The 57,671-nt window shown below is 37.0% G+C and carries 50 protein-coding genes, 2 pseudogenes and 1 CRISPR repeat array (2 of these 53 running past the window's edge); of the genes and pseudogenes, 9 read left to right on the plus strand and 43 right to left on the minus strand.

The window, feature by feature from the left end; genetic code table 11:
• Both SCSC_RS06160 and lysS read left to right on the plus strand, forming a co-directional pair.
• A protein-coding gene (locus SCSC_RS06160) for a histidine phosphatase family protein (protein ID WP_006268068.1) crosses the window boundary here: on the plus strand, positions 1-118 show its end. It extends 524 nt beyond the left edge of the window; the window shows 118 of its 642 coding nt (coding positions 525-642); its start codon lies off the left edge, out of view; it ends in the stop codon at positions 116-118.
• A gap of 82 nt (positions 119-200) precedes the next feature.
• On the plus strand, positions 201-1,688 hold the full coding sequence (lysS, locus tag SCSC_RS06165; protein WP_006269638.1) for a lysine--tRNA ligase: 1,488 nt from the start codon (positions 201-203) through the stop codon (positions 1,686-1,688).
• Positions 1,689-1,914: 226 nt separating this feature from the next.
• On the opposite strand, the gene SCSC_RS06170 is transcribed toward lysS, so the two are convergent.
• Genes SCSC_RS06170 through SCSC_RS06180 form a run of 3 tightly spaced genes read right to left on the minus strand, consistent with a single transcriptional unit; the run spans position 1,915 to position 6,361 of the window.
• The gene (locus tag SCSC_RS06170) at positions 1,915-5,007 is read right to left on the minus strand and encodes a type I restriction endonuclease subunit R (protein WP_006269644.1); all 3,093 of its coding nucleotides are present in this window, start codon (positions 5,005-5,007) and stop codon (positions 1,915-1,917) included.
• Between the two features lie 26 nt (positions 5,008-5,033).
• Positions 5,034-5,534, minus strand: a complete 501-nt coding sequence (locus SCSC_RS06175; protein ID WP_006269604.1) for a TIR domain-containing protein — start codon at positions 5,532-5,534, stop codon at positions 5,034-5,036.
• Positions 5,534-6,361, minus strand: coding sequence for a macro domain-containing protein (locus SCSC_RS06180; protein ID WP_006269632.1), 828 nt, complete (start codon positions 6,359-6,361; stop codon positions 5,534-5,536). Before SCSC_RS06180 ends, SCSC_RS06175 begins: the two co-directional genes overlap by 1 nt.
• A gap of 57 nt (positions 6,362-6,418) precedes the next feature.
• Between SCSC_RS06180 and SCSC_RS06185 the strand changes: the two genes are divergently transcribed.
• Entirely contained in the window at positions 6,419-6,994 is a 576-nt protein-coding gene (locus tag SCSC_RS06185) for a restriction endonuclease subunit S (RefSeq protein ID WP_006269595.1), read from the plus strand.
• Here SCSC_RS06185 and SCSC_RS06190 read toward each other — a convergent pair.
• The 13 genes from SCSC_RS06190 to SCSC_RS06250 all read right to left on the minus strand — a co-directional run bounded on the left by SCSC_RS06190 (position 6,979) and on the right by SCSC_RS06250 (position 20,346).
• Positions 6,979-7,527: a restriction endonuclease subunit S gene (locus tag SCSC_RS06190; RefSeq protein WP_006269670.1), complete on the minus strand. Its 549-nt coding sequence runs from the start codon at positions 7,525-7,527 to the stop codon at positions 6,979-6,981. The two genes, SCSC_RS06185 and SCSC_RS06190, sit on opposite strands and share 16 nt — an antisense overlap.
• A gap of 12 nt (positions 7,528-7,539) precedes the next feature.
• Positions 7,540-8,526 (minus strand): site-specific tyrosine recombinase/integron integrase, encoded by a 987-nt coding sequence (gene xerA / locus SCSC_RS06195; RefSeq protein ID WP_006269664.1) that lies wholly within the window; start codon positions 8,524-8,526, stop codon positions 7,540-7,542.
• Positions 8,527-8,583: 57 nt separating this feature from the next.
• Entirely contained in the window at positions 8,584-9,693 is a 1,110-nt protein-coding gene (locus SCSC_RS06200; protein ID WP_006269681.1) for a restriction endonuclease subunit S, read from the minus strand.
• Positions 9,683-11,188, minus strand: a complete 1,506-nt coding sequence (locus SCSC_RS06205; protein WP_006269651.1) for a type I restriction-modification system subunit M — start codon at positions 11,186-11,188, stop codon at positions 9,683-9,685. Before SCSC_RS06205 ends, SCSC_RS06200 begins: the two co-directional genes overlap by 11 nt.
• A gap of 86 nt (positions 11,189-11,274) precedes the next feature.
• A complete protein-coding gene (locus tag SCSC_RS06210; RefSeq protein WP_006269696.1) occupies positions 11,275-11,841 on the minus strand; it encodes a GrpB family protein in 567 nt (188 codons plus the stop codon).
• A 155-nt stretch (positions 11,842-11,996) separates the two neighbouring features.
• Entirely contained in the window at positions 11,997-13,085 is a 1,089-nt protein-coding gene (locus SCSC_RS06215) for a glycerol dehydrogenase (protein WP_006269607.1), read from the minus strand.
• A 30-nt stretch (positions 13,086-13,115) separates the two neighbouring features.
• Positions 13,116-13,784 (minus strand): fructose-6-phosphate aldolase, encoded by a 669-nt coding sequence (locus SCSC_RS06220; protein ID WP_006269637.1) that lies wholly within the window; start codon positions 13,782-13,784, stop codon positions 13,116-13,118.
• A 14-nt stretch (positions 13,785-13,798) separates the two neighbouring features.
• Positions 13,799-16,240, minus strand: a complete 2,442-nt coding sequence (locus SCSC_RS06225) for a glycyl radical protein (RefSeq protein WP_006269684.1) — start codon at positions 16,238-16,240, stop codon at positions 13,799-13,801.
• Positions 16,241-16,407: 167 nt separating this feature from the next.
• Complete coding sequence (locus tag SCSC_RS06230) at positions 16,408-17,709, minus strand: PTS sugar transporter subunit IIC (protein ID WP_006269628.1); 1,302 nt, start codon at positions 17,707-17,709, stop codon at positions 16,408-16,410.
• 2 nt (positions 17,710-17,711) lie between these two features.
• Positions 17,712-18,032: a PTS sugar transporter subunit IIB gene (locus SCSC_RS06235; RefSeq protein WP_003023895.1), complete on the minus strand. Its 321-nt coding sequence runs from the start codon at positions 18,030-18,032 to the stop codon at positions 17,712-17,714.
• A 20-nt stretch (positions 18,033-18,052) separates the two neighbouring features.
• Positions 18,053-18,376: a PTS lactose/cellobiose transporter subunit IIA gene (locus tag SCSC_RS06240; protein WP_003023891.1), complete on the minus strand. Its 324-nt coding sequence runs from the start codon at positions 18,374-18,376 to the stop codon at positions 18,053-18,055.
• Positions 18,377-18,621: 245 nt separating this feature from the next.
• Entirely contained in the window at positions 18,622-19,584 is a 963-nt protein-coding gene (locus SCSC_RS06245; protein WP_006269695.1) for a sugar-binding transcriptional regulator, read from the minus strand.
• An 18-nt stretch (positions 19,585-19,602) separates the two neighbouring features.
• Complete coding sequence (locus SCSC_RS06250) at positions 19,603-20,346, minus strand: DeoR/GlpR family DNA-binding transcription regulator (RefSeq protein ID WP_006269656.1); 744 nt, start codon at positions 20,344-20,346, stop codon at positions 19,603-19,605.
• A gap of 132 nt (positions 20,347-20,478) precedes the next feature.
• Between SCSC_RS06250 and SCSC_RS06255 the strand changes: the two genes are divergently transcribed.
• Complete coding sequence (locus SCSC_RS06255; protein ID WP_003023885.1) at positions 20,479-21,255, plus strand: glycyl-radical enzyme activating protein; 777 nt, start codon at positions 20,479-20,481, stop codon at positions 21,253-21,255.
• A gap of 32 nt (positions 21,256-21,287) precedes the next feature.
• Here SCSC_RS06255 and SCSC_RS06260 read toward each other — a convergent pair whose 3' ends face one another.
• From SCSC_RS06260 to SCSC_RS06275, 4 genes are all read right to left on the minus strand, one after another.
• Positions 21,288-21,737, minus strand: coding sequence for an Rrf2 family transcriptional regulator (locus SCSC_RS06260; protein WP_006269678.1), 450 nt, complete (start codon positions 21,735-21,737; stop codon positions 21,288-21,290).
• A 58-nt stretch (positions 21,738-21,795) separates the two neighbouring features.
• Positions 21,796-22,638: a metallophosphoesterase family protein gene (locus tag SCSC_RS06265; protein WP_006269598.1), complete on the minus strand. Its 843-nt coding sequence runs from the start codon at positions 22,636-22,638 to the stop codon at positions 21,796-21,798.
• Between the two features lie 91 nt (positions 22,639-22,729).
• Entirely contained in the window at positions 22,730-26,095 is a 3,366-nt protein-coding gene (locus tag SCSC_RS06270) for an FtsX-like permease family protein (protein WP_006269694.1), read from the minus strand.
• Positions 26,096-26,109: 14 nt separating this feature from the next.
• Entirely contained in the window at positions 26,110-26,811 is a 702-nt protein-coding gene (locus tag SCSC_RS06275) for an ABC transporter ATP-binding protein (RefSeq protein WP_006269667.1), read from the minus strand.
• Positions 26,812-26,944: 133 nt separating this feature from the next.
• On the opposite strand from SCSC_RS06275, the gene SCSC_RS06280 reads away from it, so the two are divergent.
• Positions 26,945-27,499 carry a TetR/AcrR family transcriptional regulator gene (locus tag SCSC_RS06280; RefSeq protein ID WP_006269618.1) on the plus strand — a complete coding sequence of 185 codons (555 nt, stop codon included), beginning with the start codon at positions 26,945-26,947 and terminating at the stop codon, positions 27,497-27,499.
• 188 nt (positions 27,500-27,687) lie between these two features.
• On the opposite strand, the gene thrS is transcribed toward SCSC_RS06280, so the two are convergent.
• The 8 genes from thrS to SCSC_RS06320 all read right to left on the minus strand — a co-directional run bounded on the left by thrS (position 27,688) and on the right by SCSC_RS06320 (position 39,882).
• Entirely contained in the window at positions 27,688-29,640 is a 1,953-nt protein-coding gene (thrS, locus tag SCSC_RS06285) for a threonine--tRNA ligase (protein WP_006269602.1), read from the minus strand.
• Complete coding sequence (locus SCSC_RS06290) at positions 29,637-30,278, minus strand: adenylate kinase family protein (protein ID WP_006269613.1); 642 nt, start codon at positions 30,276-30,278, stop codon at positions 29,637-29,639. Before SCSC_RS06290 ends, thrS begins: the two co-directional genes overlap by 4 nt.
• Positions 30,279-30,612: 334 nt before the next feature.
• A CRISPR array of direct repeats spans positions 30,613-31,704; the repeat unit is 36 nt; unit sequence GTTTTGGAACCATTCGAAACAGCACAGCTCTAAAAC.
• A gap of 91 nt (positions 31,705-31,795) precedes the next feature.
• The gene (csn2, locus tag SCSC_RS06295; RefSeq protein ID WP_006269668.1) at positions 31,796-32,458 is read right to left on the minus strand and encodes a type II-A CRISPR-associated protein Csn2; all 663 of its coding nucleotides are present in this window, start codon (positions 32,456-32,458) and stop codon (positions 31,796-31,798) included.
• Positions 32,448-32,792 carry a CRISPR-associated endonuclease Cas2 gene (cas2, locus tag SCSC_RS06300; RefSeq protein ID WP_003030000.1) on the minus strand — a complete coding sequence of 115 codons (345 nt, stop codon included), beginning with the start codon at positions 32,790-32,792 and terminating at the stop codon, positions 32,448-32,450. The genes csn2 and cas2 overlap by 11 nt, the downstream gene beginning before the upstream one ends.
• The gene (gene cas1, locus SCSC_RS06305) at positions 32,789-33,658 is read right to left on the minus strand and encodes a type II CRISPR-associated endonuclease Cas1 (protein ID WP_172459562.1); all 870 of its coding nucleotides are present in this window, start codon (positions 33,656-33,658) and stop codon (positions 32,789-32,791) included. Before cas1 ends, cas2 begins: the two co-directional genes overlap by 4 nt.
• A complete protein-coding gene (gene cas9 / locus SCSC_RS06310) occupies positions 33,655-37,692 on the minus strand; it encodes a type II CRISPR RNA-guided endonuclease Cas9 (protein ID WP_006269658.1) in 4,038 nt (1,345 codons plus the stop codon). The genes cas1 and cas9 overlap by 4 nt, the downstream gene beginning before the upstream one ends.
• A gap of 227 nt (positions 37,693-37,919) precedes the next feature.
• Positions 37,920-39,305, minus strand: coding sequence for a Fe-S cluster assembly protein SufB (gene sufB / locus SCSC_RS06315; protein ID WP_003036119.1), 1,386 nt, complete (start codon positions 39,303-39,305; stop codon positions 37,920-37,922).
• A 133-nt stretch (positions 39,306-39,438) separates the two neighbouring features.
• Positions 39,439-39,882 carry a flavodoxin gene (locus tag SCSC_RS06320; protein ID WP_003023869.1) on the minus strand — a complete coding sequence of 148 codons (444 nt, stop codon included), beginning with the start codon at positions 39,880-39,882 and terminating at the stop codon, positions 39,439-39,441.
• Positions 39,883-40,034: 152 nt separating this feature from the next.
• Here SCSC_RS06320 and SCSC_RS06325 point away from each other — a divergent pair, with 152 nt between their 5' ends.
• Together SCSC_RS06325 and SCSC_RS06330 are read left to right on the plus strand one after the other, a co-directional pair.
• Positions 40,035-40,973, plus strand: coding sequence for a DHH family phosphoesterase (locus tag SCSC_RS06325; protein ID WP_006269691.1), 939 nt, complete (start codon positions 40,035-40,037; stop codon positions 40,971-40,973).
• Between the two features lie 103 nt (positions 40,974-41,076).
• Positions 41,077-41,322, plus strand: a complete 246-nt coding sequence (locus tag SCSC_RS06330; RefSeq protein WP_003023866.1) for a type B 50S ribosomal protein L31 — start codon at positions 41,077-41,079, stop codon at positions 41,320-41,322.
• 178 nt (positions 41,323-41,500) lie between these two features.
• On the opposite strand, the pseudogene SCSC_RS09530 reads toward SCSC_RS06330, so the two are convergent.
• From SCSC_RS09530 to SCSC_RS06405, 15 genes and pseudogenes are all read right to left on the minus strand, one after another.
• Positions 41,501-41,641 (minus strand): annotated as a pseudogene (locus SCSC_RS09530) (cupin domain-containing protein); the annotation flags it as partial.
• A gap of 57 nt (positions 41,642-41,698) precedes the next feature.
• Complete coding sequence (gene ldcB, locus SCSC_RS06340) at positions 41,699-42,397, minus strand: LD-carboxypeptidase LdcB/DacB (protein ID WP_006269697.1); 699 nt, start codon at positions 42,395-42,397, stop codon at positions 41,699-41,701.
• 106 nt (positions 42,398-42,503) lie between these two features.
• Positions 42,504-43,469, minus strand: a pseudogene (locus SCSC_RS06345) (zinc-binding dehydrogenase).
• A 38-nt stretch (positions 43,470-43,507) separates the two neighbouring features.
• Complete coding sequence (locus tag SCSC_RS06350) at positions 43,508-44,227, minus strand: ATP-binding cassette domain-containing protein (protein ID WP_006269603.1); 720 nt, start codon at positions 44,225-44,227, stop codon at positions 43,508-43,510.
• The gene (locus SCSC_RS06355; RefSeq protein ID WP_006269634.1) at positions 44,224-45,756 is read right to left on the minus strand and encodes an ABC transporter permease/substrate-binding protein; all 1,533 of its coding nucleotides are present in this window, start codon (positions 45,754-45,756) and stop codon (positions 44,224-44,226) included. The genes SCSC_RS06350 and SCSC_RS06355 overlap by 4 nt, the downstream gene beginning before the upstream one ends.
• Complete coding sequence (locus SCSC_RS06360; RefSeq protein WP_006268509.1) at positions 45,753-46,205, minus strand: MarR family transcriptional regulator; 453 nt, start codon at positions 46,203-46,205, stop codon at positions 45,753-45,755. Before SCSC_RS06360 ends, SCSC_RS06355 begins: the two co-directional genes overlap by 4 nt.
• Positions 46,206-46,307: 102 nt before the next feature.
• Positions 46,308-46,892, minus strand: a complete 585-nt coding sequence (locus SCSC_RS06365; protein WP_006269606.1) for a uracil-DNA glycosylase family protein — start codon at positions 46,890-46,892, stop codon at positions 46,308-46,310.
• 9 nt (positions 46,893-46,901) lie between these two features.
• A complete protein-coding gene (locus tag SCSC_RS06370) occupies positions 46,902-47,759 on the minus strand; it encodes an SDR family oxidoreductase (protein ID WP_006269653.1) in 858 nt (285 codons plus the stop codon).
• A 55-nt stretch (positions 47,760-47,814) separates the two neighbouring features.
• The gene (gene pepV, locus SCSC_RS06375; protein WP_006269631.1) at positions 47,815-49,215 is read right to left on the minus strand and encodes a dipeptidase PepV; all 1,401 of its coding nucleotides are present in this window, start codon (positions 49,213-49,215) and stop codon (positions 47,815-47,817) included.
• Positions 49,216-49,234: 19 nt separating this feature from the next.
• Positions 49,235-49,840, minus strand: coding sequence for a nitroreductase family protein (locus SCSC_RS06380; protein WP_006269692.1), 606 nt, complete (start codon positions 49,838-49,840; stop codon positions 49,235-49,237).
• A gap of 104 nt (positions 49,841-49,944) precedes the next feature.
• Positions 49,945-51,669 (minus strand): AAA family ATPase, encoded by a 1,725-nt coding sequence (locus tag SCSC_RS06385; protein ID WP_006269663.1) that lies wholly within the window; start codon positions 51,667-51,669, stop codon positions 49,945-49,947.
• On the minus strand, positions 51,666-52,643 hold the full coding sequence (locus tag SCSC_RS06390) for a hypothetical protein (RefSeq protein WP_006269615.1): 978 nt from the start codon (positions 52,641-52,643) through the stop codon (positions 51,666-51,668). Before SCSC_RS06390 ends, SCSC_RS06385 begins: the two co-directional genes overlap by 4 nt.
• Before the next feature lie 117 nt (positions 52,644-52,760).
• On the minus strand, positions 52,761-54,554 hold the full coding sequence (uvrC, locus tag SCSC_RS06395; protein WP_006269660.1) for an excinuclease ABC subunit UvrC: 1,794 nt from the start codon (positions 54,552-54,554) through the stop codon (positions 52,761-52,763).
• A gap of 379 nt (positions 54,555-54,933) precedes the next feature.
• Positions 54,934-56,667, minus strand: coding sequence for a phosphoenolpyruvate--protein phosphotransferase (gene ptsP, locus SCSC_RS06400; RefSeq protein ID WP_006269669.1), 1,734 nt, complete (start codon positions 56,665-56,667; stop codon positions 54,934-54,936).
• A 1-nt stretch (position 56,668) separates the two neighbouring features.
• Positions 56,669-56,932: a phosphocarrier protein HPr gene (locus SCSC_RS06405; RefSeq protein WP_003023815.1), complete on the minus strand. Its 264-nt coding sequence runs from the start codon at positions 56,930-56,932 to the stop codon at positions 56,669-56,671.
• A 397-nt stretch (positions 56,933-57,329) separates the two neighbouring features.
• On the opposite strand from SCSC_RS06405, the gene nrdH reads away from it, so the two are divergent.
• Both nrdH and nrdE read left to right on the plus strand, forming a co-directional pair.
• The gene (gene nrdH / locus SCSC_RS06410; protein ID WP_006269677.1) at positions 57,330-57,548 is read left to right on the plus strand and encodes a glutaredoxin-like protein NrdH; all 219 of its coding nucleotides are present in this window, start codon (positions 57,330-57,332) and stop codon (positions 57,546-57,548) included.
• A 95-nt stretch (positions 57,549-57,643) separates the two neighbouring features.
• On the plus strand, positions 57,644-57,671 hold the 5' portion of the coding sequence (nrdE, locus tag SCSC_RS06415; RefSeq protein ID WP_006269617.1) for a class 1b ribonucleoside-diphosphate reductase subunit alpha. Its footprint extends 2,132 nt past the window's final position; the window shows 28 of its 2,160 coding nt (coding positions 1-28); its start codon is at positions 57,644-57,646; its stop codon lies off the right edge, out of view.

Below are 57,671 nucleotides of genomic sequence, written 5' to 3' on the forward strand. Positions count from 1 at the left end.
GGGAGGCCTTGCCAATGGAAGTGTCACTGTTCTTGAAACACAAGATTTTGGACATTTTACACTTCTTGATTGGAACAATGTTGACCACTTAGAAACAATTGAAACTGTGAGCGTATAAAATCACGGTTTTTCTTTATTTATAGATGAATTTCTGCCTTATTTATGATAGAATGAGGAAGGTAAACTTTAGGAGGAAGAATATGACTACTGAACATATTGAAGAATTAAATGACCAGCAACTGATTCGTCGTGAAAAAATGACCGCTTTAGCAGAACAAGGTATTGACCCTTTTGGTAAACGTTTTGAACGTACTGCAGATTCTGCCCAATTAAAAGAAAAATATAGTGATAAAACAAAAGAAGAGCTACATGAATTAGCGGAAACTGCTACCATTGCGGGACGACTTATGACCAAGCGCGGGAAAGGCAAAGTCGGTTTTGCTCATATCCAAGACCGTGAAGGTCAAATCCAAATCTATGTCAGAAAAGATACTGTTGGTGAAGAGAATTATCAAATTTTCAAAAAAGCAGATATTGGGGACTTCCTTGGTATTGAAGGTGAGGTTATGCGCACAGATATGGGAGAGCTGTCAATCAAAGCAACTCACATCACACACCTCTCTAAAGCACTTCGTCCATTACCAGAAAAATTCCATGGACTAACAGACGTTGAAACGATTTATCGTAAGCGTTATTTGGATTTAATTTCCAATCGGGAAAGCTTTGAACGCTTCGTAACTCGCAGTCGTATCGTTTCAGAAATTCGCCGTTATCTTGATAACCAAGGCTTCCTTGAAGTTGAAACACCCGTTTTACATAATGAAGCTGGTGGTGCTGCTGCTCGTCCATTTATTACTCATCACAATGCACAAAATATTGATATGGTGCTTCGTATCGCAACTGAATTGCACTTAAAACGTCTGATTGTTGGTGGTATGGAACGTGTTTATGAAATGGGACGCATTTTCCGTAACGAAGGAATGGATGCCACTCACAATCCTGAATTCACTACGATTGAAGCTTATCAAGCTTATGCGGATTTTGAGGATATCATGGACTTGACAGAAGGGATTATCCAAAGTGCAGCTAAAGCTGTTACAGATGCCGAAAGCGTCCCTTATCAAGGTACTGAAATCTTTATCGGTCGCAAATTTGCACGCAAGCATATGCTAGAAGCCATTAAAGAGCAGACGGGTATTGATTTCTGGAAAGAAATGACTCTCGAAGAGGCCACTGCACTAGCTAAGGAACACCATGTAACGGTTGAAAAGCATTTTACAGTTGGTCATATTATCAATGCTTTCTTTGAAGACTTTGTAGAAGATACGTTGATTCAACCTACATTTATCTATGGGCATCCGGTTGAAGTCTCGCCTCTTGCTAGGAAAAATGCAGATGACCCACGCTTTACCGACCGCTTTGAACTCTTTATCGTTGGGCGCGAATTTGCCAATGCCTTTACCGAGTTGAACGATCCAATTGATCAATTATCTCGTTTTGAAGCACAGGCCCAAGCTAAGGAACTCGGAGATGATGAAGCGACTGGTATCGACTACGACTATGTAGAAGCTCTTGAATACGGTATGCCACCAACTGGCGGCCTCGGAATTGGAATTGACCGCTTAATTATGCTATTGACAGATGTCACTTCTATTCGTGACGTATTGCTTTTCCCTACGATGAAGTAAACCAACAAAAAGAGCAGCTGTCTTCAAGCTACTCGCTATCAATAATAAGGCTCTATAATTTCTATAGTGGGTAACTCCATTTGGATATTATAGAGCTTTCTTTTTATTTATATATAGATTTATAAACGCTACAGTATAAAAACTCAACTTAAAAGCACGATAAGGAGAGAATTAACTATTTTCTCTCCCAATGCTAAGATATTCTCATTCTACTACAATGATTCTTTTATTTTTCAGCAATCATCAATCCGTCTAGAAAAGAATAACTTTCATAGTTATTATCAGGATTATCCGTCCACATTTCACATTGCTTGATAACAGTCACAATAGCGTCTTCAACACCCTCTGGTGGATATTTGTATTTCCTAAGGAGCCTTTTAACAAGCATGCGCATACGAGCACGCGCAGAATGTTTTTTCTGCCAATCAATAGTTCTGCTTTTGCGCAATGTCTCCGTTAATTCATGAGTCATTGTAACAAGCTCATCATTTTCATAAAAGTCTTTGACTGCTTGTGGTTGCGTCAAAGCATCATAGAAAGCCAATTCTTCATCTGTCAGACCTAAAGAATCCCCCTCTTCGTGAGCCTTCGCCATTTCTTTGGCCATTTTCATTAATTCAGCAATAACTTCTTCATTCGAAAGCATGCCATTCAGATACGCTCTCATCGCTCGCGAAAGAATTTCAGAGAACTTTTCGGATTTGACTAAATTTGTTCTTTGATATAAGGTAATCTGCTCTTGTAATAATTTTTTTAAGAGTTCTACCGCTATGTTTTTTTCCTTCATTTTAGAGATTTCATCTAAAAATTTAGGATCAAATAACGAAAATCCTGTATCAATATCTGAGAATAAATTAATGACACCTTCACTCTTGATAGAAGCTTTTAGTAACTCATTGATACGATCATTAATATCTTTCAGAGAAAGCTTTTTACCCTCCCCAGTTATTCGTGTCAGCAATGTTCTGACTGCTTCAAAATAAGCTGCTTCAAAACGTTGCTCAGGAGTAAGCAAAGAACGACAAAGTGATAACGCTTGGCGTAAGAGTAACGATTCTTTTATGAAGAGCTCTTTCTTCTTCTCCTTGTCTACACTTGACAAGAAGTTTACCCCACCACTAATTGTTTTAGCTCTGATTAAATCACTTGATTTAGAGAGCATGAATTCTGAATAGTCAAACCCATAAAACAAATCACGACAGACCTCTAGTTTTTCGACAAACTTTGGTAAAGCTGTCTTAGCTATGTCAGTGTCCCCAAAGTTACCTTTGTCTCGATTTGTATAATCGTTCATGGCTTGCTTTAAAGCACTTGCAATACCGATATAATCAACTACAAGCCCACCCTCTTTATTTTTGTATACACGGTTAACACGAGCGATTGCCTGCATAAGATTATGACCTTGCATTGGCTTATATACATACATGGTTGCAAGGCTAGGGACATCAAATCCAGTCAGCCACATATCAACTACGATAGCAATCTTAAATGGGCTTTCATTGTCTTTAAACTTTTTAGCCATCTCTTCTTTATGGCGCTTATTCCCTACTATATCATGCCATTCTTCCGGATCATTATTACTAGAAGTCATGACAACTCCAATTTTTTCTGTCCAATTCGGACGCTTTTCAAGCAAGGTACGATAAATTTTCATCGCAATCGGCCGAGAATAAGCAACAATCATTGCTTTTCCAGTTAATTCCTGCGCACGATTTTCTTCATAATGAGTAATAATATCTTCACACAAGGCACTAATAGTTTGATCGGCCCCTAAAATACTATCAAGACGCCCCAATTCCTTCTTGCTTCTATCAATCGCATGTGATTCAGCGCTTTGTGCCATCAAGTCATACTCTGTGTCAATCAAACTCAAGATATTTTCATCTAGTTTTAAATGCATGACACGGCTTTCATAATAGACGGGCCGAGTGGCGCCATCTTCAACCGCCTGTGTCATATCGTAAACATCAATGTAATTACCAAAAACCTCTGTTGTAGACTTATCTTTAGTAGAAATAGGCGTTCCAGTAAATCCAATATAAGTCGCATTAGGCAAGCTATCTCTAATCAATCTGGCTGCTCCGACGACTAGTTTCGCTTCTCTTTCTCCATCTTTTCCTTTGGTCATTTTAATCTTTTCTTCAAGTCCATACTGACCACGATGAGCCTCATCAGCCATGACAACAATGTTTCTTCTATCAGAAAGCGCCTCTTCTGACTCTGAAAACTTCTGCATAGTTGTAAATATAATGCCATTGGCTTGGCGACCAGTCAATAGTTCTTTCAGATGCAAACGGCTCTCTGCCCGAATCGGTGTCTGTCTCAGAAAATCTTGGCATTTGGAAAACTGTCCATATAACTGTTCGTCCAAATCATTTCGATCAGTCAAAACGACAATAGTTGGCGAGTCTAAAACTTTCTGCAGCAGATGAGCATAGAAAACCATTGATAGCGATTTCCCGCTTCCCTGTGTATGCCAAAAAACACCACCGCGACCATCACTCTTGGTTGCATTCAAGGTCGAAATAGCAGCTTTATTAACCGCAAAATACTGGTGGTAAGCTGCCAAAATCTTAGCATCCTCAGAAAAGCAAATAAAATTCTTTAAAATATCCAAGAATCTCGTTTTATCAAATATGCCCTCAATAAAGGTTGTAAAATTAGCATATTGCGTATCTTCAAAACTACCATCAGTAGTCTTCCACTCCATAAAGCGGTCTTCACCAGCAGTAATTGTCCCCGCCTTTGAAGTGGCTAGATCCGTCATTACACAAAAAGCATTATAGTTGAATAACGTTGGAATTTCTTTCTGATATGTTTTAAGCTGACGGTAGGCATCAGAAGCATCTGTTTCTTGGCGAGAAGGACTTTTCAACTCAAAAACAACTACTGGCAAACCATTCAAAAACACTATAATATCAGGGCGCTTATTGCTTTTTTCCACGATAGCCCATTGATTGATAACTGTAAAGCTATTATTATGGACATTCTCAAAATCAGCCAAATAAACGAGGCTGGACCGTATTTTTCCTTGATAAAAATAGGAAACTTCAATACCATTTTGCAGATAATCTGTGAAAACCTTATTTTTTTGAAGCAAGGACCCTGTCTCAAAACGCTGCAGCTTTTCAATAGCAGCCTGAATCGCACCAGTCGGCAACTTAGCATTAATCCTCTCCAAAGCAGGACGAAGTTCCTCCATGTATAAAGGCAGTTTATAGTCACGCTCTACATCTGGACCATAAACATATGAATAGCCCAGACTATCACGAAAAAGTTCAATAACCGCATTTTCATAGTTGTCTTCAGTAAATCCCATAATGTAGCTCCTATATCACTTTTAACTTACAGGCCCAATCGTTTATATACCGCATCTTTATAACAGTAAGAACTTATTTCTCCATTTTTAAGGTATTGCTCATGCGATTTTGGCCAATTCTCAAGAGCATATTGCATCATTTTGCTTCCAAAAGGAATGAATATTGCCAACTGTCCATTCAAACTTGACGGACACAATTCATCTTTCCTTTTGTTTTTATTTAGATTAACACAGATAATTGGCAACCCTTTCTTAATAGCAAGTCCAATTTCCCATTTTACGAATTTTGTTAAGTATTTAGTATGTTCGCCAATTAATAAAACAAAGGCCTTACTGTTAGCCATTCTTTCACGAAGCTGTCTTTTAATTGACTCTTCCTGGCTTGTATCTCTAGCGCTGTTAATATCATGAGCATCATGAAAATTAAATAATGTGTTGTCATTTTGCTTCCATGCCTTCATTAACTGATAATAACGCATATCATTATCACCATCAAAAGCAACATAAGTTTTATTACGATAGGCCATTATTCATTCTCCCTTAATTCATATAAATTTACTTGGCTGAGTAAATCATTATGTATGATAATAGTTAATTTTGCAGGATATGCAAATTTAATTTTACTAATTTTAAAAGTCCAAATCATAATCCGTAACAATTCATTAATATCAATATCCTCAAAACCATTTTTAAACCTCGTTATTCCAGAACCAAATACTGGAACTATAACCGATCTTTGAGCATATAACCTATTAATTTCGTTCCAAAATGTTAAAAGAAAATTGACATATTCTTGAATAGTTAGTTCAGCTTGATTATTTTTATTAAATCGGCTAAAAGCAGTCAAAATATACTCATCGTCTATCAAAATTGAACTTCCAAGCCCATATTTTGTCGTTTTACCATGCTGCCGTCTTACTCCCTCTTCGACAATATTATTTTTTAAATCATCATCGTTTTTAATATCAGAGTTCAATTTCTCAACATCGTCAATATAGTTGATAATAAACTGGCCATTTAATGATTGTCTGGCAATTACTTTATCATCGACCATTGTATCAAAATATTCATTGAAAGCCACCGCTTTAAGTCCTTCTTCATCAAAAATATCACCAGACTTTACAAGAACCGTCGTGAGACCTATTTTAATAACTATTTGTTTCATTCTATTTGCTCTTATCCATATAAAAATATAAATAGCTAAAAGCAATGAAATATAAGCAACGCCTGCATAAAGTCGACAGTTATCAGGAATATCAAGAAAAATTAGTGCTCCTGACAATATTGCAGTAAGCGTAGCACATACTTTAGAAAATTGTTTTAAAATATCCCTATTAAATATATTTACTTTCAATTTCAATACTCCTAAAATATATTATTCATCTGACTACTAAATCATCATTTAGAGGAGATGGCAACTTCAATATTTGAAAATATGTTTCCTAATGTTTCTTCAGGAAAATCTACGATTGGTAACTATATTATTCCCAAACGTGGTAAAAATTTGCTATCAAAAGATGCGATAGTTGGAAAAGTTCCTGTTGTCGCTGGTGGACTACAACCTTCAACTTTTCATAATATTGCTAATACCAAATCACCAGTTCTTACAATTTCAGCATCTGGCCCTAATGCAGGGTATGTTAATTTATGGCATATACCAGTTTGGTCCTCCGACTCTTCATATATTGATACCAGTATAACTGATAATGTTTACTTTTGGTATGTTATGCTAAAAAAACGTCAGCAAGAGATATATGATTCTCAAACAGGATCGGCACAACCTCATATTTATCCGAAACATATTGAAATTATGCCAACTATTGATTTATCGGAAGATAAAGTAAGTCGTTTCACAAAACAAGTAACCCCCTTATTTGAAAGCATTGGAAATAATATAAAAGAAATCGGTGAACTTCAAACTCTTCGCGATACTTTACTTCCCAAACTCTTATCAGGCGAAATTCCCGTTAATCAAGCCACTAAATGATGATTTATCTTTCTATTGTTTTCTATTTTATCATCTAGTACACGTAAAACTGACACAATTTCTCTTTGTTCATTTAAAGAGGGAAGAAAAAGTTCTAAATTTTCTATATCAGTTGGTTTTATAGATGGATATGCTGAAGTACTTTGTTCTCCAATAGCCTGTAAATGTTCAATAACTTCTCTTTGCGTCAAACAATAGTATATAAAATCACTATCTGCAAGCTCTTGATTTACCGATATAACTGTAAATCCAGTTGAAACTAACATATTTGGTACTACTTCTTTTACAATACCGTAGTGTTCTTGATTGGGTCTTACAGTTGAATACAAAATATCATTGACTGATATTTTTCGCCTTGCTCGACTTGGTAATTTGTCATTCTGCAAATCAATCTCCTGATACTCACTTACAACATTTTTTGTTAAACTTCCTGTATCTAGATAATTTACAAAATCCCATTTTTCAGAAAGAGAATAAGTTTCTAAGTTAGTTTGACATATATCGCCAAGCTTTACCTTTTTCCATTCATCCAAATCATTTTCTCCTCAACCTATATATTTCCTATGCGAATTTTTGACATTCGCTTGGTTGACCATAGCATAGTGCATGGTTGTGTCTATTTTGACATGACCGAGCAAGTGCTGAACTTGTTCGATGGGCATGCCCTTATCTATGGCGCGTGTCGCCAATGTCCGTCTGAATTTATGCGGATGGACTTTATTTAAGTCCGCTTTTTCGCCAAGCTGTCTTAATCTTGTTTCTACCCCTCCGATTAATAATCTATCATGTGGAGATGACAAGGAAACGAACAAGGCTGGATTATCATCCTGACGACTGTCCAAGTAGTTTATCAAGTGAATCTTCGTTCTAGCATCGAAGTAGACGATTCGCTCACTGTTCCCTTTACCAAAGACCACACATTCTCTTTCATAAAAATTAATATCTTCTCTATTTAATCCTACTAATTCACCAACACGCATGCCTGTTGAAGCTAATAAATCAATCATAGCCAAATCACGGATTTCATCACAGGCATCTCTTAAAAGTTCAAGACCTTCATCAGAAAAAGTTTCTTTGATGGTCTTATCTGTCTTTATCTTATGAATCCGACGAACAGGACTTTTGAGGATATAATCCTCATCTTCCAACCAACTGAAAAAACTGCTAAAAATCCGACGCATGTTGTCAATCGTCACCTTACTAGAATTTCGCTCTTGCTGGTAACGCGCTAGATAAGTTCGTAAATCACTAGTAGTCAAATTTCTTATGGCTGTTTTAAGACTGGTAAACATATTCTCAATAACCATTTTGTAATATTTCAAAGATTTCTCACTACAACCTTCAATCCTCTTGGCTGATATAAATAGTTCAAGTAATTTACTGTTGCTCTCTTGCTCATTTACTGTTTTTATCTCTGCAATTTCTACATTGATAAAAGTCGCCATTAGTACCTTTTGCAGATTTTCTAACTGTTTAAGACTTAAATGCTTGGCCATATCTGTTGTAATTTGCGTGATTAATTTATCTTTCATAAGCTACCTACCTTTCGTTTTTATTATACTCCATGGGTAGCTTAAAAAGATAAATCATCATTTAGTGGCTTGATTTACTGAAATTTCACCTGATAAGAGTTTGGGTAGGAGAGTATCTCGAAGGTTGGCTAATTCTTGAGTTTCTTTATTGTTATTGGCTATCTTCTCAACAAAGATATTGAATAAAGATAACACTTTTTTATCATCTGTCATAAAAATATTAAAGTTTTCTATACTTCCTTTAGTGATAAATTTTATAACAGAACCCCTGTACCCAGAGGTAATATCATTTAAAAAATATTTAATGGCATAGTACAGATAACCAAATTGTTCATCGTTGTTAGGGATTAAAACGTAAGTCCTTTGATACGCTTCAAATTTTCCATCGTATATTTTAACATTAAAATCCCCATTCCCTGCCAATAAAATTGCTTTGTTATCAAATGAATAATTGTCTGTGTATGAAATGTTTTGAGAACAACTGAAAAATGGATATTTCCCTCCTTTTGCAACATTAGCATCTTTTTTACCAGTAATAACTGGAAAGAAATCTCCTAATTTATTAGTTGTTTCTGCTTTGCCAAAATGTTTATTAAAAATAGACAGCGCTATCTCCTCTAAATGATGATTTATCTTTTTATTATTCTCAATCTTTTCATCAAGTGAAAAAAATAGTCTGGAAATATCTTGTTGTAATTTTCTTGATTCAGGAAATTGTATAATAATATCATTCAATAATCGTTGTCGATTTAACTCAGTCTGCCCAGTTGATCCTTCTTGTAATCCTTCAATTTTTACTTGTTGTGCTTTAAGAGCATAACCTAAGTACAAAGGATCTATTTTCTCTTCATCTGGTCTAACAATTATCATATGTCCATCTACAGTAGTCAATTCAGGTACTTTTACTAATTGAGCAACTCGGCCAGCTGTTCCAACGCCTGTAGAATTTATTAAAACATCATAATCTATTAGTATCTTATTTGTAGGTACTTTTTTCTTCGATAAATCATTTAACCGTGACAAAGAGTAGTCAATTTGAAAATTTCTATTCGTCCTTTGATTAAGTACAACGATAGTATTATCGGATTTAGTCTCAATATATTTTGGTGGAATACCTTTTGAAACAAAGCTAATAAGTTCACCTAAATTTACCTCCTTATATTTCAAACCCAATCTCCCCCAATCTTTCTCGAATCTCATCTTCTAATTTATGGGATTTAGTAAAGAGTTCTGATAGTTCTGTCGTCAGGCGATCCATTTTCTCTTCAAATGGTTCTCCGTCATCTTCTTTCTCCTCAATACCAACATAACGCCCTGGCGTAAGAATGAAATCTTGCTTTGCAATTTCTGCTGTTTCAACAACTGCGCAAAAACCTTTGACATCCTCAAGCTCTCCCTTTTGAAAGGCTTCAAAGGTATCAGCCAACTTTTTAATATCTTCATCACTAAAATCACGATGTTTACGGTCAACCATTTCACCCATATTACGGGCATCAATAAATACTGTCTTTCCCTTTTGCTTTTTGTTTCTACTGATAAACCAGAGACAAGCTGGAATGGTCACGCTGTAAAAAAGATTAGATGGTAAGGCAATAATTCCTTCAATTAAATCATCTTCAATAATCTTTTGGCGAATATCACCTTCACCCTTCTGAGTTGAGGAAAGAGAACCATTAGCCAAAACTAAACCAATCTTCCCATTACTTGGATCCATATGATGAATCATGTGCTGAATCCAAGCATAGTTGGCATTGCCATCTGGGGGAGTTCCATATTTCCAGCGAATATCATCTTGCAGTTTATCTGCTCCCCAGTTGGAAATATTAAAGGGTGGATTAGCCATGATATAGTTAGCTTTTAGTGTTGGATGTAAATCATTGAAAAAGCTGTTCGCTTGGTGCTCACCAAAATCCGCATCAATACCTCGGATAACCATGTTCATCTTGGCCATCTTCCAAGTATCAGCGTTGGATTCTTGACCAAAAACAGATAGATTATTTATATTTCCACTATGATTCTCTATAAACTTAGCTGATTGAACGAACATACCACCTGAACCACAAGCAGGATCATAAACGCGACCTCGATAAGGCTTTAATATTTCTACAATCGTTTTAACGATACTAGTCGGAGTATAGAATTCACCACCCCGTTTTCCTTCATAAGCTGCAAACTGTTCAATACAATATTCATAAGCACGTCCAAGTAAATCTTTTTCATTCTCACCTTCATACATTTGAATATTAGTAAAAATGTCTACAACTTCCCCTAAAACTCTCTTATCTAAGTCCGGACTGGCATAAATCTGAGGAAGGACATTCTCTAGACTAGGATTATCCTCTTCAATTTCACGCATGGCCTCATCCAAGACTGTGCCAATTTCCGAAGAATGGGCATGACTCGCAATGAATTGCCATCTAGCTATTTCAGGGACGAAGAAAATATTCTCCTCTGAATATGCATCAGGATCATTCTCAAATCCGTCACCCTCTGCAAGTAATTGTTGGTATTTTTCTTCAAAAGCATCTGATACATATTTTAAAAAGATTAGACCAACAATAACTTTTCTGTACTCTGACGCTGAAATGTGCCCCCGAAGTGAATCTGCAGCATCCCATAATTCCTTTTCAAATCCAATATTTGCGTTTGATTTTTTCGCCATTTTATACTCGTTTCATATTTTAGTTACATCCATTTTACCACATTTCAAGCAAGTAAAAAAGCACCGTTCCGGCGCTCGTATCTATTTTAATATCTTCCTATAAATTTTTCTTTTGCAATTTTAGTATATCGTTTAATAAACTTACACTTTGCATCAGTGTAGCCGTCTCTATCATGTTCAAATTTCTTCCATAAGTTCAGCTTTAAATGTTCATATTCTTTCGCTACATTATGATTCTCACGTAAGTAATCTCTGAAATATAGTTCATCATTATCTCCGACAACTCTAATGTGAAGATGAAAGACTTTTTCTGCAAAACCTTGCTCTGTGTATCCTTTATTTAATAAGATTCGCTGTGTACTTTGACTCATGCATAACCACTTATTTTCAACAAGAATATTTTTCACTATTTCTAGTTCTTCTGCTAATCGAACCTCAAGTAATATATCTACTATATTCTTTGCCCATATATTTTGAACCGCAGTACTACCAATATGAGATATTCTTACTATATATTTAGCTGGTATCAGGGACAAAATAGCAGTTGCTTCCTCATCATACCAATCCGCCCATTCTTTATTATGTTTTACAAGAAATATGGGAAACAACTGCCATAATTCTTCTAAACTCATATCTTCTAATTTTTTACTCAATCTGTTCTCCACTAGTTTGCATTTATTTCTCACATTTATTATCATTATAACATTTTCAATGTGCATCAGGCGTTTATTATTTCTGATTAAAACTTTTAGCTATCACTACACGAAAAAACAAGTCCAATCTAATCAGACTTGTTTCCTTTTTATTTTTATAAGGAGTTTACATAACGATCGACTGCTAGGATAGCACCTGCAATATCAGATGCTGAAATCTTAAACGGCATCTGATGAATGGTTTCACCTTCAATAGTAGCTTGCTTACCAACCTTGAGCAAATCATCATAGCTGGCATTTTCTAAATACATTTCTGCCAAGGTCGTGGGCATACCAATTTTCTGATAGAAACGAATATATTTTTCCAACTCCTCTTTTGGACGGTTTTCAAGAAAGAGCTGTGTTAGCGTTCCATAAGCTACTTTTTCTCCATGAGTCAGATGATGAATATCACCAGTCAGAGCTGTAAATCCATTGTGAATGGCATGAGCAGCAGCCAATCCACCACTTTCAAAACCAACACCGCTGAGAAGCGTATTAGCCTCAATGATATGCTCAAGAGCTGGTGTTACCACCTGCGCCTCACAAGCAGCCAGTGCTTGTAAACCATCTGCAAAAAGAGTTTCTTCACATTTTTGAGCAATAGCTGCGCCTGCTAAAGTCTGTCTTTGTCCCAGCATGGTCTCTCCATTTGCCTGCATAACCGCACGCGCTTCAACCCAAGTCGCTAAACCATCTGCAATTCCAGAAGCCAACAAGCGCTTTGGAGCTTGAGCAATGACCTTTGAATCTACTAGAACAAGATCTGGGTTCTTGGTGTAAAAAATATATTTTTCAAATGCTCCTTCCTCAGTATAAATTACTGAAAGAGCTGATGTTGGTGCATCTGTCGAAGCAATAGTCGGTGCAATCACGACGGGATTTCCCAATAAATCTGCAATTGCCTTAGCACTGTCAATTGTTTTTCCACCACCAAGACCAATCACTAGATCTGCTCCATCTTTTTCAGCTAAAGCAGCTACCCGATTGATTTCATTATCCGAAGCTTCACCATTAAAACTGACATGCAATATATGAAGTCCATAGCGAGTAAGACAGGATTGGAACTTCTTTCCTACAATTTGATAAACAGTGTTGTCACAAAGCAAAACTGGATGGTTTCCTAAGTTCAAAATCTGTTTTGCATTTTCAAATAAGGCATCTTCACCTTGAATATAGCGAGAAGGGCTTGCAAAAGTTCTCATAAAATACCTCTTCCTACGCAAAAATGGAGATTAGATGTACTTTTGACCATGAATGAATGACCAATCTGCTGCAAAATCATTTACTGCCTTTGAAATAGACGGCATAGCAAAAGCTGATTCAAAGACATCTGCACCTGCTGTAATAGCATGGGTACCATCAGCAAAAGCCTTGTTGACTTGTCCTACATTTTTAAAGGAAGCTGCTAAAATTTTGCTAGATGAACCTTCTACTGCAATCGCATCTGCCAATTGACCAATAACTACATCTGAATCAATGTTCAAATTTTCCATACGGTTATAATAAGGAGCTAAATAATCTGCGCCTGCTTGAATGGCTAATAAACCTTGGAAAATGGTATAAATAGCAGTTGCCGTAATCTTGTAACCTTCTGCTTTTAAAACCTTTATAGCGGCTAAACCTTCAGGGGTTACAGGTACTTTGACAAACACATTTCCACTACAATGCTTGCGAATTTCAGCGGCATCTTTTAAAATTCCCTGATAATCTTTGGCAACAACCTGAATATGAATGGAAGGAGCTTCCCCAATAATTTCTCTAACTTCTTGGATGCGTTTAAAGAAATCAATCTTCCCCTCTTTTTTAGCGATGGTCGGGTTAGAAGTCACTCCTGCCAAGGGGAGAACTTGCGACCATTTTTTTATTTCTTCTACATTTAATGTATCAAGCATGAATTCCATAAACTGGACCTCTTTTATAATGTGTGTTCTGTACGTCCGATAATATCATCTTGTGTTGCTTTGGAGAGTACATTGAAGAATGCCGAATATCCTGCAACACGCACAATCAAATCACGGTGTTTTTCAGGATGTTTTTGCGCATCAATCAAGGTTTCTCTAGAAACAACATTGTATTGAATATGATAACCGTGCAAACGGTTAAAGAACGTACGAAGTAAAGCAATCAATTTAATTTTATCTTCTTCCTTAGACAAGGTCTGAGGATTCACTTTTTGATTGAGCAGAACCCCCCCAACGATTTCATCTGTCGGCAATTTAGAAACAGATTTCAATACAGAAGTCGGACCATTCTTGTCCATATTGTGAGATGGAGAACAGCCTTCAGCGAGCGGTGTTCCTGCATTGCGGCCATCTGGTGTCGCCAAAGTACCGCGACCTTGACCAACATTGGCTGAAATAGAAGATGTTCCTGAATAGCGGATACCGCCAATTGGACCGCGTCCATAACGGGTATTTGGATATTTAGCAATTTCATCCACATAAATATCATAAGCATCAGTCACCAGCTTATCAGCGTAATCATCATCATTACCATATTTCGGTGCATCATGAATCAACATCTCCTGAATTTCCTTGCCGCGCTCACCTGCATAGTCCGTTTCAAGTGCATGCCAGAGTTCAGCTGGAGTCAGTTTGCCTTCTTCAAAGACTAACTTCTTGATTGCTGCTAGTGAGTCTGATAGATTAGCAATACCGACTTGGAGACCAGAAATATAGTCATAGACAGCTCCCCCCTCTTTCAAATGCTTACCGCGTCCGATACAATCATCTGTCAAAGCTGAGCAGAGGATATCCGGCACTTCTCTTTCAAGAGACAGGTCGATAGAATTTTCCACGATGACACTCATACGAGTCAAGTGGCGCAAAGTCTTGTCCCAAGCCGTTTGCAGCTCAGCAAAGCTCTTCATGTCTTTAAAATGACCGAAGCTTGGTGCAAAACGCTTGCCAGATGCGGGATCAACTCCATCGTTCATAGTGATGAGAAGCACCTTAGGGAAGTTCATATAGCTCATTCCCGTACAACGGTAGCCCCATTTACCTGGCACAGCTGTCTCCACACAGCCGATAGCACTGTAGTCGTATGCATCTTCTTCCAAAACGCCTTTGGCAATAAAGGACGGAATAATAATCTCGTCATTATTGAAAGCAGGCATTCCAAAACCTAGTTTCATAACTTCTATGCATTCGTTCATAAAACGAGCATCTAGACCAGCATGGTAGCGAACTGTTAAGTTTGGCTGTGGCAAATGCGTCTGTGCAACAGATCTCAAAACCAGATAAGAAAGGGGATTTACAGCATCTTTCTTATCACGTGTTTGTCCACCAATTGTCACATTTTGATACAAAGGACTACCAGCAGATGAGAAAGTATGAGCCTGGCTGCGTACTTTATTGATTGTAATCGTCTTAATCCAAAGATTGGTTAAGCGTTCGACAATGCTTTCTTCCGTCTCGCGACCAGCTTCCAAGTCCGACTTAACATAAGGATACATGTATTGGTCAAAGCGCCCATAAGAGAGGGAGTGACCATTAGACTCAATCTGTAAAATACACTGGATAAACCAGACAGACTGAATAGCTTCAGCAAACGTTTCAGCTGGTTCGTAAGGCACTTTGGAACAAATTCGAGCAATTTCCAATAATTCTTGACGGCGCTCTGGGCTTGCAGACTCTGCCATATCTTGAGCTAACTTGACAAAACGCTCCGCATAAGCTTTCACAGCATCCACTACAATGAAAATGGAATCATAGAAATGATATTTATCAATACTAGCCGGATCTGTCAAATCCAAGGCCTCCTTAGCTGCCCGAGCTTTTTCCTCAAAACCTTTCAAACCATATTGAAGCAATTTTTGATAGTTGACTGCCAAGTGAGCATCACCAGAGTTCATCTTTCCTTCCATGCCAAAGAAGCCAGTTTCCATATAAACCTGAACTTCTTCTGGAAGTAAAGCCCCTGCTCTAGCACGGAGGTTATTGTTTTCCCAGAAGGGAGCGATGCTCCGGATTTGTTCTTTGGTTTCCTCTGTAATATAGAAAACATCACCGTCGCGCTTTTCAAAAAGATCTAATTCATTGAGTACAAATTCTAAAGTATACTCTGGGAAAATAGGTGCATCTTTATTAGATGAAGCCTGATTTCCAACAATCATGGTCTCATCTTCAATATAAAGCGTCATATTTTCCAAAATTTCCTTAAGCATATAAGCACGCTTCAGAACATTTGGCTTTTCTTTATGCTCTTGATAAGCTCTTGTTGCAAGAACAGCACGTTCAGCATCAATATAAGGTTTCTTGTCCAGCACATCTTCCCGATACTTGTTCATTCGGTCCGTTAAGCTACCAAAATAACTCGTTTGTATCATCGTTTTTTCTATTTCTTTTACATTAGTCATCACAACACAACCTTTCTTATGAAATTATTTTTATTTCTTTCGTAACTATTGTAGCATGCAAGATGCAAAAATTCAATCATTTATAATCAATTATCGAATTAAAGATTTTTTGCACATTTGTGCTCAATCAACGTTAAAATAATTTCTTTACAGTGATACAATGTGGTTTATCCTTCCGCTTTCAGTTCATTACTGTAAGCAAGATTGTCTTGGAATTTAAAGAATGGGAAATAGATGAGAGTGGACATAGCTAAAATGACAACTTGGATGAGAGCACCTTGCCATCCTGCCACTAAGAAACCAGAAATAATAGCTGGTGTACTCCATGGCAAGGTCACCCCTGAAAATGGCTGCATAAAGCCAATTGCTATAGAGCCATAAACAATTACAGCCGCTAAAACAGGTACAAGAATAAAAGGCAAGAACATAACGGGATTCATAACAATTGGAAACCCAAACACAACTGGTTCATTGACATTAAAGATTGCTGGAAAAGCAGCAACTTTTCCTAGTGCTTTGTATTGCTTGGACTTAGCTGCAAAGATCATAGCTACTACCAAGCCAAAAGTGATACCTGAACCAGATAAGATTAGGAAACTATCTAAGAATTGCTGAGTAACAATATGCGCTCCTTTACCAACAGATAGCTTTCCAGCAGCAAGCAAAGCTTTATTGGCATCCAGATTTGAAAGCAATAGAGCAGTCACTACACCATTGACAACAGATTGCCCATGCACACCGAACCACCATAAGAAGGAGATGAAAAAGGCGATACCAATTGCACCGTAAAGGGAACCAGTCAATCCTTGTAATGGCACTTGAATCACACCATAAATCATTTCAATAAAAGTGCCACCTTTTGTTAGCATTTTAGCAAGAATATAAACTACCATGGAAAGGAAGAATATCACAAAAGCTGGAATCATAGCCTCAAATTGCTTAGCAATCGCTTGCGGAACTTGCTCTGGCATTTTAATAACAATATGCTTTTGAATAAACATGGTATAGATACTACCGACAACCAAACCAATAATAATAGCTCCAATAATCCCCTGACCACCAAACCAAACTTTAGTAATAGCATCTGCAATAGGTTCACCTTTTGTCGGTACATAAGAAGATTTTAAAAGAATGAAGAAAGAAGACACAGATAACACACCTGCCGGCAACGGCTCTACACCACTATTTTTAGCATAAGAATATCCTATGGAGAAACAGGAAATCAAACCCATAATCGCAAAAGTTCCTGAGTAAACCTGCATAAACGGCTCGATCCAATTTTTTCCAAAAATGCCTGCAATCGCCTGATTGAGACCTTCAAATGGTAACTGTCCTACAATCAGAAAGATACTTCCAACAACTGTCAAGGGCAGAATTGCCAACATACCATCCTTTAAGGCAATAATACCGCGCATATTGACAAATTTCATAATCGGCGCAATAATTTTTTGAGTATCTATTTTAGCCATAACTAAGCTCCTTGTTTTTGTTCCAAAAGCCCCAAAGCGAGATTCAATACTTTTTTACCATCTAGCATGCCATAGTCCGCCATTGGAATGACCGCAATTGGAATATGGTTCTCTTCGCAAATGGCAGCTGACTTATCCAAAGTATAAGCTACTTGTGGTCCTAACAAAGCAACATCCAAGTTTGGTGCATAATCTGCTAACTTGGCCTGAGAATAAGCATCAATCTCAACCTCTAAACCAGCTTCTTTCGCAGCTATTTTCATATTATTGACCAACATTCCTGTTGAAAAACCTGCTGCACAAAACAACCCAATTTTAATCATATCTTCATCCTCCTGATGATTTATTTTTTCACTTGTAATTCTTTTCTCAAGTCAATGATTTCCTTGATAAGATTAATTTCTGTAATACTGGTCATCAAATGATCCTGAGAGTGGACAAACAAAGCTGTAATTTCTGTCTTTGTTCCCCCCGCTTCCTGTGCCAAAAACTCCGTTTGAAGATTATGAGCTTCTAATAATGCCTGATCTGCCAATTCTAGATACTCATTACACTTTTCAAACTCACCATTTTTTGCTAATGACAAAGCTTGGTAAATATGCTGTTTGGCATCCCCAGCATGCAAGATTAACCCCATAATGATTTGATCAGCTACAATCACTTCCATATTTAACGTTACTCCTATTTTTATTTACAAAATATATCTTTCTTTTATTTGAAAGCGTTTTATTTTTGTTTGTAACTCAAATTTATCATCTTTCTCTTATTCCGTCAATATATCACTGAACAAATTCTCTTTTTTTATATTTATCGCACATTTGTGCTTATAGAGTAAAATAAAAAGGGTCAGAATCATTATTCTTGACCTTTTGAAAATGAAATAATGAGGAAAAGGAGAACTTTTATAAACTACTAATTAACTGCACTATTATCCAATTCCAACACTTTTAAAATAGTTGCTTCATCTGTAACTAAATGGTTGACATACCCAGCACGTAAAACCGCCAAAATAGCGGCAGCTTTTTGACGACCATAGGCAAAAGCCAGACTGTGAGGAACTGTTTTTAAATAATCTAAAGAAATAGCAACTGTTCGATTTTGCAACTGTTCATCAACCAACTCACCATTTTCATCAAAAAAGCGGCAACAAATTTCTCCGACAGCTCCTTCATTTTCCACTGTACGAAAATCTTCAGCCGTCAGCATATCCAACCACTGCCGATTCTTTTCATCCACTTGTCCGCCAATACCAACAACAACCACATCTAGTTCTTGCCAACTTCTTTTTAAGTCCTCAAAATATTTAGAAGATAAAATTCCTTTTGCTAAGATCTCGTCTTCCTGTATAATCGTCGCATTCATAAAGCGACAATCCCCATGGTATTTATTAGCCATACTGTAAATGAGGGTATTAACATGATAACGAGCATGAATATGGCTAGGTCCGCCAGCCAATGGAAAAAAATGCACATTATTCAAGTGCCGACTGCCCGAGTGTTCTACCAAGAGACTAAGACTCTTTCCCCATGAAAATCCAACTTTAGCATTGTCATCAATCATCCCCCGAAGCATTCCTGCCGCTGATTGAGCTAACCGCTGCTCCAAATCAGAAGGTGAATCATCCACTTGATTTGCTACGATTTCAAGTCCTTTTAACCCATACTTCTCTTTCACTGCATTTTCTAAATGAAACAAACGCGTATCAAAGGCTTCAATCTCGATTTTGACAATGCCTTCCTTTTTAGCTTCAGCCAGCATACGACTCACAGTTGTCCGATAAATCCCTGTCTCTGCTGCAATTTCTGCCTGACTTTTCTCCTCTACATAATAAAGATAAGCAATCTTAGCTAATAGCCTTTTTCTTTCACTTTTCATCTTATCTCCCTCTACTTATCAGACTAGAGTCAATTTGATATTGGCTGCTTTTAGGCGTTGAACCGCGGCTGTCGGAATAGCTTGATCGGTTACCACCTGCGAAACCTGTCTCAAACCAAAGCGTTTGACAGTCCCTCTTTTATCAAATTTACTCGAATCTGTTAACACAATCATTTTATCAGATGCTTCCGACATATATTGCACCACTTCGCTACGCATTAAATCCTTACCTGTAAAACCAAGCTCTTCATCATAGCCATCAGTCCCTACAAAAGCATGTTCTACATGGAAAAATTGAATCATTTCCTTAAGCAAAGGACCGACCGTAACTTGCGAATCGTTCTGAAATTCACCGCCTAGCAAGATAATCTTGCAAGAATCTACTTTTCTCACATAGTCTGCGATAAAATAAGAATTTGTAATAATTTTCACATTCTTCTTAGTACGACAGATTTCTTCAGCTAACAGAGCACAAGTTGAACCAGATTCAATGATAATCGTTTCATTGTCTGCAACAATTTTTGCCGCTTCTTGTGCTATCTTTCGCTTGGTATCATAATGAAAAGAAAGCCGGACATTCAGGTCATCACCACTATTTAAGACCGCATAACCGTGCTCCCGATGAAGTAAGCCTTTCATTTCCAGCTTATCCAAGTCTTTCCGAATCGTAACTTTAGAGACTTTTAATTTATCAGATAAAGTATTAACATCAATTTTTTCAAACTCTGAAACGAGCTTAACGATTTCATCTAAACGTTCCATTTTATTCACCTCATTCTTTATTTTAACAGAATTTAAGGAATAAATAAAATAAAAAATAGTTTCATTCGTAATTGTTTTTATTTCGTTTGTTTGATATAATAAAAGAAAATAAGCAAGAAAAGAGTGTACATCATGAGTGCAGAAAAAGGAATCATTTTTAATATTCAACATTTTAGTATTCACGACGGACCAGGAATTCGGACAACTGTTTTTCTAAAAGGCTGTCCCTTACGCTGTCCTTGGTGTGCCAATCCAGAATCTCAGAAATTTAAACCTGAGCCCATGTTAGACGCTTCTAGCAAAAAGACTATCACCATGGGAGAGGAAAAAAGCGTTGAAGAGATTATCAAAGAAGTTCTCAAAGATAGAGAATTTTATGAAGAATCAGGTGGAGGCCTGACCTTGTCTGGTGGAGAAATCTTTGCCCAATTTGAATTTGCCAAAGCAATCCTTAAAGCTGCCAAAGAAAAAGGTATCCATACAGCGATTGAAACGACAGCCTTTGTAGATCATAACAAATTCGTTGATTTGCTCCAGTATGTAGATTTTATCTATACTGACTTAAAACATTACAACACCATCAATCACCGCAAAGTCACAGGGGTCAAAAATGAACTAATTATCAAAAATATTCATTATGCTTTTTCGCAACAAAAAACCATTGTCCTGCGTATTCCTGTTATCCCTAGCTTTAATGACTCTCTAGAAGATGCCGAACAATTTGCTATTTTATTTAAAAAATTATCTATTGACCAAGTACAACTCTTACCTTTTCATCAATTCGGTGAAAATAAATATAAATTACTAAAACGTTCTTATGAAATGGAAAATGTGCAAGCTCTACATCCGGAAGACCTCTATGATTATCAGCAAGTTTTTCTTGATTATGAAATCAACTGTTATTTTTAGCTCCTCTTTTTCTCCAAAAAACAATCCATTTCTTACGAAATGGATTGTTTTTTTATCTTTTCTTGGACAGATGCAACGACATCTGCAAGGCTGGTTTTACTCAGTTCTTTTTCCATTGCTACTTGAATTTCTGATAATTTATCATCTAAAACGAAATGAATATTTCTGCCAATGGGACAAGACGGATTGGGATGCTCATGAAAGCTAAAGAGTTGTCCCGATTTTCCCAGACTTTCTACTGCTTGATAGACATCCAAAAGGGTAATATCCTTTAAATCTTTCCTAATGATAGCTCCTCCCCTCCCACGCGCTACAGAAATCAAATCCGCACTTTTCAATTGCGATAAGATTTTGCGAATAATAACAGGGTTTACTCCAACGCTAGCTGCTAGAACATCACTCGTTACTTTGTGCTCTTGACATTCTAGTGCTATAACAGTCAACATGTGCGTAGCAATGGTAAAACGACTCGAAATTTGCATGTTAAACTCCTTTCATTTGCTGCTTCTATTACTCATATACTTTATTTACGTTGTGACTTCATATATTACGTCTAAAAAACTCCTTAAGCTGCGCAACATAGTCTTCTCGCTCACTAATTGCTCGAAGTAAATCATGGTTATGGGTGTGATGAATCCCATTGACAAGGCTTTCGTAATATACTTCATAATAAGGCAACTTCAATGTTCTAGCCATTTCCAATTCTTTATTTACATCATAAGCCACTCGTCGAAAATCGACATCTGCTAATCCCTGTTCATCAATTTTTAAAATAGCATACTGAGCTCGCAGATCCTTTCGCAAACAAGCATCTAGAAAAAACGGCTGACCGATAGATCCCGGATTGATAATCATCTGTCCCCCCGTCGCATAACGAAGAAATTGCTGATGAATATGACCATAAATGGCAATGGCACAATTGTTACCTTCAAACAGGCTATCAAAATTCTCTTGTTGACCAATATGAATTAGCTCTCGTCCCCAATTTTTATCTGGCAAATGATGAGTCACAGCAATTTCTAAATCGCCAACTTTTGTCAAAAGCTGCAAAGGCAACTCATGCAATCGGTCTAGTTCTTCAGGTGTGACTTCTTCCAAAAGATACTGGCATAAACAAACCATATATAAATGACTAGGGCGACTGATATCTAATTTCCCATGAAGAGCATTCCAAATGCTGTCTTCCCAATTTCCCCGCACTTGAAGACTAATCGGTAAAGTAGCCATTAAGTCAAGAATTTTCTTTCGCCCCGTTCCGGGTGCCAATAAATCTCCCAAAAACCAGTAATCGGTCACCTGTTCCTTTTTGGCGTCCGCTAAAACAGCTTCTAATGCCGTTACATTTCCATGAATATCTGATAATAAAGCAATTTTTCTTTTCATCGTCTCATTTTACTTGTCCTTTATAGAAATATTATAACAAACCAAGAAAAAACTTCCACTCCCAAGTTTGAGTGAAAGTTTTACTGACTCATCAATCTACTGACTTCAACGCTTCCAACATATCAATACGTCTCAATATTGCATTGACCATAAATCCTAAGACAATCAAAATCATGATGATAGAAAAGACTGGTACAAGATAGACAAACACCGATACTGTCGGGTTGAGCAGAAAGGCATCCGGAGCAATTGTCTCTAAAAGAGAACGATGTAAAATATTTCCTAAAAACAAGCCTACAATAATGCCAATAATAGACAAAAGAATGGTCTCTCGATAAATATAAAGTGTGACTTCCTTATTATGGAACCCCAATACTTTAATCGTTGATAATTCTCGAATCCGCTCCGCAACATTGATGTTCATCAAGTTATAAAGAATTACAATGGCTAGTAAAATAGAGGCAACAGTTAAAATCTGCATCACAAAGCCAAGAGACTTGACAATAACATCAATTTGTTCCAAAATCCCCGTATTTTGTACAACTGCTCGTACACCTGTTAATTTCATGAATGCTGCTGCAGTATCTTGTATATTTTTACTAGAGGAATCTTTCAATTTTATCAGATAAGCATTTTCTTGGAACTTGCGATCAAATACTGTTTGATAATAGTCCTGATTCATAAAGATAAAATGCCCTGCATACATTTCAGCGATAGCAGAAACTTTGATTTTATAGCGTCTCCCCTCATCAGAAGTCACCTCAAAAGTATCCCCAACAGAAACATGCATAATGGTTGCTAATTTCTGAGAAATGACCGCTCCATGCGAAGACAACATCAATTTCGATTTGCTTCGACTCTCATTAAGCTCCATGAAATGATGAAAATTCTTGCCTGTTGTTACAAATAACGCGAGAGATTGTTCATCTTTTGCTCCTTGAATTTTTTTGGTAAATCCTTCCTGATAGATACCGTGTTTCTTGGCTATTTTTTTATCTGCCAATAACTGACTGATTGCTGCTTGCTCATCAGATTTGAGATAATGTTTTTGCGAAATGACAGCATCATATTTGATAATTTCTCCATACTGACGATTTCCTATACCTGCCATAGAAGATGACAAACCGAGACCAGCAAATAAAAGGGCGACGGAGCCTGCCACACCAAAAATAGTCATCAGCATTCTTTGCTTGTAGCGAAAGATATTTCGAGCTGTTACTTTTTGCGCAAAACTAAGGCGATGCCAAATAAAACCAATCCGCTCTAGCAAGATCTTAGAGCCTTTATTAGGTGTCTTAGGTAACAATAATTGAGACGGCTTTTCTTTCAATTCTTTATGTGCAATATAGAGGGCTGGTGCGACGCCACACAAGACCGAGCATAAAAGAGCAATGAGACTAATTTCCCAATAAAAGTCTAATCGCAAAGCTGGATAAGTTGATGTCTTAAAAATAGTTTTCCCTAAAATATAAGGCAAGAAATAAGTCCCCGCTAAAATTCCAATTACTGAACCGATTAAACTTGAAACCAAGCCATAGACGGCAAATTTTTTAACGACATCTTGGTTCCGATAACCTAAGGCTTTTAAAACGCCAGCATTTGTGCGTTCTTCGCTGACAAAACGTGTCATCGTTGTGACTGTTACAAGGGCCGCTACCAGATACAGTACAATCGGAAAAGCATTCCCTACGGCTGAGATACCATAAGCACGATTGCCAGTTGTTGTGTACTCGTCCGCTCCTGGAAATGTACGGCGTGTATACACACGGTAGGTTGGCACAGACAAACCAGCTACTTCATCTTTTACCTTTTGAATGTCCGCTTGACCATTTTTTATTTTTGTTCCAGCATCTTCCTTTTGCTTCGCATATTCAGTTTTTTTATCGTTCAATGTCGCCTGAGCTTGGTTTAATTGCGTCTGACCATCTGCAATTTGTTGTTTTGCTTGCGCCAATTGGGCTTGGCCTGCTTGGTACTTAGCTTGCTTATCTCTTAAGGTTGCCTGACCACTTTGATATTGAGCCAAGCCTGCGTCATATTCAGCTTGTTTCGTACGCAATGTCACGACAGCAGATTGGTATTGGGCAAGTCCCGTTTGATAAACCGTTTCTTGGCTTTGGTACTGTGACAATCCAGCTTGAAATTCAGCCTGCTTTTTCTCTAATTCTGCACGAGCAAGATTTAATTTCACTTCTTCTTGTGCTAGTTGAGTTTGTGCTGCCACAATTTCAGGCACTGTTGCTGGATCAATTCCTTGTGCTTGAAGCGCGGTCATTTTTTTCTGCAAATTCGCTTTAGCTGCTGCTAATTGAACTTGACCTTTTTCCAATTCCGCCTGCGCTATGGCTAATGTAGCTTGAGTATTTGTTACATTTTCTTTTGCAACAGACAACTGACTAGCTGCCTGATCTAATTGGGCTTTCATTTGGTTCAATTGTGCCCAACCTGAAGAAAGTTGAGCAGCGGCTGTATCCAATTTTGCTTTCGAGCTTGCTAAAATTTGTTCAGCCTGTGCAATTTGAGCTGCGCCCTGTGCAAGCAAGCTTTCTTTTTCAGTTAGTTGACCTTGAGCAACCTCTAAATCTGCTCTTTTTTGATCAATTTGATCCTGCGCATTCCTTAGTTGCTGCTGGGCATCTGCCAATGCTTGTTGAGAAGTTTGAATTTTTGCTTCTCCGTCCGCAATTTTTGTCTGTGCTTGGGCTTTTATCTCTGATAAACGTTTTTTTCCATTATCAGCTAGTAGCTTTTCTAACTCATCTTCATGCTGTTTTACCTTTTTTCGATAGGAATCCCCAAAGGAGTTGAGTGTTTTTAAATTGTTATATCTCAAACGAGCGACCGTATAGACTGAACTTTGAAACGTTTTGGGCGTCACAACTGCATAAGCAGACAAGGTACCACTCCCTGAGTTAGAACTGCCAAGAGAAATAGTTGAAGCCAATTCACTTGAATTGACAAATCCTGTCACTGTAAAGGTATGTCGTTTCAAAGCATACTCATTGGTCCCTTCCTCGTTTAAAGTAATGCTATCACCAATCTTATATTTCCTTTGACAAAAACTAGCCAGAGCAACTTGGTCTTCCTTGGTTGGAAAATAACCTGAAACCAGTTTAAATTGGGATATTTTATCTGTTTTGGAGAAAACGCGGACAGACGCAGAGCTGTCCCCAATCACCGTATCCGTAAAATAGCCATATTCCACATATGTATTTGGAATTGCATTCAGTTCTTTTTGATCAGCTTTGCTAATACCATAGTCTGACATCACTGCCACATCCATCATTTTCATCTGCGAAAGATAACGATTGGCTGAATTTTCAATGTCTGGACTGGCTGCTTTCAGTCCTACTAACGCAAAAGAACCTAACATCATTAAAAACATAATAGACAGAAAGCGTCCTTTGGACTGACGAAAAGAGAGCCTGATGTCCTTATTTAGAATGGATTTTTTCATATCACCACTCCTCACTAATACTCTAGACTTGCAATATCTTGAGGATGTTCATTCAAAGTGACGGACTGTATCCGTGCGTCATGCATATGAATCACACGGTCTGCAATCGGAGCTAAGGCACTATTATGGGTCACAATAATCACTGTCGCACCTTGTTTACGTGACATATCTTGAAGGATTTGCAACACATGCTTACCTGTTTTATAATCCAGCGCGCCTGTTGGTTCATCACAAAGCAAAATTTTAGGATTTTTTGCCACGGCACGCGCAATGGAAACACGTTGCTGCTCGCCACCAGATAATTGAGTAGGAAAATTATTGAGACGATTTTCCAAGCCAACTGCTGCTAGCGCTTCTGCTGCATCCTGCGCATCTTGAACAATTTCTGAAGCCAGCTCAACATTCTCTAGCGCCGTCAGATTAGGAACTAAATTATAAAATTGAAATACAAAACCAACATCATTTCTCCGATAATCCGTCAACTGGTGAGCGTTGTAATGTGCTATATTTTGCCCATCAATCAGGACATCTCCCTCGTCATTGCTATCCATTCCACCAAGAATATTCAAAATCGTTGATTTTCCAGCGCCTGAAGCTCCAAGAATGATGACTAGCTCACCTTTTTCAATCTCAAAAGAGATGTCATTGTTAGCAATGATTTCTGTGTCTCCCATTTGATATCGTTTGTAACTATGCTTCATTTCAATATAAGCCATCGCCTTTTCCTCTTTCAGTTTCCATGTCCAATTAAATAAACAAGCTGTTGATTGAATCCTATCTTTATTATAAAATAGACTTAACATAAAGGCAATCATCAATTATCAACAGAGTGTTCATTTAAGGAGTATTATGGTACAAAATCGACAAACAGCAACCAAGCAGCATATCAGAGAAGCCCTCATTCAGCTCTTGTTAGAAGAAAAATTTGAAACAATTTCCGTTAGTAAACTCTGTCAACGAGCAGGTATCAACCGTGGAACTTTCTACCTTCATTATCTTGATAAATTCGACCTAATTGAAACACTTAAAGAAGAAATTATTATCCAATTACGTAAAAATTTTGAAGAAACTACAAACACACGTGACCTAATCATTACCAATCTAAGCTATCTCCAACAAAACCATGACCTGATTTATGCTGTTTCTCAAAGTCATTACCTCAATTTCCGTGAAACAATCCGTGAATTTATGCTTAGTATTTTAACGAACGATCAGCACAAAGTTCAAACCGAACACTTTTTAAAAGAAAATTTCCCCATTTCTGAAAAATATGCACTTGAAGTTTTTCTATCTAGCATAGAGGGCATTATCTCACTCTGGATTTCAAGCGGCACTAAAGAAACGCCTGAAGAAATGACGAATATGATTTTACAAACCTTTAATTACGATGCTTGGCGATTGTAAACTAAAAAACTCTATTTCTATAAAAGGGATTTCCTCAATTAGAAATAGAGTTTTTGATATACATTTTTTCTAAAGCTCAGAAATTGAAAGGTTGTAAAATGAGACGACAGCATACAGGCTATGATGTTCTATTGCATATCTTTATAACCAGTCATGTCATCATTGCAACCTATCATCTACTTTTTAGCTTAGTTGTCCTTATCATCTATGCGTGATTTTCTAGCAATATCAGCTACAATATGATTTACAAATTCATCAACTGCTTCTGTATGCGTTTGTTTGCTTCCATAACGACGAACATTCACCGTACCATCTGCTTGCTCTTTATCTCCAACAATCAATTGATAAGGAACTTTATGAGTCTGACTTTGACGAATCTTGTATTGCATTTTTTCATTGCGTTCATCAACGTCCACACGAACACCATGATTTCGTAGTTCTTTCGCTACCTTCCAAGCGTAATCAGCATGCGCTTCATTAGAAATTGGAATGACCGTCACTTGATGAGGTGCCAGCCAAGTTGGGAACGCACCTTTGTAAGTTTCAATCAAGTAAGCAATAAAGCGTTCCATCGTAGACACAATACCACGGTGAATCATGACTGGACGATGCTCTTCACCGTCTGCTCCGATATAATGGAGATCAAAACGTTCTGGTAACAAAAAATCCAATTGAATTGTGGAAAGAGTTTCTTCATTTCCAAGAGCTGTTTTTACTTGGACATCCAACTTAGGACCATAGAAAGCAGCTTCGCCTTCTGCCTCAAAGTAGTCCAAACCTAAATCATCCATTGCTCCTTTTAACATACGTTGAGCATTTTCCCACATTTCATCATTATCAAAATATTTATGTTTGTCATTCGGATCACGATAAGACAGACGGAAACGATAGTCTGTAATATTGAAGTCTTTGTAAACGTCAATCATCAAATCCAGCACATGTTTAAATTCTTCTTGAATTTGCTCTGGCATGACAAATAAGTGAGAATCGTTTAGGGTCATTTCACGAACACGTTGGAGTCCTGAAAGTGCACCTGATTTTTCAAAGCGATGCATCATACCAAGTTCCGCAATACGAATAGGTAACTCACGATAAGAATGAACATGGTTTTTATAAACCTCAATATGGTGTGGGCAATTCATCGGACGAAGAACAAATTGTTCACCGTCTCCCATATCCATCGGTGGAAACATATCTTCTTGGTAATGTTCCCAGTGACCAGAAGTCTTGTATAATTCTACACTTGCAAGCGGTGGAGTATAAACATGTTGGTAACCATCATTAACCTCACGGTCTGTAATATAGCGTTCTACGATACGACGAATAGTCGCACCGTCTGGAAGCCAAAATGGAAGACCTTGCCCAACCTCAGGAGAAATCATGAAAAGATCAAGCTCTTTACCGAGCTTACGGTGATCACGTTCCTTGGCTTCTTCACGCATTTGAAGATAGTTTTTTAGGTCTTTCTTATCAAACCAAGCTGTTCCATAAATCCGTTGCATCATAGCATTGTCACTGTTCCCACGCCAGTAAGCACCTGCTACATTGAGCAAATGGAAAATTTGAATACGCCCAGTTGACGGTACATGAGGTCCACGGCAGAGATCCACATATTCACCTTGACGGTAAATTGTAAGACCTCCTTCGTCTTCTGAATGCTCCTCAATCAATTCTAACTTGTAAGGATCGTTTTTGAAAATTTTTCGTGCTTCATCCTTTGTCACTTCTTCGCGGATTGACGGAAAATTTTCCTTGACAATCTTCTTCATTTCTTCTTCGATACGAGGCAGGTCTTCGTTAGAGATTTGACCAGCTGTATTGTCCGTATCGTAGTAGAAACCGTCCTGAATAGCTGGACCAACTCCTAAGTGAATCTCTGGGAAGAGACGACGCGCCGCTTGAGCAAAGAGGTGAGCCGCTGAATGGCGTAAAATTGGTAAGGCATCTTCATGGTCAGTCGTTACAATCTCAATCAATCCATCTTCTGTAATGGCACGAGTGGTATCAATGAGTTTGCCGTTGAATTTGCCAGCCAAGGCTTTCTTAGCAAGAGAATTGCTGATAGATTGAGCAATTTCAAAAGTTGTTACGCCAGATTCGAATTCACGCACAGCGCCATCTGGAAAAGTAATCTTAATCATAATGTTCTCCTTTTAATATCTATTCTATTTATATTGGACAATTTTAAGAGCCGAGCAACCTCTTCCACAGTCTGCTTTTCTGATTGACTACCATCTGCTATGAGGCTAGGATAGCCTAATTTCATTGCTTCCTTCCGAACCATTTGGGCAAAAAGAATGTCTCGCTGCATCCAGTTTTCAAAAGCTTGCTCAGGATTGGTTGTTCCCTCTAAGACATAAGGAACCCATTCTCTCTGTCTATAGTGCTTTTTCTGAAAATCAGCTGTCGGAGTCACGCATAGATAGGAAGTCGCTGGCCATTCAAGCTCCTTTACCAAGTGAGGCAAAAGTCCTGCCCCCTCCACCAAGAGTGGTCTATCTTGATTTTTTATCAAGTAAGATTTTACATAAGGAAAAATCTCTTCATAAAAGCGCCATTCTTCATCTGCCATCTCTTCTGGATTTCTCATCCAGATTTGTTCCGGATTTCTGTCCTGTCTAAGAAGGCAAATCGGCTGTGAATCTACACTTGCTTGACTCATCATCTCGTCCACCAAATTATCCAGCTTGATATGAAGCAGCTGATACTGTCTAGCAAGAAGTGAAGCAATTGTTGACTTCCCGCTGCAAGGCGATCCGCCAATCATATAAAGCATCATTCTTCCTCCTTCTGACAAAATAAAAAGCGGCATCCATAAAAGGACGTCGCAACGTGGTTCCACCTTCATTTATGTACAACAAAAACTGTTGACACCTCTGATTGGCTCTAACGTAGCCACCGTTTTATGTTTGCATAAAAGTTACTTTAGAGTAGTCCCAACTGCCTTCCTCTACACGCTTTCCAGCCCCACGCGCTCTCTAAAAAATTCCAACCAGCGGTATGTCTCTAAGAAATATTATAGCACGATTAAAAAAATTTGCAAGCTTTACAATCAGATGGTTTGTGTCTGAATTTTTGGGAATTTTGGGAATTTGGAAGAAAAGAATAGGTTAGTTTTGGAAGCATTCGAAACAGCACAGCTCTAAAACTTGTACCGCCAGATGCTAGTGATGTTTCATGTTTTGGAACCATTCGAAACAGCACAGCTCTAAAACCGAAAAGATGAAGATTTTCCTTTACCACCAGTTTTGGAACCATTCGAAACAGCACAGCTCTAAAACTCAGTTAAGAGCATAGAGTTGCACAGGACGGTTTTGGAACCATTCGAAACAGCACAGCTCTAAAACTAGCCTGCTATCATACCGATAACGATAAATGTTTTGGAACCATTCGAAACAGCACAGCTCTAAAACAGCGTGAAAGACAATCATTGCTGGAGCTTTGTTTTGGAACCATTCGAAACAGCACAGCTCTAAAACATAAATGCGAAGAAATACCGTCTACGTAAGGTTTTGGAACCATTCGAAACAGCACAGCTCTAAAACGAAGATTTTATAGAATCTTCATTTACTGAAGTTTTGGAACCATTCGAAACAGCACAGCTCTAAAACAAGCGTGACTTAGCTCCAGAGCCATCACCAGTTTTGGAACCATTCGAAACAGCACAGCTCTAAAACGTCATCTCTTTTAAGATTTCTTGCAATGTTGTTTTGGAACCATTCGAAACAGCACAGCTCTAAAACCCAGTCCATTGACCAAGTCCACATCCAACCGTTTTGGAACCATTCGAAACAGCACAGCTCTAAAACTAGGGTAGCCAATGGTTGGCAAGACTTGCTGTTTTGGAACCATTCGAAACAGCACAGCTCTAAAACGAATAAGGATATTTGCATGGTTTCGTTTTAGTTTTGGAACCATTCGAAACAGCACAGCTCTAAAACAAACATCGTCGAAGTAATTATCAACATGAAGTTTTGGAACCATTCGAAACAGCACAGCTCTAAAACAGTCATCCGGCTTGCTCAAGATATAGAGCAGTTTTGGAACCATTCGAAACAGCACAGCTCTAAAACTTATTTTGCGCCTTCAAAATGTAATCAAAGGTTTTGGAACCATTCGAAACAGCACAGCTCTAAAACACAGTCATTTGTAGTAGCGATATTACATTTGTTTTGGAACCATTCGAAACAGCACAGCTCTAAAACCTCGTGGACCAATTTTTGTCTCGAAATTTCATAATCGCGCCATTCGTCCCAGCTAGACTTCAGCTCGAACGATTCCTTATATTTGTTAATATTATACCATATTCTCACAAGATAAGAAATAGTCCTCATCCACTACATATTGAGGGAAGTCGTATACTTTTCTTGGTTCAACAAACAGTACATTTATATTATGAAGTTGAATATATTCCACCAATTTAGCTAGTTTATGTTCAGACAGATAACATGACACATTCACAAAGACAAGCAGTTTCTTTTTAGAAAGATATTTAAACACCTGAACAACCTCTAAACTTTTCTCAAAAACAGTATCACTCAGTGTTTCAATTTTTACACCTAAAGCATCAATCAATTCCAAAATTGTTATTTCATCATACTCTAAATCCAGCTCGTTTTCTAAACATTCAAAAGCAATTAGTTCTGTAATAGTTGCAACTAATTTTTCTAACATAGATTTCACTTCAGGCTTTTCATTCAACTGTTTTTCCAAATCTGCACGAATCAGTTTTAACATTGCCGGTGAGTTAATATTGTAGCCTAAAATATCTGTAATAAGCAATAACTCGGATTCTTTCAAGGATTTCATCTTGTTATCAAATAATTTTAACTCATCTTCTTCCGAATAGTGATATAGGTGTTTGACAACATCGGAAAATATCAGCTGTTCCTCTAGAATAAGGAAAGTAGCCTGTTTAATTTCAATCGGTTCGTCCAGAATCGGAAAATTAATTTTCATCTGTAAAATCCTCTCCTAGAAATACCAACCTTGCATCTGAATTGGCAATACTGGTATCCCTTTCTCCATTCAAGTAGATCATGCGAGAAAATTGCTTTTCTGTTACCGTTAAAAGGGTGATACTTCCCTTCTTAGGATTATTAACTTTTAACCGCTCAAGCATGGCATTATTGGCAGAATTATTCAAAAGCAATTTACTGTATACCGAAAACTGATGCATGATGAACCCTTCATTCATCAAGAATTTCCTAAATTTTCGATAAGCTTTACGCTCCTCTGCAGTCTCAACCGGCATATCAAACATTAAAATCATTCGCATATATCGATAACTCATATCCTAAATTCAGGAACTCCTTTCCCCATTTGATTCAATGTCTTTATCACTTTTTTGGTGTAATCACTGATGATGTTAGATAAATACATTTCTTTTCCATTATAGAGAAAAGTATCAGAAAAAATAGTAAACAACTCTCTCTTAATTTTCACAAAGTCATCGTTCCTGTTTTCATAAATAATTCTGTCAATAATTGGACGAAACGGCTCCATTATATCACTTGCCAGATTAAATTGGTTAAACTGATTGGCATGCTTCAGCCCAAACTGAGTCATACATCCACAAACTACTACTTCCCGAGCAAACATACTTAGTATCAAGGTGTAGCCGTAATCAAGAGCAGCATTAATATCATTATCTTGTTCCCTTGAAAAATCATTTCCAAATAATGTATTAAAGTAAATCCGAGCTGCGTGTCCTTCGCGGTTACTAGGATCAAACAGCTCCAATCCATTATACAAATCAATGACAGACTGTGATTTTTCAAAGAAGCCACAATCTCCAAGGTACATCGCTTGATTCAGAATCTTCTGTGCAATGATTGTCGTCCAGACTTCTGCTTTGACATCTTCTGACCAAGTGATTTGATTACTCAGCTGCAAACTGGAATCGTGACGTGCATAGTAGGGCATCAGCATGGCTGTCGGCAAACGCTTATCATCACAAAAAATAACTAAAATATTCTCATCAACCAGCCGCTTAATCAGCATGGTTGACAGCACAATATCAGTTGTCTCCAACAACAAGATATCCACCTCGGACAGATGAATCAACTCTGTCCGAGAGGCATCCTTGAAGATCAAGTGGTTATTCTTGTAGGAAAGTTTTGAATGTGTATTTACAACAACTGTTCTCCATCCCATCAATCTTCTCCTAACTTGCTCAAGTCAATCCGTGTTTCATAAAGACCCGTAATTGATTGGTGGATGAGGGTAGCATTTAAACATTCTGTAACGGAAGTATACCTTTTACGATCAATGTTCTCACCAAAAAAGTTAAAAGCTGCTGGCGCCCCAAATGCTGTAAATGTCAATAAACTGATAAAAGATTTAGCCAAACTTGATACTTCTGCATCTTTATTTTTAGAAAAAAGCATCTCGATTTTTGTTAAGTTGTTATCCGCCAACACATACTTTCTTGAGAATACTGATATATATTCAAGAAGCTCCTTGAATTCATCTTTATGTTTCTCAACATATTCTCTGTGTTCAGGTTCATAATCTTTTTCAATTCGATAAGAATGGTAAAGTAAAGTTGTAAAGCGCTGAGGAATCACTAACTCATTTCCTTTTTGAAGCTCTTTTGCGCTAGCTAGCAACCTTCTGCGTTTATTTTCTAATTCAAAAAGACTGTATTTCGGTAATTTTATAATTTTTTCCAACCGAACATTTCGATAACCTCTTTGTTCAAGAAAATCAACTGGATTCTTCTCAAATCGCTTCTTTTCCATTATGGTAATCCCTACCATATCTTGGACTTTCCTCAGCTTCTTTGATTTCCCTTTTTCCACATCAGCAAATACCAGAATAGAATAAGCCACAACCGGACTGTCAAAGCCACCATATTTTTTCGGATCCCAATAACTATTCTTTGTCTTTCTCGGAATCAATTTATCAGATTCACCCTTAGGAAGAATGGATTCTTTAGAAAAACCTCCTGTCTGCTCTTCTGTCTTCTTCACAATATTTACTTGCGGGTATGATAAGACTTTTCTTAGGATTTTAATATGTTTTTCTTTATTCCATGCAATCTCCCCATCCTCATTAGTTTGGATGTCTTCTTTTTTAAAGAAACGAAGAATATTTGAATAAAAAAGAAATTTTTCAGTAGCAGATTTTCTTGAACGGTAACTATTGTATTTAGGGTATTCACCATAAACAAATTCTGGTTCAAGCTGAGGGTATTTGAGCAATAAAGCATTTCCAACAACGGCATTCAGATATGCATCATGAGCGTGGTGATAATCATTTATTTCACGAACTTTATAGAGTTCAAATTCTTTACGGAAATTTGATACAAGATTAGACTTCAAGGTAATAATTTTTACATTGCGAATACGTCTTTTATTCCCGTCAAATTCTGTATTAAACCGCTCATCTAAAATTTGTGCAACATGTTTTGTGATTTGTCTTGTTTCAACTAATTGTCGCTTGATAAATCCTGCTTTATCCTCTTCAGTCAAACCACCTCGTTCTGCCTTGGTTAAATTATCAAATTTGCGTTGTGTAATCAGTTTTACTGAAAGAAGTTTGCTCCAAAATGACTTCATTTCATGAACAACTTCTATACTTGGTACATCATCAGATTTACCTCTGTTTTTGTCAGAACGAGTCAGTACACGGTTATCAAGTGAATTATCCTTAATAAAGGCTTGCGGAATAATGTGATCTATATCATATTGGCTTAGATTGTTAATATCTAAAGTTTCTCCTGTATACATATCCTTGCCATTTTGGATATAGTACAAGAATAATCGATCATTTTGAAGTTGCTGATTTTCCACATTCTTAATATTTACAGGATTGTCCAAATTCTTCAATGAATCTTGTAATAATTTAAGACGTTGCTGAGAATTTCTACGCCCCTTATCTGTCGTTTGATTTTCACGCGCCATCTCTATGATAATATTAGCAGGGTTATGCCCCATTACTTTGACTAATTCATCAACGATTTTGACACTTTGTAAAATCCCTTTCTTTATAGCAGGACTTCCAGGTAAGTCATGCACTACATTTGCAATATCATCAACATCATCAATGATTTGTGCCCTAGCAATTTCTTCTTTAAAAGAAAGAGCATCATCATTAATCAACTGCATAAAATTACGATTAGCATAACCATCATCGATTAGATAGTCCAATATTGTTTTCTTATTCTCTTTATTTCGGATACCATTGATCAACTTGTATGACAAGCGTCCCCAACCAGTGTAATGACGGCGTTCCAATTTTTTCAATTGAGCCTTAGTAAAGATATCACTATACTTTTGAAGACGCTGACGAATCATTTCTCTATCTTCAAATAGAGTTAGCGTTTGAATAATATCCTCAATTGTCTTTTCATTTGCTTTATCATCTAAGAATGATTTATCTAAAATCTTACGCAAATCATGATAGGTTCCAAGACTGGAATTAAAGGCTTTATTTTCCTTATCCAGTCCAGTTAAGTTAACAATTCTAAATTCTTCAAACTCTTTATTCAAATAATTTAAAAGTTTATCTTTCGTAACTTTCCGATTTTCTTTAAAAACATGATCAAAAATCTCTTGTTTCATATTTGTATCAAAGAATTTAGCTTCACCCTGTTCATTAACATACTTAACTTTGGTCAACTCGTTGTAAACGGTAAAGGCTTCGTATAGAGGACTGTGTTTGGGTAAGACTTTTTCTTCAGGTAAATACAAATCATTTAAAGTCATGCGTGTGATGAATTTTTCTGCTGATTTTTCTTTATCAAGAATATCATCAAAATTCCATGGCGTAATTTTTTCATCCGCCTTATATTCTGCCCAGGCAAAGCGGCTGCCTTTTCGCGCCAAAGGACCAACATAGTAAGGAATTCTAAACGTTAAGATTTTTTCAATCTTATCTTGATTTTCTTTCAAGAATGGATAGTGTTCACCTTGGCGTCGCAAGATAGCATGCATTTCTTGCAGATGGATTTGATGCGGAATGGAACCATTATCAAATGTTCTTTGTTTTCTCAGAAAATCTTCACGATCAATTTTATCAAGAAAATCACCGCTTCCATTAATTTTTAAAAGAATTCCCTTTAAGTATTTGTAAAATTCATCTTGTTTGACACCGCTTTCAATATAACTCGCATAACCTTTTTTGTTTTTATCTTTGAAAATGGCATTATACTGATCAGGAGCATTCACTTTAATAAAATCTTTCAATTTTTTAAGATCTTTTTGATGTTCCTCATAGCGTTTAACCATTGAAGCAGACAAAGGTGCTTTTGTTGAGTTATCATCTACTGTCAAAATCCCTGATAACAATATAGCATCATAAAGATTTTTAGCGGATGCAAACAGGTCCGCATATTCATCTCCAACTTCCCCAAGAAACCCTTCCAAATCTTCTTCGTATGTATCTTTAGAAAATTGCAACTTAGCATCTTCAGATAATTGGAAATTCGTTTTAAAGTTTGGATGTAGATCCAAAGACAAAGCAATAAGATTCCCAAATAAAGTATTTTTCTTCTCAGTTGGATAATGAGCAATAAGGTTTTCTAAACGGCTAGACTTACTAACCTTTTCTGTTAGGATACTTAATGCATCAACTGTTATTTCTGATAAATGGCTTTCTTCAATAGTCTTATCATATTCTTCTACAAAATCCTTAAATAATGCTTGAACATCTGTATTTTCAGCTTTTAAATCGCCCTCATAGAGAAAGTGACCACGGAATTTAATCATATGAGCCAAAGCCAAATACACCAAACGCAAATCAGCTTTTTTGGACGTATCGGCTAGGTGCCTTCTCAAGTGATAGATTGTTGGAAAATCATCATGATATTTTACTTCTGCTGCAATATTTCCAAAAATTGGATGATGCTCCCCTCTTTTATCCTCATCTACAAGAAAAGAATCATCCAAGCGTTGAAAGAAATTTTCATCTACCTTGTTCATTTCCCCAGTAAAAATTTCTTGTAAATAACGCAGACGATTTTTTCGGCGAGTATAACGGCGCCTAGCCGTCCGTTTCAAGCGTGTCGCCTCTGCAGTTTCACCACTATCAAATAAAAGAGCACCTAATAAATTTTTCTTAATAGATTGTTTATCAGTATTTCCTAAGACTTTCATCTTTTTAGCAGGAACCTTGTAATCATCTGTAACAACAGCCCATCCAACACTATTTGTGCCGATATCAAGGCCAATAGAATATGGCTTTCCCATAGAGAAACTCCTTTTTTAAAATTGCTTTAATTATATTATTATTTTAACACAAAAACGTTTACATTTAAAGACAATTATTGTATAATGAACTTGTTGGAATCATTCGAAACAACACAGCAAGTTAAAATAAGGCTTTGTCCGTACTCAAGCTTGCAAAAGCGTGCACCGATTCGGTGCTTTTTTCTTTCTCTTGTTTCAAAAAAACAGCCTTACGACTGTTTTTATTTTTATCCTACTGAGCCTTCCATACTCATGTTAATGAGTTGGTTGAGCTCCACTGCGTATTCCATTGGAAGTTCTTTGGTGATCGGTTCCATGAAACCATTGATAATCATAGCCGTTGCTTCTTCTTCGCTAATGCCACGGCTCATGAGATAATAAAGCTGATCCTCCGAAACCTTAGAAACCTTAGCTTCGTGTTCCAGTGCAACATTCGAATTGTGAATTTCATTAAATGGAATGGTATCTGAGCTGGATTCACCATCCATAAGAATCGTGTCGCATTCAATGTGAGACTTTGAACCAGCACTATTCTTGCCAAAACGGACTTGACCGCGATAATCTGTCTTACCTCCGTCTTTTGCAACAGACTTAGAAATTAATGTGCTAGAAGTCTTTGGCGCATTGTGATAAACTTTACAGCCTGCATCTAAATGCTGACCATAATTAGCAAAGGACATAGAAAGGACCGAAGTTCTTGCATTACGACCATTAAGAATGCTACAAGGATATTTCATATTGACCTTGCTGCCTAGATTTCCGTCAATCCATTCCAGAGTACCGCCTTCTTCAACCGTTCCACGCTCGGTCACCAGATTATAAACATTGTCCGACCAATTTTGAATCGTTGTATAGCGGAAGAAAGCATCCTTTTTAACAATAATTTCTACATTTGCAGCATGAAGACTATTGGTCGTATAAGTCGGCGCTGTGCAGCCCTCAATGTATTGAATAGAGCCACCCTCTTCTACGATAATGAGCGAGCGTTCAAATTGACCAGCATTTTCTCCATTGATACGAAAGTATGTCTGAACCGGCACCTGACATTGAACATTTTTTGGCACATAGATAAAGGTCCCACCCGACCAAACTGCACTGTTTAAAGCGGAAAACTTATGCTCTGCATTAGAAATGACTGTGCCAAAGTATTTTTTCACCAAATCCGGATATTCTTGTACTGCCGTGTCGGTATCGGTAAAGATAATGCCTTGCTTGGCAAATTCTTCTTTCATGTTATGATAGACTACCTCAGATTCATATTGAGCAACAGCTCCTGACAAAAATTGGCGCTCTGCTTCAGGAATACCCAAACGCTCAAAGGTTTTCTTTATTTCATCTGGCACTTCATCCCAACTTCTAGCCCGATCTCCACTTAATTTTTGATAATAGATAATATCATCAAATCGTATGCCGGATAAATCTGGTCCAAAATCAGGCATGGGCAACTTATGGAACAATTCTAAAGAACGCAAACGATAATCCAGCATCCATTGCGGTTCATTTTTAATTTCAGAAATTTCACGAACAACCTCTTCTGTCAGACCCTTACCAGTCGAGAACAAAGGCTTCACATCGTCATGAAATCCAAAAGCATAATCTCGTACTTTCGTCATCTCATTCCTCCCATTGATACAAATTATCTTCTCTTATTATACTATTCTATATTAGAAATGTCAGAATATATGCCTAAAATATAATAAATTAAGCTAAAAAAGACTAGGAAAATTTCCCAGCCTTCTTACATGATTACCGTACTTTTTCGGCTAATGCTTCAGCGAATTTCTCCAGATTTTCAATATCTTCATCTTCTGCTGATAGATCGACTTTGACATTTTCAGCACCTTTTTCAGCACCTGTTGCCGCAAAAGCACGATCAAAGTCATCTACGGCCTTACAAAACTCATCATAGAATGTATCGCCCGATCCGACAACACCATAAATCTTTCCGGTCAAGTCAAGACTAGCTAAATCTTCATAAAAATCAACAATTTCATCAGGCAACTCGCCGTCACCATATGTGTAAGAAGCAATGATTGCGATATCTGCTTCTAGAAATTCCTCTGCATCAACCGTTGTGCATTCATCAATATCTACTTCTAAACCAAGTTCTTTTAATTTATCAGCTACAATATCTGCAATTTCTTCTGTATTTCCTGTCATACTCGCAAATACAATTTTTGCTAACGCCATAATTTCCTCCAAAAAATTCTATCAATTTATTATAACATATTGAACAAATAGTTGCACTTGAAACCTCTTGAAGGTTGGTTGCTCCTCACTTTTACTTTTTAAAATAGCTACCTTATGATACAATAAATAGAAGGTAGAGTGGAGGTTAGAATATGGAAATTTTCAAACAAATTTTACATAAAATTAAAGAATATGATACAATCATCATTCATCGTCACATGCGACCCGATCCTGATGCATTAGGAAGTCAAGTCGGTTTGAAAAAATTACTTCAAGTCAATTTTCCTGAGAAAAAGATTAAAGCAGCGGGAAAGACTGAACCTACTCTTGCTTGGCTGGCCAAAATGGATGATGTTTTAGACGATGATTACAAACATGCTTTAGTTATTGTTTGTGATACAGCAAATACTGCTCGGATTGATGACGAACGGTACAACAAAGGAGATTTTCTCATCAAAATCGATCATCATCCAAACGATGACATTTACGGAGACATTTCTTGGGTGGATACTAGCTCTAGTAGTGCTAGTGAGTTAATTGCTCTCTTTGCATTGGAAAATAAACTCAAACTAGATGATTATTCTGCTAAATTGCTTTATGCTGGAATTGTCGGTGATACAGGACGTTTCCTATATCCTGCCACAACTGCCCGCACAATGGCTGTCGCAAGTAAACTTCGCGAGTATCCCTTTGATTTTGCTGCTTTGGCTCGAAAAATGGACTCTTTCAGCTATCAAATTGCTAAACTTCAAGGCTATGTTTATGACCATTTAGAAGTTGATGAAAATGGTGCAGCTCGTGTCATCTTAACTCAGGAACTTCTCAAAGCCAATCATTTAACAGATGCTGATACTTCCGCTATCGTTTCAGCTCCAGGGCGTATTGACAGTGTTGAACTTTGGGGAATTTTTGTTGAGCAAGAAAATGGCAATTACCGCGTTCGACTACGGAGTAAATTTATCCCGATTAATGAAGTAGCTAAAAAACACGACGGAGGCGGTCATCCTCTTGCCAGTGGTGCCAATGCTTACTCCAAAGAAGAAATCGAAGAAGTTTATCAAGAATTGAAAGAATTGGCAAAAAGGAAATAATTTGGTAGAAAAGACTTGTAAAATCCGCTAGAATTTGGTAAACTATCAAAGTAACGAATCTATGGCTCGCAGAGAGACCATGGCAGAAAGGAAATTTTTAAAAATGAGAAAAGATATTCATCCTGAATACCGTCCTGTTGTCTTTATGGATACTTCAACTGGCTACAAATTCCTTAGTGGTTCTACTAAGTATTCTAGCGAAACTGTTGAATGGGAAGATGGAAACACTTATCCTTTGATCCGTGTGGAAATTTCATCAGACTCACATCCATTCTATACTGGACGTCAAAAATTCACTCAAGCAGATGGACGTGTGGATCGTTTCAACAAAAAATACGGTCTCAAATAAGAAACCGCATAACGATCTTAAAAACGTTGAAAATAAAGCCTTTTCCATTTTGGGAAAGGTTTTTTAGTACAATCAAAAAACTTGGAATCCACTACATTATGATTTCCAAGTTTTTACTCTTTCTTCGCATTCAGTATTTTAATTGTTGAATAATCAATATATGGCTATCTTTGAAACCCTATAAACTATGAGGTTCATTGGATCCCATGATTAAAAAATTTCTGGGAACAAGTTGGACTATTTCTCCAGATGCTGTAAAATCAATCTTTCCTTCTAGACAGACAACAGTCGCTAAAGCATCAGCTTTGTGTTTAGGAACTATTCTTTCTTCTCCTATCTACCATTTCTTATTGTACTTTTCTAATGCTGAAACGTTTTAATCCTTATAACCTCCCCCAGTAAAACCGTAATATTCTTCTAAAGATAGCCTTGAATCTGCAATCGCTTTTGCTTCTTTTCCAACATAACGAAGATGCCATTGCTCTGGCATATATCCAGTTTCATTCTCTTTTCCATTTAGATAACGCACAACAAATCCATATTCGGCTGCATGTTTCAAAAGCCATTGACTAGCCTTTTTTTCTGTCACTAAATTTCCGTCGGTGCCAATCAAGTCAAAAGCTAAGCCTGTTTGGTGTTCACTATAGCCAGGGCGAGCAGAATAACGATCCGCTGCTTCTTTTCCATCTTTATTGACATAATTTTGATAAAGTGTCACTTGCATTTGATAGCTACGAAAACCGCTATATTGATGACTGATAGGATAACCCTCACCTTGCATGGCAGCAATCAATTCCAGCAATTTTGCTTTAGCAGTAGGATTTTCACTGGGATTATAATCTGAAGATAATGGATAATGTTTATTTGCGATAACAATTTCATCATATTTCCCTTTTACACTATAATAAGAACCATTATAATGAACTTTTGTTTTTTTCTTTGTTTGCTCAGAGGATTTAACTTTTGCAGATACAGCTTTTCCTTCTTGTTTCGTTTCCACATTTGTTTTCTTTCCTCCACAAGCTGTCAAAAGCAACAAACTCGCTAACAATAAAATGCCAATCCTTTTTTTCATCTGTATCGCCTCATTTATAGAATTTACTAATTTTCATTATAGGCGTAGATATACTATCTGTCAATTCAAAAAAGCATGCAATTGCATACTTTTAATTTTTTTATAGTTAATTATTTAGTACAACCACTTTACCAAATCCCGCTTGACTTTCGATATAAGAATGGGCTGCTGGGATTTGCTCTAACGAAAAGATTCGTTGAGGAGATACATTGATTTTATAAGCATCAATATAGCTAAAAAGTTCATCAATAAGCTGCTGATGCACATTTCCTGAATAAAAACTAGTCAAATAACTATTGTTTCTTATTTCTACGATTGGATCAAACTCCTCTACATACCATTTGCCACCTAATTGACCAGTGTTACAGATAATTCCTGCACTTTGAATATGGTCAAATGAATTTTTTAGAGTAGCCGGACCGACTAATTCAAGGATTTTATCAAACTTTTCCTCAGTTTGCAAAACTCCTCTTTCATCTAAAATAATTTCATCAAAGCCTTGCTGTTGAAGCAAATCTTTTTTAGCAAGAGAACGAACTGCACCAACTACACGATTCTGTGGGAATTGCGCCTTTACTAACTTTAAAAAGGCTAACCCAACACCACTCGTTGCAGCTCGGACTAAGATTGAGTCTCCCTCTTTTATCTGCATATTTTTGAAGGAGCCAAAAGCAGTATAGTAGGTCTCCGGTATTGCTGCTAATTCCGCCCAAGATAATTGACTGTCTACAGGGTAAATCTGCTCATTTGGAAGTAATACATATTCAGCATAAGAATCGTCATACGCACGTCCCATTTTGCCCATAATAGAAACAATTTTTTACCCTTCCTGCAAATCTCTCCTTGTCGTTTCAACTACTTGTCCTACACACTCAATTCCTAAAATACGAGGGAATTGAACAGTTGGAGATAGACCTTTCCGAGTAAAAATTTCTGAATGATTGATACCAAAACCTTTGATTTTGACTAAGGTCCATCCTTCTTTTACAGATGGGATAGCTCGTTCTTCTAGAACAAATTTCTCTGGACCGCCTGGCTCATAAATCACCATTGCTTTCATTTTATTTCTCATTAGTTAAACCTCCTATTCCCTATTCGCAAACATAGATTTTAACTAGCTAATTCGAGCAATTTTCTTACAAATTCATTAGCTGGCTGTTGTTTGATTTCCTCTGGTGTACCGTATTGCTGAATTTGTCCCTTGTCTAAAACGAGGATTTGTGTCCCTAATTTCAAGGCCTCTGCTATATCATGCGTAATAAACACGACTGTAATACCTGTATCTTCATGCAGTAATTTTAATTCATGCTGTAACTGATAGCGCGTAATAGCATCCACTGCTCCAAAAGGCTCATCCATTAGCAAAATATTAGGAGTTGCAGCTAATGCACGTGCAATCCCAACTCGTTGAGCCTGTCCACCAGAAAGAGCTGCAGGATAGCGTCTTTTTAACTGAGTATCCAGGCCAAGCATAGTCAGCTTTTCGTCAATGACTCTCTCTATTTCTATCTGATTTTTCTTTTGTAAATTTAAGACAAAGGCAATATTTTCAGCGACTGTTAAATGTGGAAAAAGTCCATTCCCTTGAATTGAATAACCGATGTTACGCCGCAATTCAATCAAATCTGTTTCTTGAACATCTTGTCCATTGATAAGAATTTCCCCTTGACTCGGTTTGACTAAACCATTTATCATCTTTAACAATGTCGTTTTACCTGAACCAGAAGTTCCTACAATCGTCAGAAAGGCACCGTCTTCAATTTTCAAATCCAATTGTTTAATAATGTCTTGATTTCCATATGATTTACTGACATTTTTATATTCAATCATTTCTTCAAAATTCCTTTCTCTACAAGATAGTCATGAGCAACTTTAGCAGGTTCTTCTTTATCATTTTCTACTTTGTGGTTCAATTCTGCCATTTTGCTATCGTTCAAAATACCATCTAATTTAGCTAGTGCTCTTTTCAATTGAGGGTATTTTTTAAGAGTTGTTGACCGAACAACCGTTCCTGCTTGATAAGAAGGATAGATTTTTTTATCATCTTTCAAAACGACGAGATTTGCTCCATGAAGCTGTCCATCTGTAGTGAAAATATCAATTGCATCCACTCTACCAGATTTAACTGCCTGATATTTCAGTCCGCTATCCATGTCCACTTGCGACTTGAATTTCATACCATAGGTTGATTGCAATCGGGCAAAACCGTCTTCTCGACCAAAGAAGTCATACTCTGCACCAAAGGTTAAATTGGAACCTGCTTTTGCAAGATCACTAAAAGTTTTAATATTGTATTTTTCTGCAATATCCTTACGAACTGCCAAACCATAAGTGTTATTAAACCCAAATGTATTTGCCCATTCTAATTGATATTTTTTACGATATTGACTTTCAAGTATCTTAAATTGACTTTCATCATATGAACCTGATTGTTTAAGAATAACTTCCCAGATTGTACCGGTGTATTCTGCATAAATATCAAAATCACCTTTCAACATAGCCGGGTGAATATTGGCAGTCCCACCACCGACACCTTTAGTCATTTTGACCTTAAGATTGGTGTATTCTTCAATAACTTGCTTTTGCATTTCACCTAAGATATAGTTTTCTGTCTGTGGTTTGGTCGCAATTTTCACGGTTCCGCCCATTGGATTCATTTGGAAAAATGCGATGGTTCCTGCCATCAAAAGAACTATAGAGCTGAAAACAGCTAACCATTTTTTAGATACTTTTTTATGACGTAAGATTGATTTTTCAACCAAAGAAAGAAGAAAATCAAAGACCAATGCCAATAGGGCGACTAAAACACTTCCGACCAAAGTTAGGGTTTGGTTATTAGTTGTAATCCCACGGTAAATTGCTACACCAAGACCGCCAGCACCAACGAAAGAAGCGATCCCCGCAAGAGCTATGGTCATTGTAACCATATTACGGAAACCTGCCATCATAATCGGAAAGGCAAGGGGCAGTTGCACCTTGGTTAAAATCTGCTTGCGTGTAGAACCCATTCCTTCTGCTGCTTCAATGAGAAGCGGGTCAACACCAGAAATGCCTGTATAAGTACTCCGTACCATTGGTAACAGGGCATATAAGGTTAATGCTACAATTGCTGTCTTATTACCAATCCCCGTAATCGAAATCAGAATCCCTAAAAGTGCAATAGAGGGAATTGTATAAAGAATATTCACTAAACCAATAACGACTCCAGCCCAGCTTTTTTTGAAACTAATAAAAATCCCAAGCCCAACTCCAAAAATCAAAGCAAGTAAGATAGACAAACCCGATATCCAGACATGATCCCAGATAAGACCTAACAGAAACTGCCATTGATTGGTGACTAATTTGATTAACTCGTTCATGCTTCATCCTTTCTTGATTGGCTTAAATTTACTAAAATACGCTCTAAATAAATCTCAAATTCACTGATTTCCAGATCAGAAAAACCACTGTAAAAGATTTCAATGATTTCATCAGAAATTGCATCATATTCTGCTTTTAATCCTTTTGCATAATCTGTCAGACAAATCATCTTTTTCCGCTTATCTTTTTCATGAGAACACCGTTCCACAAGCTTCATGCGAATCATTCGGTCAATCATTTTGGTTAGAGTGTTCAACGTCAAGCCAGTCTGCTCTGACAGTTCGGTTTGGCTTTGATAATCTTTTTGCCAAAGCGCGTGTAAAATACGTCCCTGTTCTCCATTAAAAGCTTGAATCCCTCGTTCTAACAAAATATGATTCATTAATCGATTAGATAAACGATGAATTTTCCCAATGTAAAATCCACTATTGACTACTTTTTTACCCATTTTTCTTCTTTCTAAAACATACGATATAGAAGTTTTGTTTATTCTACTATATAGAACCTTTTTTGTCAAAGATTTGGTTTCAAAAAAAAGATGAGCAAGTGCTCATCTTGAAATAATCTTTTGAACATTCGCCTGCAAATCTGGTATCACTTGCTCTGCAAACCAAGGATTCTTAGCCATCCAAATCTGATTTCGTGGAGATGGGTGAACAAGTGGGAAATATTCTGGCAAATAATCTTGATAATGTTTTACCGTATCGGTTAACTTTACAGTTCCCTTTTGATGAAGATAATACTTCTGAGCATATTGGCCAATAAGAATAGTTAATTCCAGATCTGGTAACAATTCTAAAATCTGTTGATGCCATTTTTCAGCAAAACCCTTGCGAGGTGGCAAATCACCTGATTTTCCATGCCCTGGAAAATAAAAGTCCATCGGAATCGCAGCAAAATAGCCAGAATGATAAAATGTATCATAGTCAACACCCATCCATTCACGTAAGCGATCTCCACTCTTATCATTCCAATATAAACGTGTTTCCTGCGCTTTAATACCCGGAGCTTGACCAACAATATTGATCCGCGCCGACTTAGGAGCTACAAAAAGTGGCTCAATTCCTCGCTCTGTATATACTTGATTTTGTGGATCAGCTATAATAGCTTTCTTAATTTCTTCTAGCGTTTCCATTCCTTGCCTCTATTTTTGATAATTTTTCTTCATATAAGTTTTCAAATCAGTTGCCTGCCGTCCTGTGATTGTCCGAAAATCATCTGTCACAATGTCCAAGCATCCTTGACTCCCAGCTTGGTAGAGAGAAGCCAGCACAACCCCAAATCCTTTGGGCTGATCATAAAGAGCAGCAAATTCTTCAACTGTCACCGGCTGGTAGTCAATTTCATGACCCGATATTTCAGACAAAAGATCAGCTAATTCTAGCATTGTATAGTTACGACCTTGAGTCAAAATGTATGTTTTTCCTTGTAGAGCAGACGATATAGCTAGTTTGACAATGGCTACTGCACTATCTTCCCGCGAAATAAAGCTCATTTTCGAATTTCCCATTGGATAAATGACAGCCTTGCGCTCTATTAACTCAGGTAAGTAAGGCACCAATGGATCAGCATACATAGCATTTTTGATAATGCTGTAAGAAAATCCAGCCGATGCTAGACGAGTATTTGCATAAGCAAAGAAAGCTGCCATGTGAAATGGACTATTGACTTGATCAGCAAAAAATCCAACAAAGATAAAGTGCTTAACTCCAGCTCTTTCTGCTGCAACGACTGAATTTTCAAATTCTGGCACACGCACAATGCTTGGATGAGAAATACTTGGAATGTAAATCAAAACATCCGTTCCGCTCCAAGCCTCGACCATAGAATCTACATCTAAATAATCAGCTGCTCTGACATCAATCCCTGCTGCTGCATATTGACTCGCTTTTTGGGGACTCCGAACAGATAACCGAATTTCATTAGTGTCTAACTGTTTCTGTGCTTCGGCAACGACCTTTTGCCCCAATTGACCTGTCGCACTCGTAATTGTATAAATCATAATGTTCCCCTTTCTTTGAAAGAAACTCAACTATTTCTAGCTGAGTTTACATCCTTTATTTGATTAATTCATAAATTGCTTCTGCATAAATAGCAGCAGCTCGGAACAGGTCTTCTATATCTATAAATTCATTTGCTTGGTGCATAGTATCTGTATATCCTGGGAACATAGCACCATAAGCAACACCGCGTTTCAAGAGACGACCAAAGGTTCCTCCACCAATAATTTGTTCATGACCTTTTAAACCTGTTTGTTTTTCATACACGTTCAAAAGCGTTGTCACAAGCGGATCTTCCATTGGAACATAGTGAGGAACATGCTCGTGCTCCGACAATGTCACATTTTCCACAGGTAAGTTTTCCAATTTAGATTTGATTGATGCTGGATTGGTTCCTTGTGGATAGCGGAAATTAAGAGTAATGGTGTTGTCATCGCTTGTTTCATCAAATCGGAAGACCCCTGCATTCATAGAAAGAACACCCATTTTTTCATCTACATAGTCCACTTTTAAGGCTTTCCCTTCGTGGTCTTCTAAAAGAATGTTTCCTGCCACTTCAAGATAGTCTTTAGCGGAATCTGCAAAATCAAACTGAGTCAGGAATTTCGCCAAATAAGTCGCACCATTAACACCAGATTGCGGTGAAGCACCATGAGCAGATTTACCAACAATTGTAACTGTTATTTGACCATTCGGTAATTCTTGGTATTCAAAGCGAAGTCCATGTTTTTTGGCAAATTCGTCCAATTTATCTACAAGATTTGGCATATTTCCTGATACTACTGCTGTTGCAGATTCAGGAACCATATTTTCACGAAGTCCGCCAGTAAAGCTATGCAAGCGCGCAGCTCCGCTATTTTCCCCTGCAAAATGAAGATATTCAGTAATATTTCCTTTTTCACCATTGATAATCGGAAATTCTGCATCTGGCGAAAAACCAAAATCTGGCTCTGGCAAACCAACGTGTTTGAAATAATAGTCCATATCAGCCCAGCCAGATTCTTCATCTGTACCAACTACAAAACGAACCTTCTTAGATGTCGGCAAGCCTAATTCTTTGATAATTTTCAGTCCATAATAGCAAGCCATCGTCGGCCCTTTATCATCACTCGCACCACGCGCATAGAGTTTTCCATCTTTAATTGTTGGTGTATAAGGATCTGTATCCCAACCGCTTCCAGCCGGCACCACATCCATGTGTGCAAAAATTCCAAGAACTTCAGCTCCTTCGCCATATTCAAAATGCCCTGCATAATTGTCCACATTCTTCGTTGAATAACCATCACGCGCAGCTAATTCTAAGAATTTTTCCAAAGCCTTAACAGGTCCAGGCCCGAAAGGATGTTCTTTATCTGCTTTCGTATCATCTCGCTCGGAGTTGATTTCCAAAAGGCTAAATAAGTCAGCCAATAGAGCATCGCGACGTTTTTCAACCTCTGCTTTAAAATCAATCGTCATAAAATCATATTCCTTTCTATCAACGTTTTTCAATAATCTCATCCACTGGCAAACGATAGCTTGGATCCAGTTTATCATCTGTGTAGCCAACAGTAATTAAAAGTTCTGGACGGAAGCGCTCATCAATATCTAACACTTGATTGACTTTTGACTTATCAAATCCAAGGATAATATTGGAACTAATGCCCTGGTCAGTCAATGCCAACACTAAATTCATAGCTACCAATCCAGCATTAAGAGCTAAATAATCACTCTTTTGCTGTTCGGTGTAATGACTGTACTGAATCGGAAGATTTTGCATGTAATATTGCAATTTTTCTTCAGACATATTTTTTATACCAGCAGTACGAGCAATCTTACGAGCGCGCTGCACCAAGTCTGTATCTGTAAAGAGAGCAATCGTCACAGGCGCTTCTTTGATTTGCTCCTGATTAGCATTAAAGGCAATCTCAGCCAAGTCTGCATTTCTCTCACGCACAACTACAAATTTCCAAGGCTGGCTATTATGAGCACTTGGCGCTAAAGTTGCAATTTCAATCGCCATTCGCACATCTTTTGGATCAACTGCTTTATCATTGAAATGTTTAGTTGCATGACGCTTTTTATTTAATTCAAGAAATTTCATAAGGACTTTCCTTTTCTTATTATACTCATTCCATTTTACCATAAATTGGAAGAGCTTGCAGGGGGTTGAGTAAAATACTCCAACAAAATCCTACTGCTCTAACTCTATTTTTTATTGTTCTCTTCAATCATTTTTTTAACTTGCATACGTTGTTGAACATTAAGGTTAAGTTGATTCAATTGCTTATCAATGCTGGACTCCTCTGTCTTATACTTCTTATCATACATCTCTAATAATTTATTACGAAGAATAGGCTCGCTGATCAAATGAATTTCTCTTAATAGTTTCTCGTCTTCGTTTCCTTCCTGTTTCTCTTCTCCGTTTAGTCTATCAATCATAGAATTAATCTTTGCTAAGGCAAAATCACCATAAATGTTATCAATCAAATTTTCCTTCATGATTTCTTGGATATTCTTAGCGAAAGTGTTTTGAAGAACTTTACCTTCTGAATATCCAGTTTCTTGATTCTTTTCAAGCATAATCACATTTCCTGGTTTAATATCCGAAAGCATGTAGGGAGAGTGGGTTGTGAAGACAAGCTGTAAACTTACATCTTCTCGCTGTCCTTTTCTTTTCAAGAACTCAATAAAATTATCAATTAATTTTCGAGACCATTCTAAATGCATTCCCATTTCTATTTCATCAATTAAAAAAATGTAGTCTTTGATATCATTAAACTGTTGTTGAGAAAACAGGGCATTTGAAAACAATCTGATGAAATTTATTTCACCTGCTGACATACAGAAAGAATCAAAATTTAAAATACTTAATCCTAGATGTAAGTACCTATTTAAAAATTCACAAAGTGAATCAAATTTTTTACAAATTTTTAAAAAATTTTGATTTTGTGATAAATCTCGTGGAAACTCTACTATTATTTTTTCGTTTTCTATGCCTATAATATAATTCTTAAAAAGGAATAAAACGCTAGAAATCCTCTGAAAAACTTCAAAAAAATTTACATCATAAAACCCTTCTTTCAATAAATAAAAATCATCTAAGTCCTTCATTTTATTTTCATAAAATTTAATATCTGATTCCCAATCATCTTTATCTTCAGATTTATAATCAGCAATTTGTGCCAATATTGAATCTAATACAACAAGACTTTCACCTTTTTCTTTATTAGTCGCCCTTAGTGTGTCAAATATTTTATCTCTAATATTTGTAATTAAGGTTAAACAAACTTCTTTAATAAGTTCTTTCTTATTAAAGAGAGCTTGAGTTAATGAATCAGGAGAAAAATAGGATCTAGTTAATGAAATTTTAAATTTAAAATCAGAAAAAATTTCTTTACTATAAAACTCAGAATAGACTCTATAATAATTTTCTAACGGAGACCAATTAGCTTCCATTCCTACGGTATTATTATCTACCAACCCAGATCCACCTCCAAAAGATTGATTGTGCAAATTAAAGTAACTTATTACAGTGTTCACATTTATTTCTTGAGGTAATCCATCATCGCCATTAATTTCAAAGTTCTCATTCTCTCGTACAGTCATATTATATTGTTTGACTTTGAATTTTTCATTATCCTTAAATACTTTAAAATAGGAATTATTATTGTTTAAATGAGAATCTGAATTTTGTGTTACATATTTTATCAATTCCAATAAAGTTGATTTCCCAGTCCCATTTATCCCAACTATTGGTGAAATATTATAAATAGACTCTCCATAAAAGTTTTCAATATAATCTGGATTTTTATCAATTTTTAATTCATTCGTTTCAAAGTTAAAATCAACTTTATATTCGTCTGAAAAATTAAAAATCTGCTCTTTAAAAAGCTTATCATACTGCTTAATAACCAAAGCAATTAATTTCATTGCTCTCCTCCTATCAATCCAATTTCTTTACTAATATCTGTAACCATTTTTGAAAGTGGTCTTTTCCCATAATTTTCTTTATCTGTGTAGTGACCTGTTATAAAGCGATTCAACTCAGCTTTTCTCAATTCATGATTTGTTTGATTTAAGATTTTTGACAAACCATCTCTATAACTATCTGTATATACTTCTTTTTTCCAAATCAATTCATTTACTACATCAATGTGACTTTGATATAGCTCCTCTATACCCAAAATACGAATTCCATTTTTAAAGTCAATATTACGAGAATTAATTTTGATTTTAATCTCATCGACAGACTTTGGAATGTATGTAAACTTTACATCATCGAATGGAAAACTAGTATCATAGGGACTATATTCTAAACCCTTATTTGATTTCACATGATTACAGCTATAACAACTAGGAATTAAATTGTAAAATGAAACGGAAAACAGTGGATAGCTGTCTTTTGGAAAAAAGTGGTCTAGTTGAGCAGTGTTTACTACTTTAGTCTGACCGTTAATCTCTTGTTTGCAATATCGACATTCTTTTTCAGCCTCATCAATTACTAATAATTCTTGACTACAATTATTACAATGAAGTACTTTATATGTTGAGTTTATATAATTACGATTGCAATACGGGCATACCGAAACGTTCTTTAAATCAATTATTTTCTTCCTTAATCTCGAATCTATCTTTCCATAGGATTTTTTTAAATACTCTGTTAATTTAGGTTCATTAACGATAAAATTATCCAAAAATTTTTTACATTCCTCTAAAAATAAATACTCCGCAGACATTATCTTTAGAAAAGCATCCTTTTCACTCTCAAGTCCTGGTATATTATCTGTGACCCATTTATTTAATTCATTTTTAAATTCAGGATAATCTTGAAAATTCATTTTTCTATATAATGCCAAGCAAATTTTTTCAACTTCAGACGGATTTGATTTTTCTATAGGTATCATGATTGTCTCTCCATTCTGGCTCACTTCTTTCCCATTATACCACAAAAGACCGTTTTCACAGTCTTAGTTTATATATTAACTATCCAATTCTGCCAAAGGTTCTGCAACCTCTGGTAATTATATTTCTTTCCGCTTGCCCAGTTCGTTCAACTTAGCCCGCACTGCCTCTGCCACTTTTCGCGGTACGCCTACTTCGACAATTTCCTCAACACTTGCTTCTTTAATCTTAGTTAGCGATTTGAAATGCTTCATGAGATTTTGCTTGCGCTTAGGTCCCAAGCCTTCGATACCATCGAGTTGCGATGAGAAGGAATTCTTAGACCGGAGCTGGCGATGGAAGGTAATGGCAAAGCGGTGGACTTCATCTTGAATGCGTTGCAAAAGGAAAAATTCCTGTGAATTGCGAGATAATTCGACCACTTCCAACGGATCACCAAAAAGCAATTCATGAGTCTGATGCTTGTCGTTCTTTTGCAAACCAGCGATAGGAATATCTAAGCCTAACTGATTTTGAATGACGTCTTTTGCAATATTGACTTGACCTTGGCCACCATCAATGACAATCAGATCAGGCGGTAGTAAACCATCTCGCATGACTCGGCTATAACGGCGCTTAATCACTTCTCGCATACTGGCATAGTCATCCGGACCGATAACTGTCTTAATCTTATACTTGCGATAATCTTTTTTGCTGGGTTTGCCATTGATAAAAACCACCATAGCTGAAACAGGGCTTGTTCCCATAATATTGGAATTATCAAACGACTCAATCCGAACTGGAGTGGGAATATTGAGGAGCCGGCCTAGATTTTCAATTGCTCCTTGCGTTTTTTCAATAGATTTCTCTAATAAGTCAAACTTCTGCTGTAAACTAACTTGAGCATTCTTAATTGCCAGATTGACCAGCTGTTTCTTTTCTCCTCGTTGAGGCTTAAGGATTTTTGTATCCACCACAGCCCGTACTGATTCCTCGTCAATATCAGATGGAATCAAAATTTCATTGGGCACCAGATGAGATTTATTCTGATAAAATTGTCCAATATAAGTCAAAAAATCCTCGTCAGGGTCATTGTAATAAGGAAACATATTTACATCTCGCTCAATGAGTTTTCCTTGACGGACAAAGAAAACCTGCACACACATCCATCCTTTGTCCACATAATAGCCAAAGACATCCCGATTCTGTAAATCCCTTGCCATCACTCGTTGCTTGGTGCGAAGTGTCGCAATACTTTGAAGCAAATCTCGGTATTCAGCCGCTTTTTCAAATTCCATCTTTTCAGCAGCACTAGTCATTTTTCCTTTCAATTCATCAATAATCTTATTATCATGACCTTTGAGGAAATCTGCTACTTCTTGAGCCATCTCTTGAAAGAAATGTGGATCATTATGGCAGATAGTATGAGCTCGACACTGTCCGATATGATAGTAGAAGCAAACTTTCTCAGGTGGATTGGTACACTTTCGGAAAGGGAAAATGCGATCCAGTAGGCGCTTAATTTCATTCGCAGCACCTACATCAGGATACGGGCCAAAATATAAACCACTATCTTTCTTAACCTGACGTGTGATTATAAGCCGCGGATATGTCTCATTGGTAATTTTGATAAAAGGATAGGACTTATCGTCCTTAAGCATGATGTTGTATTTGGGTTGATTTTCCTTGATAAGATTGATTTCAAGCAACAAAGCTTCAATATTAGACTCAGTGACAATAAACTCAAAATCCTCAACCTCAGACACTAACGCTTCCGTTTTAGTATCATGACTTCCGCGAAAATACGAGCGCACCCGATTGCGCAGATTCTTAGCTTTTCCTACATAGATGATCGTACCATTTTTATCCTTGTGGATATAACAGCCTGGGCTAGTCGGCAATAACTCTAATTTTGATTTAATTAAGTTGTTCATAATTATCATTATAGCAAAATTAGCTAAAAGGAAGTAAAAAGGAACATCGACAGCCTAAATGATTACTATAGAAAAGGGCAAGCAAATAAATATTAAAAATTTTAAGCCCATAGCTTCACTATCACAAGGTTTAAATAGGTTATTAGAAGTATACTTTAGGTTGTAGATAGAATAAATCTGTTTTCATTGAGTATTTCTCCAGATTTACAAAACGAACAAAAGGTTGACTTGCTCCGCAATTTTTCCTACTACTTTTTAATAATTGGCTATTGTATCAAAATTTTTTGCTATCACAAAGAAAGGCAGGGATGCTACTATCCCTGCCTTTCCATCATCAACACTACAATTGTCCTCGTTGACAATAGTTTCTGTTGTGATATTATTCAAAATCAAGATATTCTTTTTCAAGTTCAAGAACTTCTTCCATCGTTGCACATTCTGTAAGGGCACGTTGAGCCAGTTCTTGCATCTTCTTCGTATCCAATTTTTTCATCAAACTACGTGTACGAAGAACAGATGTGGCACTCATTGAAAACTCATCCAGACCAATACCAACTAGAAGTGGAACAGCAGTTTGATCACCCGCCATTTCACCACACATACCAGCCCACTTGCCTTCAGCATGAGCTGCTTTGACCACTCGATCCACTAAACGTAAGATAGATGGGTTGTATGGTTGATAAAGGTAAGAAACTTGTTCATTCATACGATCTGCAGCCATTGTGTATTGAATCAAGTCATTAGTACCAATTGAGAAGAAGTCAACTTCTTTTGCAAATTGATCAGCCAACATAGCTGCTGCTGGAATTTCAATCATAATACCAACTTGAATATTGTCCGCAACTGCAACACCTTCCGCAAGCAATTTAGCTTTTTCTTCTTCCAAAATACCTTTTGCGGCACGGAATTCAGTCAACAAAGCAACCATTGGGAACATGATGCGCAATTGCCCATGAACAGATGCACGCAAAAGTGCACGTAATTGTGTGCGGAACATTGCATTTCCTGTTTCCGAAATTGAAATACGAAGCGCACGGAATCCAAGGAATGGATTCATTTCTTTTGGAAGATCAAAGTAAGGAAGCTCTTTGTCCCCGCCAATATCCATTGTACGGACAACAACTGGCTTACCATTCATGCCTTCCAAAACAGCTTTGTAAGCTTCATATTGCTCATCTTCTGTTGGGAAATCTTGGGAATCCATGTAAAGGAATTCAGTACGGTAAAGTCCGACAGCTTCAGCGCCATTAGCGTTGACACCTTCAACATCTTTTGGTGTACCGATGTTTGCAGCCAGTTCAAAATGTTTTCCGTCAGCTGTTACTGTTTCAGCATCTTTCAGTAAATCCCATTCAGCCTTTTGTTTGGCATAAGCTTCACCAGCTGCTTTAAAATCTGCAATTTGTTCTTCGGTTGGATTGATAATCACTTCCCCAGTGATACCATTTGCAGCAATCACATCACCGTCTTTCACTAATTCGGTAATGTTATTCGTTCCAAGAACTGCAGCAATTTCAAGAGTACGAGCCATAATAGCAGAGTGACTTGTACGTCCACCGATGTTTGTTACAAAAGCTTTAACAAAATTCTTATCTAACTGAGCTGTATCAGAAGGTGTTAAATCATGTGCAATCACTACTACTTCTTCATTGATCATAGCAGGATTTGGTAGGCGAACTCCAAGCAAATGTGCAAGCACACGTTTTGTAACGTCACGAATATCAGCTGCACGTTCTTGCATGTATGGATTATCTTCCATATTTTCAAAGAGAGTGATGAACATGTCTGTTACTTCTTTCAGACCTGCTTCAGCATTCACTTTTTTTGCACGAATTGTTTCTTTAATCTGACCAATCATTTCTGGGTCAGAAAGTACCATTAAGTGAGCATCAAATACTTGAGCTGCTTCTTCTCCAAGGCTTTCTACTGCTTTCTCACGGATAACAGAAAGCTCGTTCTGTGAAGCTTCAAGAGCTACATCCAAACGAGCCTCTTCTGCATTTGTATCTTCGACTGAAGCAGTCTCAAATGATAAATCCGGTTGAACAAGTAGATATGCCTTAGCAACAGCAACACCGTCAGATGCTGCAATTCCTTTTAGCATTTCTGTCATGTTAAGCCAATCCTTCTTTTGTCATTGTTTCTGCGATTGCTACAATTGCATCATCAGCGTCTGCACCTTCTGCAGTAATTGTTACATCAGCCCCTTGACCAACACCAAGGCTCATAACACCCATGATTGATTTGAGGTTTACTGATTTACCTTTGTATTCAAGAGTAATATCTGAAGCAAATTTGCTAGCAGTTTGAACTAACAAAGTTGCTGGACGTGCGTGAATACCTGTTTCTGCCACAATGTGGAAATCTTTAGAAGCCATAGTTTGACTCTCCTTTAATGTAATCTTTTTGGGGTCTCATGTGATAACCCTTACAATTCTAGATTATAACATCTTTGTAAAATTTTTTCAAGAATTTTATGTGTATTCAGCAAGTCTTTTTTATGAGAATTACTGAAATTTCATTAAAACGAGATTTTCACTGTCCAATTGATTGACACATTTTTAATCCATTGTTCCCTAAGGAAAGCTTAGTCTAACGAAGCCCAAAACAGGAGTTCATTCTATCTTTTTCTTTTTCCAAGAAAACACTATATCTAGTATCATGGTATTTAAAACCCCAAAACAAAACACAATATTTAGAACATAATAGTTGACAAAATTCCCTGCTTTGGATATACTAATTCCATACTGAATTTAAAGAAATTAGGAGTTCATTATGGTAACTATTTACTCAAAAAACAATTGCGTGCAGTGCAAAATGACAAAACGCTTCTTAGACACTAACCATGTGGAATATCGTGAAATCAATTTGGACGAACAGCCTGAATACATCGATCATGTAAAAAGCTTAGGTTTCAATGCTGCACCGATTGTCCAAACTCCAACAGAAGCATTTTCCGGTTTTCAACCAGGTAAATTAAAAAAATTATCATAAAATTGTTGTAATCATAGAGCTATCCAGCCGCTTCTATAAACCATAGAAGCTCTTTCTTTTGTAAAACAATTCAATTATTTAGAAAAAGGAACAATATGGGACTTAAACAACTCGGAGACGTGA

Origin of the sequence: Streptococcus constellatus subsp. constellatus (assembly GCF_023167545.1) — a bacterium.
In the GTDB taxonomy this organism is placed as follows: Bacteria; Bacillota; Bacilli; order Lactobacillales; family Streptococcaceae; genus Streptococcus; species Streptococcus constellatus.

Coding starts and splice junctions, on each gene's coding strand:
- SCSC_RS06355 (WP_006269634.1), bottom strand. CDS start 45,756: ATGAACGAGTTAATCAAATTAGTCACCAATCAATGGCAGTTTCTGTTA.
- SCSC_RS06365 (WP_006269606.1), bottom strand. CDS start 46,892: ATGGAAACGCTAGAAGAAATTAAGAAAGCTATTATAGCTGATCCACAA.
- pepV (WP_006269631.1), bottom strand. CDS start 49,215: ATGACGATTGATTTTAAAGCAGAGGTTGAAAAACGTCGCGATGCTCTA.
- SCSC_RS06385 (WP_006269663.1), bottom strand. CDS start 51,669: ATGAAATTAATTGCTTTGGTTATTAAGCAGTATGATAAGCTTTTTAAA.
- SCSC_RS06240 (WP_003023891.1), bottom strand. CDS start 18,376: ATGGAAGTGATTGTAGCTGATCAAATCATTATGGGGTTAATCTTGCAT.
- ldcB (WP_006269697.1), bottom strand. CDS start 42,397: ATGAAAAAAAGGATTGGCATTTTATTGTTAGCGAGTTTGTTGCTTTTG.
- SCSC_RS06185 (WP_006269595.1), top strand. CDS start 6,419: ATGGCAACTTCAATATTTGAAAATATGTTTCCTAATGTTTCTTCAGGA.
- ptsP (WP_006269669.1), bottom strand. CDS start 56,667: ATGACAGAAATGCTAAAAGGAATTGCAGCATCTGACGGTGTTGCTGTT.
- SCSC_RS06250 (WP_006269656.1), bottom strand. CDS start 20,346: ATGGAACGTTTAGATGAAATCGTTAAGCTCGTTTCAGAGTTTGAAAAA.
- SCSC_RS06275 (WP_006269667.1), bottom strand. CDS start 26,811: ATGGCTTATATTGAAATGAAGCATAGTTACAAACGATATCAAATGGGA.
- SCSC_RS06325 (WP_006269691.1), top strand. CDS start 40,035: ATGGAAATTTTCAAACAAATTTTACATAAAATTAAAGAATATGATACA.
- SCSC_RS06205 (WP_006269651.1), bottom strand. CDS start 11,188: ATGGCGAAAAAATCAAACGCAAATATTGGATTTGAAAAGGAATTATGG.
- SCSC_RS06390 (WP_006269615.1), bottom strand. CDS start 52,643: ATGATACCTATAGAAAAATCAAATCCGTCTGAAGTTGAAAAAATTTGC.
- SCSC_RS06225 (WP_006269684.1), bottom strand. CDS start 16,240: ATGACTAATGTAAAAGAAATAGAAAAAACGATGATACAAACGAGTTAT.
- SCSC_RS06215 (WP_006269607.1), bottom strand. CDS start 13,085: ATGAGAACTTTTGCAAGCCCTTCTCGCTATATTCAAGGTGAAGATGCC.
- SCSC_RS06255 (WP_003023885.1), top strand. CDS start 20,479: ATGAGTGCAGAAAAAGGAATCATTTTTAATATTCAACATTTTAGTATT.
- uvrC (WP_006269660.1), bottom strand. CDS start 54,554: ATGAACAACTTAATTAAATCAAAATTAGAGTTATTGCCGACTAGCCCA.
- SCSC_RS06360 (WP_006268509.1), bottom strand. CDS start 46,205: ATGGGTAAAAAAGTAGTCAATAGTGGATTTTACATTGGGAAAATTCAT.
- cas2 (WP_003030000.1), bottom strand. CDS start 32,792: ATGAGTTATCGATATATGCGAATGATTTTAATGTTTGATATGCCGGTT.
- SCSC_RS06230 (WP_006269628.1), bottom strand. CDS start 17,709: ATGGCTAAAATAGATACTCAAAAAATTATTGCGCCGATTATGAAATTT.
- SCSC_RS06220 (WP_006269637.1), bottom strand. CDS start 13,784: ATGGAATTCATGCTTGATACATTAAATGTAGAAGAAATAAAAAAATGG.
- cas9 (WP_006269658.1), bottom strand. CDS start 37,692: ATGGGAAAGCCATATTCTATTGGCCTTGATATCGGCACAAATAGTGTT.
- nrdH (WP_006269677.1), top strand. CDS start 57,330: ATGGTAACTATTTACTCAAAAAACAATTGCGTGCAGTGCAAAATGACA.
- SCSC_RS06260 (WP_006269678.1), bottom strand. CDS start 21,737: ATGCAAATTTCGAGTCGTTTTACCATTGCTACGCACATGTTGACTGTT.
- SCSC_RS06330 (WP_003023866.1), top strand. CDS start 41,077: ATGAGAAAAGATATTCATCCTGAATACCGTCCTGTTGTCTTTATGGAT.
- SCSC_RS06320 (WP_003023869.1), bottom strand. CDS start 39,882: ATGGCGTTAGCAAAAATTGTATTTGCGAGTATGACAGGAAATACAGAA.
- SCSC_RS06380 (WP_006269692.1), bottom strand. CDS start 49,840: ATGAAATTTCTTGAATTAAATAAAAAGCGTCATGCAACTAAACATTTC.
- SCSC_RS06405 (WP_003023815.1), bottom strand. CDS start 56,932: ATGGCTTCTAAAGATTTCCACATTGTGGCAGAAACAGGTATTCACGCA.
- SCSC_RS06265 (WP_006269598.1), bottom strand. CDS start 22,638: ATGAAAAGAAAAATTGCTTTATTATCAGATATTCATGGAAATGTAACG.
- csn2 (WP_006269668.1), bottom strand. CDS start 32,458: ATGAAAATTAATTTTCCGATTCTGGACGAACCGATTGAAATTAAACAG.
- lysS (WP_006269638.1), top strand. CDS start 201: ATGACTACTGAACATATTGAAGAATTAAATGACCAGCAACTGATTCGT.
- SCSC_RS06235 (WP_003023895.1), bottom strand. CDS start 18,032: ATGATTAAAATTGGGTTGTTTTGTGCAGCAGGTTTTTCAACAGGAATG.
- sufB (WP_003036119.1), bottom strand. CDS start 39,305: ATGACGAAAGTACGAGATTATGCTTTTGGATTTCATGACGATGTGAAG.
- SCSC_RS06270 (WP_006269694.1), bottom strand. CDS start 26,095: ATGAAAAAATCCATTCTAAATAAGGACATCAGGCTCTCTTTTCGTCAG.
- SCSC_RS06170 (WP_006269644.1), bottom strand. CDS start 5,007: ATGGGATTTACTGAAGACAACTATGAAAATGCGGTTATTGAACTTTTT.
- xerA (WP_006269664.1), bottom strand. CDS start 8,526: ATGAAAGATAAATTAATCACGCAAATTACAACAGATATGGCCAAGCAT.
- SCSC_RS06370 (WP_006269653.1), bottom strand. CDS start 47,759: ATGATTTATACAATTACGAGTGCGACAGGTCAATTGGGGCAAAAGGTC.
- SCSC_RS06175 (WP_006269604.1), bottom strand. CDS start 5,534: ATGGCCTATCGTAATAAAACTTATGTTGCTTTTGATGGTGATAATGAT.
- thrS (WP_006269602.1), bottom strand. CDS start 29,640: ATGATTAAGATTACTTTTCCAGATGGCGCTGTGCGTGAATTCGAATCT.
- SCSC_RS06245 (WP_006269695.1), bottom strand. CDS start 19,584: ATGAAAAGTGAAAGAAAAAGGCTATTAGCTAAGATTGCTTATCTTTAT.
- SCSC_RS06290 (WP_006269613.1), bottom strand. CDS start 30,278: ATGATGCTTTATATGATTGGCGGATCGCCTTGCAGCGGGAAGTCAACA.
- SCSC_RS06280 (WP_006269618.1), top strand. CDS start 26,945: ATGGTACAAAATCGACAAACAGCAACCAAGCAGCATATCAGAGAAGCC.
- SCSC_RS06350 (WP_006269603.1), bottom strand. CDS start 44,227: ATGATTGAATATAAAAATGTCAGTAAATCATATGGAAATCAAGACATT.